The sequence below is a fragment of the Pseudomonas sp. ICMP22404 genome (genome assembly GCF_006227205.1).
Taxonomy (GTDB): domain Bacteria; phylum Pseudomonadota; class Gammaproteobacteria; order Pseudomonadales; family Pseudomonadaceae; genus Aquipseudomonas.
Genome location: NZ_VCNG01000001.1, coordinates 1 through 57,282 on the forward strand (window position 1 = coordinate 1; position 57,282 = coordinate 57,282).

The 57,282-nt window shown below is 59.8% G+C and carries 52 protein-coding genes (1 of these 52 only partly in view); 27 read left to right on the top strand and 25 right to left on the bottom strand.

Going from position 1 to position 57,282, the window contains the following annotated elements; genetic code table 11:
- Positions 1-281: 281 nt before the first annotated feature.
- Positions 282-1,481, bottom strand: a complete 1,200-nt coding sequence (gene tyrS / locus FGE05_RS00005) for a tyrosine--tRNA ligase (RefSeq protein ID WP_139640545.1) — start codon at positions 1,479-1,481, stop codon at positions 282-284.
- Positions 1,482-1,691: 210 nt separating this feature from the next.
- Between tyrS and FGE05_RS00015 the strand changes: the two genes are divergently transcribed.
- Complete coding sequence (locus FGE05_RS00015) at positions 1,692-3,107, top strand: peptidoglycan DD-metalloendopeptidase family protein (protein ID WP_139640547.1); 1,416 nt, start codon at positions 1,692-1,694, stop codon at positions 3,105-3,107.
- 3 nt (positions 3,108-3,110) lie between these two features.
- Complete coding sequence (locus FGE05_RS00020) at positions 3,111-4,202, top strand: anhydro-N-acetylmuramic acid kinase (protein WP_139640549.1); 1,092 nt, start codon at positions 3,111-3,113, stop codon at positions 4,200-4,202.
- Positions 4,203-4,285: 83 nt separating this feature from the next.
- Here the strand turns inward: FGE05_RS00020 and erpA are convergent, their stop codons facing one another.
- Positions 4,286-4,636: an iron-sulfur cluster insertion protein ErpA gene (gene erpA / locus FGE05_RS00025; RefSeq protein WP_003177727.1), complete on the bottom strand. Its 351-nt coding sequence runs from the start codon at positions 4,634-4,636 to the stop codon at positions 4,286-4,288.
- Between the two features lie 127 nt (positions 4,637-4,763).
- A complete protein-coding gene (argC, locus tag FGE05_RS00030; RefSeq protein WP_139641633.1) occupies positions 4,764-5,798 on the bottom strand; it encodes an N-acetyl-gamma-glutamyl-phosphate reductase in 1,035 nt (344 codons plus the stop codon).
- Positions 5,799-5,932: 134 nt separating this feature from the next.
- Between argC and hemJ the strand changes: the two genes are divergently transcribed.
- From hemJ to coq7, 6 genes are all read left to right on the top strand, one after another.
- On the top strand, positions 5,933-6,364 hold the full coding sequence (hemJ, locus tag FGE05_RS00035; RefSeq protein ID WP_139640552.1) for a protoporphyrinogen oxidase HemJ: 432 nt from the start codon (positions 5,933-5,935) through the stop codon (positions 6,362-6,364).
- Between the two features lie 35 nt (positions 6,365-6,399).
- A complete protein-coding gene (locus tag FGE05_RS00040) occupies positions 6,400-7,368 on the top strand; it encodes a nitronate monooxygenase family protein (protein WP_139640553.1) in 969 nt (322 codons plus the stop codon).
- Between the two features lie 51 nt (positions 7,369-7,419).
- The gene (locus tag FGE05_RS00045; RefSeq protein WP_139640555.1) at positions 7,420-8,376 is read left to right on the top strand and encodes a DUF805 domain-containing protein; all 957 of its coding nucleotides are present in this window, start codon (positions 7,420-7,422) and stop codon (positions 8,374-8,376) included.
- A gap of 62 nt (positions 8,377-8,438) precedes the next feature.
- A complete protein-coding gene (locus FGE05_RS00050; protein ID WP_139640557.1) occupies positions 8,439-9,227 on the top strand; it encodes an SDR family oxidoreductase in 789 nt (262 codons plus the stop codon).
- 79 nt (positions 9,228-9,306) lie between these two features.
- Positions 9,307-9,645 carry a histidine triad nucleotide-binding protein gene (locus FGE05_RS00055; RefSeq protein WP_139640559.1) on the top strand — a complete coding sequence of 113 codons (339 nt, stop codon included), beginning with the start codon at positions 9,307-9,309 and terminating at the stop codon, positions 9,643-9,645.
- A 74-nt stretch (positions 9,646-9,719) separates the two neighbouring features.
- Positions 9,720-10,367, top strand: coding sequence for a 2-polyprenyl-3-methyl-6-methoxy-1,4-benzoquinone monooxygenase (coq7, locus tag FGE05_RS00060; RefSeq protein ID WP_139640561.1), 648 nt, complete (start codon positions 9,720-9,722; stop codon positions 10,365-10,367).
- Between the two features lie 68 nt (positions 10,368-10,435).
- On the opposite strand, the gene speD is transcribed toward coq7, so the two are convergent.
- Both speD and FGE05_RS00070 read right to left on the bottom strand, forming a co-directional pair.
- Positions 10,436-11,230, bottom strand: coding sequence for an adenosylmethionine decarboxylase (gene speD / locus FGE05_RS00065; RefSeq protein ID WP_024777437.1), 795 nt, complete (start codon positions 11,228-11,230; stop codon positions 10,436-10,438).
- A 239-nt stretch (positions 11,231-11,469) separates the two neighbouring features.
- Positions 11,470-11,892 carry an OsmC family protein gene (locus FGE05_RS00070; protein ID WP_003206127.1) on the bottom strand — a complete coding sequence of 141 codons (423 nt, stop codon included), beginning with the start codon at positions 11,890-11,892 and terminating at the stop codon, positions 11,470-11,472.
- Between the two features lie 238 nt (positions 11,893-12,130).
- On the opposite strand from FGE05_RS00070, the gene crp reads away from it, so the two are divergent.
- Positions 12,131-12,775, top strand: a complete 645-nt coding sequence (gene crp / locus FGE05_RS00075) for a cAMP-activated global transcriptional regulator CRP (protein WP_041023614.1) — start codon at positions 12,131-12,133, stop codon at positions 12,773-12,775.
- On the opposite strand, the gene FGE05_RS00080 is transcribed toward crp, so the two are convergent.
- From FGE05_RS00080 to FGE05_RS00095, 4 genes are read right to left on the bottom strand one after another with little or no spacing between them, the layout of a single operon-like run.
- Positions 12,772-13,467 carry a lipoate--protein ligase family protein gene (locus tag FGE05_RS00080; RefSeq protein ID WP_139640563.1) on the bottom strand — a complete coding sequence of 232 codons (696 nt, stop codon included), beginning with the start codon at positions 13,465-13,467 and terminating at the stop codon, positions 12,772-12,774. The genes crp and FGE05_RS00080 overlap by 4 nt on opposite strands.
- 4 nt (positions 13,468-13,471) lie before the next feature.
- Positions 13,472-14,308 carry an indole-3-glycerol phosphate synthase TrpC gene (gene trpC, locus FGE05_RS00085; RefSeq protein ID WP_139640565.1) on the bottom strand — a complete coding sequence of 279 codons (837 nt, stop codon included), beginning with the start codon at positions 14,306-14,308 and terminating at the stop codon, positions 13,472-13,474.
- The gene (trpD, locus tag FGE05_RS00090) at positions 14,305-15,354 is read right to left on the bottom strand and encodes an anthranilate phosphoribosyltransferase (RefSeq protein WP_047702270.1); all 1,050 of its coding nucleotides are present in this window, start codon (positions 15,352-15,354) and stop codon (positions 14,305-14,307) included. The genes trpC and trpD overlap by 4 nt, the downstream gene beginning before the upstream one ends.
- Positions 15,355-15,363: 9 nt before the next feature.
- The gene (locus tag FGE05_RS00095) at positions 15,364-15,957 is read right to left on the bottom strand and encodes an aminodeoxychorismate/anthranilate synthase component II (protein WP_019693903.1); all 594 of its coding nucleotides are present in this window, start codon (positions 15,955-15,957) and stop codon (positions 15,364-15,366) included.
- 402 nt (positions 15,958-16,359) lie between these two features.
- Here FGE05_RS00095 and estP point away from each other — a divergent pair, with 402 nt between their 5' ends.
- Positions 16,360-18,258: an esterase EstP gene (gene estP / locus FGE05_RS00100; protein ID WP_139640567.1), complete on the top strand. Its 1,899-nt coding sequence runs from the start codon at positions 16,360-16,362 to the stop codon at positions 18,256-18,258.
- Positions 18,259-18,387: 129 nt separating this feature from the next.
- Here estP and trpE read toward each other — a convergent pair whose 3' ends face one another.
- The 10 genes from trpE to FGE05_RS00155 all read right to left on the bottom strand — a co-directional run bounded on the left by trpE (position 18,388) and on the right by FGE05_RS00155 (position 30,816).
- Positions 18,388-19,869: an anthranilate synthase component I gene (gene trpE / locus FGE05_RS00105; protein WP_139640568.1), complete on the bottom strand. Its 1,482-nt coding sequence runs from the start codon at positions 19,867-19,869 to the stop codon at positions 18,388-18,390.
- 71 nt (positions 19,870-19,940) lie between these two features.
- Positions 19,941-20,759, bottom strand: coding sequence for a phosphoglycolate phosphatase (locus FGE05_RS00110; RefSeq protein WP_139640570.1), 819 nt, complete (start codon positions 20,757-20,759; stop codon positions 19,941-19,943).
- Positions 20,756-21,430, bottom strand: coding sequence for a ribulose-phosphate 3-epimerase (gene rpe, locus FGE05_RS00115; protein ID WP_047702273.1), 675 nt, complete (start codon positions 21,428-21,430; stop codon positions 20,756-20,758). Before rpe ends, FGE05_RS00110 begins: the two co-directional genes overlap by 4 nt.
- A 78-nt stretch (positions 21,431-21,508) precedes the next feature.
- Positions 21,509-22,657 carry an iron-containing alcohol dehydrogenase gene (locus FGE05_RS00120; RefSeq protein WP_139640572.1) on the bottom strand — a complete coding sequence of 383 codons (1,149 nt, stop codon included), beginning with the start codon at positions 22,655-22,657 and terminating at the stop codon, positions 21,509-21,511.
- Between the two features lie 174 nt (positions 22,658-22,831).
- On the bottom strand, positions 22,832-23,656 hold the full coding sequence (locus tag FGE05_RS00125; protein WP_041023958.1) for an ABC transporter permease: 825 nt from the start codon (positions 23,654-23,656) through the stop codon (positions 22,832-22,834).
- 12 nt (positions 23,657-23,668) lie between these two features.
- Positions 23,669-24,916 (bottom strand): ABC transporter permease, encoded by a 1,248-nt coding sequence (locus FGE05_RS00130; protein WP_139640575.1) that lies wholly within the window; start codon positions 24,914-24,916, stop codon positions 23,669-23,671.
- 201 nt (positions 24,917-25,117) lie between these two features.
- A complete protein-coding gene (locus FGE05_RS00135; protein WP_047702277.1) occupies positions 25,118-26,161 on the bottom strand; it encodes an ABC transporter substrate-binding protein in 1,044 nt (347 codons plus the stop codon).
- Between the two features lie 53 nt (positions 26,162-26,214).
- The gene (locus tag FGE05_RS00140; RefSeq protein WP_139640577.1) at positions 26,215-27,339 is read right to left on the bottom strand and encodes an ABC transporter ATP-binding protein; all 1,125 of its coding nucleotides are present in this window, start codon (positions 27,337-27,339) and stop codon (positions 26,215-26,217) included.
- Positions 27,340-27,675: 336 nt separating this feature from the next.
- Positions 27,676-28,305, bottom strand: a complete 630-nt coding sequence (locus FGE05_RS00150; protein WP_041023954.1) for a response regulator transcription factor — start codon at positions 28,303-28,305, stop codon at positions 27,676-27,678.
- A 114-nt stretch (positions 28,306-28,419) separates the two neighbouring features.
- Positions 28,420-30,816, bottom strand: a complete 2,397-nt coding sequence (locus FGE05_RS00155) for a PAS domain S-box protein (protein ID WP_139640581.1) — start codon at positions 30,814-30,816, stop codon at positions 28,420-28,422.
- A gap of 74 nt (positions 30,817-30,890) precedes the next feature.
- Here FGE05_RS00155 and FGE05_RS00160 point away from each other — a divergent pair, with 74 nt between their 5' ends.
- Positions 30,891-31,886: an alpha/beta hydrolase family protein gene (locus tag FGE05_RS00160; protein ID WP_139640583.1), complete on the top strand. Its 996-nt coding sequence runs from the start codon at positions 30,891-30,893 to the stop codon at positions 31,884-31,886.
- Between the two features lie 103 nt (positions 31,887-31,989).
- On the opposite strand, the gene FGE05_RS00165 is transcribed toward FGE05_RS00160, so the two are convergent.
- Genes FGE05_RS00165 through FGE05_RS00175 form a run of 3 tightly spaced genes read right to left on the bottom strand, consistent with a single transcriptional unit; the run spans position 31,990 to position 34,452 of the window.
- Entirely contained in the window at positions 31,990-32,757 is a 768-nt protein-coding gene (locus FGE05_RS00165; protein ID WP_139640585.1) for a TerB family tellurite resistance protein, read from the bottom strand.
- 1 nt (position 32,758) lies between these two features.
- On the bottom strand, positions 32,759-33,430 hold the full coding sequence (gene murU, locus FGE05_RS00170) for an N-acetylmuramate alpha-1-phosphate uridylyltransferase MurU (protein WP_139640587.1): 672 nt from the start codon (positions 33,428-33,430) through the stop codon (positions 32,759-32,761).
- Entirely contained in the window at positions 33,427-34,452 is a 1,026-nt protein-coding gene (locus FGE05_RS00175; RefSeq protein WP_139640589.1) for an aminoglycoside phosphotransferase family protein, read from the bottom strand. Before FGE05_RS00175 ends, murU begins: the two co-directional genes overlap by 4 nt.
- Before the next feature lie 130 nt (positions 34,453-34,582).
- Between FGE05_RS00175 and FGE05_RS00180 the strand changes: the two genes are divergently transcribed.
- The 11 genes from FGE05_RS00180 (at position 34,583) to FGE05_RS00230 (ending at position 48,692) form a co-directional block, all read left to right on the top strand.
- Entirely contained in the window at positions 34,583-37,408 is a 2,826-nt protein-coding gene (locus FGE05_RS00180) for an LPS-assembly protein LptD (protein WP_139640591.1), read from the top strand.
- A complete protein-coding gene (gene surA / locus FGE05_RS00185; protein WP_139640593.1) occupies positions 37,389-38,705 on the top strand; it encodes a peptidylprolyl isomerase SurA in 1,317 nt (438 codons plus the stop codon). The genes FGE05_RS00180 and surA overlap by 20 nt, the downstream gene beginning before the upstream one ends.
- On the top strand, positions 38,702-39,691 hold the full coding sequence (gene pdxA, locus FGE05_RS00190) for a 4-hydroxythreonine-4-phosphate dehydrogenase PdxA (protein WP_139640595.1): 990 nt from the start codon (positions 38,702-38,704) through the stop codon (positions 39,689-39,691). The genes surA and pdxA overlap by 4 nt, the downstream gene beginning before the upstream one ends.
- Positions 39,688-40,506, top strand: coding sequence for a 16S rRNA (adenine(1518)-N(6)/adenine(1519)-N(6))-dimethyltransferase RsmA (rsmA, locus tag FGE05_RS00195; protein ID WP_139640597.1), 819 nt, complete (start codon positions 39,688-39,690; stop codon positions 40,504-40,506). The genes pdxA and rsmA overlap by 4 nt, the downstream gene beginning before the upstream one ends.
- A 108-nt stretch (positions 40,507-40,614) precedes the next feature.
- Positions 40,615-40,995 carry a Co2+/Mg2+ efflux protein ApaG gene (gene apaG / locus FGE05_RS00200; RefSeq protein WP_041023945.1) on the top strand — a complete coding sequence of 127 codons (381 nt, stop codon included), beginning with the start codon at positions 40,615-40,617 and terminating at the stop codon, positions 40,993-40,995.
- Positions 40,995-41,873, top strand: coding sequence for a symmetrical bis(5'-nucleosyl)-tetraphosphatase (locus tag FGE05_RS00205; RefSeq protein WP_139640599.1), 879 nt, complete (start codon positions 40,995-40,997; stop codon positions 41,871-41,873). The genes apaG and FGE05_RS00205 overlap by 1 nt, the downstream gene beginning before the upstream one ends.
- Before the next feature lie 31 nt (positions 41,874-41,904).
- Positions 41,905-42,234, top strand: coding sequence for a thiosulfate sulfurtransferase GlpE (gene glpE / locus FGE05_RS00210; protein ID WP_139640601.1), 330 nt, complete (start codon positions 41,905-41,907; stop codon positions 42,232-42,234).
- A gap of 300 nt (positions 42,235-42,534) precedes the next feature.
- Positions 42,535-44,457: a PrkA family serine protein kinase gene (locus FGE05_RS00215; protein ID WP_041023943.1), complete on the top strand. Its 1,923-nt coding sequence runs from the start codon at positions 42,535-42,537 to the stop codon at positions 44,455-44,457.
- Positions 44,458-44,568: 111 nt separating this feature from the next.
- A complete protein-coding gene (locus FGE05_RS00220) occupies positions 44,569-45,840 on the top strand; it encodes a YeaH/YhbH family protein (RefSeq protein WP_139640604.1) in 1,272 nt (423 codons plus the stop codon).
- Complete coding sequence (locus FGE05_RS00225; RefSeq protein WP_041023941.1) at positions 45,837-47,402, top strand: SpoVR family protein; 1,566 nt, start codon at positions 45,837-45,839, stop codon at positions 47,400-47,402. The genes FGE05_RS00220 and FGE05_RS00225 overlap by 4 nt, the downstream gene beginning before the upstream one ends.
- A gap of 63 nt (positions 47,403-47,465) precedes the next feature.
- Positions 47,466-48,692, top strand: coding sequence for a multifunctional CCA addition/repair protein (locus FGE05_RS00230; RefSeq protein WP_139640606.1), 1,227 nt, complete (start codon positions 47,466-47,468; stop codon positions 48,690-48,692).
- Between the two features lie 117 nt (positions 48,693-48,809).
- Here the strand turns inward: FGE05_RS00230 and folK are convergent, their stop codons facing one another.
- Together folK and folB are read right to left on the bottom strand one after the other, a co-directional pair.
- Positions 48,810-49,337, bottom strand: a complete 528-nt coding sequence (gene folK / locus FGE05_RS00235; protein WP_139640608.1) for a 2-amino-4-hydroxy-6-hydroxymethyldihydropteridine diphosphokinase — start codon at positions 49,335-49,337, stop codon at positions 48,810-48,812.
- A complete protein-coding gene (folB, locus tag FGE05_RS00240) occupies positions 49,328-49,681 on the bottom strand; it encodes a dihydroneopterin aldolase (protein ID WP_139640610.1) in 354 nt (117 codons plus the stop codon). The genes folK and folB overlap by 10 nt, the downstream gene beginning before the upstream one ends.
- A 74-nt stretch (positions 49,682-49,755) precedes the next feature.
- Between folB and plsY the strand changes: the two genes are divergently transcribed.
- A complete protein-coding gene (plsY, locus tag FGE05_RS00245; protein ID WP_024777402.1) occupies positions 49,756-50,325 on the top strand; it encodes a glycerol-3-phosphate 1-O-acyltransferase PlsY in 570 nt (189 codons plus the stop codon).
- A gap of 5 nt (positions 50,326-50,330) precedes the next feature.
- Here plsY and tsaD read toward each other — a convergent pair whose 3' ends face one another.
- Complete coding sequence (gene tsaD / locus FGE05_RS00250) at positions 50,331-51,356, bottom strand: tRNA (adenosine(37)-N6)-threonylcarbamoyltransferase complex transferase subunit TsaD (protein WP_139640612.1); 1,026 nt, start codon at positions 51,354-51,356, stop codon at positions 50,331-50,333.
- Positions 51,357-51,555: 199 nt separating this feature from the next.
- Between tsaD and rpsU the strand changes: the two genes are divergently transcribed.
- From rpsU to FGE05_RS00270, 4 genes are all read left to right on the top strand, one after another.
- Positions 51,556-51,771, top strand: a complete 216-nt coding sequence (gene rpsU / locus FGE05_RS00255; RefSeq protein ID WP_002551877.1) for a 30S ribosomal protein S21 — start codon at positions 51,556-51,558, stop codon at positions 51,769-51,771.
- 478 nt (positions 51,772-52,249) lie between these two features.
- A complete protein-coding gene (dnaG, locus tag FGE05_RS00260) occupies positions 52,250-54,220 on the top strand; it encodes a DNA primase (protein ID WP_139640614.1) in 1,971 nt (656 codons plus the stop codon).
- 67 nt (positions 54,221-54,287) lie between these two features.
- Positions 54,288-56,135 (top strand): RNA polymerase sigma factor RpoD, encoded by a 1,848-nt coding sequence (gene rpoD / locus FGE05_RS00265; RefSeq protein ID WP_139640616.1) that lies wholly within the window; start codon positions 54,288-54,290, stop codon positions 56,133-56,135.
- 126 nt (positions 56,136-56,261) lie between these two features.
- Positions 56,262-57,282: the 5' portion of a bifunctional diguanylate cyclase/phosphodiesterase gene (locus FGE05_RS00270; protein WP_139640619.1), read on the top strand. The gene runs 2,723 nt beyond the window's last position; the window shows 1,021 of its 3,744 coding nt (coding positions 1-1,021); it begins with the start codon at positions 56,262-56,264; its stop codon lies off the right edge, out of view.

Sequence of the window (57,282 nt, forward strand, 5' to 3'; positions counted from 1 at the left end):
ACTTGCGCTTTCGATCTCTCGTTAGCGGGAGGCGAATTCTACAGCGTTAGTCGCTGCTGTCAACACCTCTTTTTCACCGCTTTCGACCGAGAAGATCGAACCGTCAACGGGACCAAACAACACGCCCTGCCAACTCCTTCCGGACTTCGATGAACTGAAGCCCTGCGCCACCTTAAATCGTCTAACTCATTGAAACACAAGGAGTTTTCCGTTTCGACTGCGCCGGAAGTGGGGCGAATTATAGAGACTCAGAATCTGCCGTCAACACCTATTTCGCAATCTTATTCAGATTTCAGCGTGATACGTGCAAAAGCCTTCTTACCCGCCTGACATACATGGGTAGAGCCCAACTCATATATATAGGTGCGATCCACAACCTCACCATCTATACGCACCCCGCCCGAACCCAGGAGGTCTCGCGCCACCGCAGCGTTCTTGACCAACCCCGCCTTATTAAGGACGGCAGCGATCGGCATAGCCTCGGTAGCAGACAGCTCGATCTCTGGCAGATCATCTGGAAGCTCGCCATCCTTCATGCGGTTACCCGCCGCACGATGAGCATTGGCCGCAGCTTCTTCACCATGGAAGCGAGCAACGATCTCTTCAGCCAACTTGATCTTGATGTCCCGCGGGTTAGCCCCTGCCTCGACATCTGCGCGGAACGCATTGATCTCATCCATGGAGCGGAAACTCAACAGCTCGAAATAACGCCACATCAACGCGTCAGGAATGGAAACCAGCTTGCCGTACATAACGCCCGGCGCTTCCTGAATGCCAACGTAGTTGCCCAGCGATTTGGACATCTTCTTCACACCATCCAGACCTTCCAGCAACGGCATGGTCAGGATGCACTGAGCTTCCTGCCCATAGCCACGCTGCAGTTCGCGCCCCATCAACAGGTTGAACTTCTGATCCGTACCGCCGAGCTCGACGTCCGCGCGCAACGCGACCGAGTCATAGCCCTGCACAAGCGGGTAGAGAAATTCATGGATAGCGATCGGCTGATTGGTTGTATAGCGCTTATCGAAGTCATCGCGCTCGAGCATGCGAGCCACGGTGTACTGGGAGGTCAGGCGAATGAAATCCGCCGGCCCCATCTGATCCATCCAGGTGGAGTTGAAAGCCACTTCGGTCTTGGCCGGATCAAGAATCTTGAACACCTGCGTCTTGTAGGTCTCGGCATTATCGAGAACCTGTTCGCGGGTCAGCGGTGGACGCGTTGCGCTCTTCCCGCTTGGATCACCGATCATCCCGGTGAAGTCACCGATGAGAAAGATGACCTGATGCCCCAGATCCTGGAACTGGCGCAGCTTGTTAATAAGCACGGTATGACCCAAGTGCAGATCGGGCGCCGTCGGATCGAAACCAGCCTTGATACGCAGCGGCTGCCCGCGCTTGAGCTTCTCGACCAGCTCGGACTCGACCAACAGTTCTTCCGCACCACGTTTGATCAGCGCTAGCTGCTCTTCAACCGACTTCATAACAGACCCGCAAGGCTCAGATTCAAAGGGCCCCAACCATACAAGATCGCGCACCAAATACAAGGTTTGCCCGGCGCGCGGACACCAATCCGCAAGCAGAGCGCGTGCGGGCTTGCTTCGCAGGGGATTTGGTTATATTTTATACAGTTATTTCATCTTCATCATGTCATTCATCTTTTCCAATTCATATTTTCAAAAGTCAAATTACTTATGACCACAGAACCGTCTAAAGCGCCGCCGCTTTACCCAAAGACCCACCTGCTCGCCGCAAGCGGCATCGCAGCCCTCCTTAGCCTGGCGCTCCTGGTGTTCCCTTCCAGCGATGTTGAAGCCAAAAAGACGACTCTGAGTCTTGAACTGGAAAGTCCCGCTGAACAACTGACACAAGAACAAGACGCTGCCGAAGCCGTTCAAGCCACAAACGAACCGGCTGCCTCCCCTTTCGCGCAGATAGACGATAGCGCCGATGACACGACCGAGGCCGCCCAGGCACAACCTCCAGCCGTGGAAGAAAAGAAGGAGCCGGGGCACCGTGAGGTGATCGTAGCCAAAGGCGACACGCTGTCCACCCTCTTCGAAAAGGTTGGCCTGCCCGCCGCATCAGTCCATGAAGTTCTGGCCAGCGACAAACAAGCCAAGCAATTCACTCAGTTGAAACACGGCCAGAAGCTCGAGTTCGAGCTCAACCCCGAGGGACAACTGACCAACCTGCACACCAAGCTGAGCGATCTGGAAAGCATTACCCTGACCAAGAATGACAAGGGTTATGTATTCAACCGCGTGACCGCCAAGCCAACCGTACGTTCGGCATACGTTCATGGCGTGATCAACAGCTCGCTATCGCAATCGGCCGCACGCGCCGGTCTTTCCCACAGCCTGACGATGGACATGGCCAGTGTCTTTGGCTACGACATCGACTTCGCCCAGGATATTCGCCAGGGTGACGAGTTCGATGTCATCTACGAGCAGAAAGTGGTCAATGGAAAGAGCGTCGGCAACGGTCCGATCCTTTCCGCGCGCTTCACCAACCGTGGCAAGACCTACACGGCAGTGCGCTACACCAACAAACAAGGCAACAGCAGCTACTACACCGCCGACGGCAACAGCATGCGCAAGGCCTTCATCCGGACACCGGTTGACTTCGCCCGCATCAGTTCGAAGTTCTCCGCAGGCCGCAAACACCCGATCCTGAACAAGATCCGCGCCCACAAGGGCGTCGACTATGCCGCCCCCCGCGGCACGCCCATCAAGGCCGCCGGTGACGGCAAGGTACTGCTGGCCGGACGTCGTGGCGGTTATGGCAACACGGTGATCATCCAGCACGGCAACACCTATCGCACCTTGTACGGCCACATGCAGGGCTTCGCCAAAGGCGTGACGACTGGCAGCACCGTAAAGCAAGGCCAGGTAATCGGATACATCGGTACCACTGGTCTGTCCACCGGTCCGCACCTGCACTATGAATTCCAGGTCAACGGCGTTCACGTCGACCCACTCGGCCAGAAACTGCCAATGGCCGACCCGATCGCCAAATCCGAACGCGCGCGCTTCCTGGCTCAAAGCCAACCTTTGATGGCTCGTATGGATCAAGAAAAGGCTACGCTGCTGGCCTCGAGCAAACGCTAGGCCATGGCGCTTTATATTGGTGTGATGTCCGGAACCAGCCTGGATGGCCTGGACATCGCACTGGTTGAACTGACCCCGGCGATCAGATTGGTTGCCACGCACTACATTCCCATGCCCGACGCGCTGCGCACCGAGCTGTTTGGCTTGTGCAGCAGCGGGCCCGACGAAATCGCCCGCTCCGCCATTGCCCAGCAGAACTGGGTACGCCTGGCGGCACAAGGCATTCATGTCCTGCTCGACAGTCAGAAGCTCAAGCCGGAGGATGTGAGGGCAATTGGCAGCCATGGTCAGACCATCCGTCACGAGCCAGCACGCGGGTTTACCGTGCAGATTGGCAACCCCGCACTATTGAGCGAGCTGACCGGGATTACCGTCGTCAGCGACTTCCGCAGCCGCGATGTCGCCGCCGGTGGACAAGGCGCGCCGCTGGTTCCCGCATTTCATGAAGCGCTGTTTGAAGGGCAGCTCGGCCACCGTGCCGTGCTGAACGTCGGCGGCTTCAGCAACCTCAGTCTGATAGAACCTGAAAAGTCCGTGGCCGGTTTCGATTGCGGCCCCGGCAACGTATTGCTGGATGCCTGGATTCATCAACAGCGCAATGAGCATTTCGATCGTGACGGCCAGTGGGCAGCGAGCGGCAAGGTAGAGCCGACATTACTCAAGGCCCTGCTCAGCGACCCTTTCTTCCTGACCAAGGGTCCAAAAAGCACCGGGCGGGAAGTATTCAACCTGCCCTGGCTGACCCGGCATCTGTCGCATTTACCCACTTTCGCTGCCGAAGACGTGCAGGCCACGTTGCTCGAACTGACGGCGCTGACCATCGTTGAATCACTGCAAAGTGCCCAACCGCATACTGATGAACTGCTGATCTGCGGCGGCGGTGTGCACAACCACACGCTGATGAAGCGCCTGGCCGATCTCCTGCCGAGCACCAAGGTCAGCAGCACGGCTGTTTACGGCGTAGACCCGGATTGGGTCGAAGCCATGGCCTTCGCGTGGCTCGCGCATTGCTGCCTGGAAAACATTCCTGCAAATCGCCCAAGCGTTACAGGCGCATGCGGCTTGCGTGTACTCGGTGCTATCTACCCCGCTTGATCTCGCCTGCTTGAACGCTGGACAGCAAAACGCCGCAGGGCCCACTAGGCACTGCGGCGTTTTGCTGAAGCGGTCCGCGGCGATCAGATCGAGAACGAAGAACCGCAGCCACAAGTGGTGGTAGCGTTAGGGTTCTTGATCACGAAACGTGAACCTTCCAGACCTTCCTGGTAGTCCACCTCGGCACCGGCCAGGTACTGGAAACTCATGGGATCGACCACCAGACTGACGCCTTCGCGCTCGACAATGGTGTCATCTTCGGCCACTTCTTCATCGAACGTGAAGCCGTACTGAAAACCCGAACAACCGCCGCCCGTCACGAAGACGCGCAGCTTCAAACGATCATTTCCCTCTTCATCGACGAGGCTCTTCACCTTGTGCGCGGCACCGTGGGTGAATTGCAAAGCCGTGGGAGTGAAGGTTTCGACGCTCATGCTGAATATCTCCCGGCGCTGACGCCGCCATAATGCCTAATGGCAGGCATTATCCGCTTCTCCTAGAAAATCGGTCAACTATTAGAAGAGCAGCGGCAAGCCTGAAGCTTGCCGCCCAAGACCGCTGTTAAGGCAACATCCCCGCATGGGACAAGCCCAGCCGCTCATCCAGGCCGAACAGAATGTTCAGGTTCTGCACCGCCTGACCGGACGCGCCCTTGACCAGGTTATCAATGACCGACAACACCACGACCAGATCGCCATCCTGTGGACGATGCACCGCAATCCGGCAGACATTCGCGCCCCGCACACTGCGCGTTTCCGGGTGGCTACCTGCAGGCATCACGTCGACGAACGGTTCGTCGGCATAACGCTTCTCGAACAGCGCTTGCAGGTCCACAGAGCGGTCTACAACAGTTGCATACAGTGTGGAGTGGATGCCGCGGATCATTGGCGTCAGGTGCGGCACGAACGTCAGGCCGACATCCTTGCCCGCCGCCCGGCGCAGGCCCTGGCGAATTTCAGGCAGATGACGGTGACCTTTGACGGCGTACGCTTTCAGGCTCTCCGAAGTCTCGGAATACAACGAACCGACGCTGGCACCACGACCGGCGCCACTGACACCGGACTTGCAGTCGGCGATCAGACGCGAGGTATCGGCAAGGCCCGCCTCGAGCAGCGGCAGAAAGCCCAACTGCGTGGCAGTCGGATAGCAACCCGGTACCGCGATCAGCCGTGCCTGCCGGATTTTTTCGCGATTGACTTCCGGCAACCCATAGACCGCTTCGTCCAACAGATCCGGGGCGCCATGGGGCTGTCCGTACCACTTGGCCCACTCATCCGCGTCCTGCAGGCGGAAGTCCGCCGAGAGATCGATGACCTTGGTCCCGGCGGCCAGCAGCTCACCCGCCAGGGCGTGGGCGACACCATGCGGCGTAGCGAAGAACACCACATCGCAGGCGCCCAGGGTCTTGATGTCCGGAACGCTGAACGCCAGGCCATCGTAATGGCCTCGCAGGTTCGGATACATGTCGGCAACAGCCAGACCGGCCTCGGATCGGGAGGTAATGACCACCACCTCAACTTGCGGATGCTGCGCCAACAGACGCAGCAGTTCGACACCGGTGTAACCCGTGCCGCCGACGATACCGACCTTGACCATAAACCTGCCCTCAACGAACCCACTGGAAAGCCGTCGATAATAGGGGCCGCGCAGCCTGCCGACAACCGCCAAGGTGACGTGTGGGCGCATGAATGACTACTATCGAACGACCGTAAAATTGGGAATCGCCAAAAATGCTCTATCTGTGGCTCAAAGCACTTCACATTGTCAGTATGGTCTGCTGGTTCGCCGGCCTGTTCTATCTGCCTCGCCTGTTCGTCTATCACGCTCAAAGCGAGGACAGTGTCAGCAAGGAACGTTTCAGCGTCATGGAGCGCAAGTTGTATCGCGGCATCATGGGGCCGGCGATGATTGCCACCCTGGTGTTTGGCATCTGGCTGCTCAGTCTCAACGCCGGCGCCTACTTCAGCCAAGGTGGCTGGATGCACGCAAAGCTGACCCTCGTGGTGTTGCTGATCGGTTATCACCACATGTGCGGAGCCCAGGTAAAACGCTTCGCTCGTGGTGAAAATACCCGCAGTCATGTCTTTTATCGCTGGTTCAATGAGGTGCCGGTACTGATATTGCTGGCTATCGTCATCCTGGTCGTCGTCCGACCGTTCTGACTTCCTATCGGCACTCTTCATCCGGGGTACTTCCCATGTCGCTACCCGCTCTGCTTGAACAACGTTTGCGCCTGCCCGTCGTGGCGGCACCGATGTTCCTGATCTCCAATCCACAGCTGGTGCTGGCTTGCTGTCGTAATGGCATCGTCGGCAGTTTCCCCGCACTGAACCAGCGCGAAAGCAGCGGTTTCAAGACTTGGCTGGAAGAAATCGAAGCGGGCCTGGCAAGCATGGAGGACCCTGCGCCCTATGCCGTCAACCTGATCGTCCACCAAAGCAATCCAAGGCTTCAGGCCGACCTGGCCATCTGCATCGAGCACAAGGTGCCGATCGTCATCACCAGCCTTGGCGCAGTCAAGGAACTGGTCGACGCCGTCCATAGCTATGGAGGCCTGGTCTTTCACGACGTGACCACACGTCGTCATGCCGAGAAAGCCGCCGAAGCCGGTGTCGACGGCCTGATCGCCGTTGCCGCCGGTGCGGGTGGACATGCGGGGACCTGGAGCCCTTTTTCGCTGATCGCCGAAATCCGGCAATTCTTCGACAAGACCGTGCTGCTTGCGGGGTGTCTGAATCACGGCCATCAGATCCTCGCGGCACAAATACTCGGCGCGGATCTGGCCTACCTGGGAACACGCTTTATCGGCACGACTGAAAGTCACGCGCCTGACGCTTATAAAGAGATGTTGCTCACATCCCGAGCCGCAGACATCGTGCATACTCCTGCCGTGTCCGGTGTACCGGCCAGCTTCATGCGCCAAAGCCTGGAAAACGCAGGCTTTGACCTGGCCGCCCTGCAAGGCAAAAGTGACGCGGCTTCCGGTTCGAAGCTCAAACCATTGAGCGATGAAGCCAAAGCCTGGAAAACCGTCTGGTCCGCAGGTCAGGGCGTTGGGGAAATCAGTGATTTGCCCAGCGTCGACCAGCTGGTTGCGCGCCTGGATGAAGAATACCGTGAGGCCCAGGCCCGAGCGGTACAGCTTGGCGGCCGATGGCCCCGCTGAAACCTGCCTGATCTAACAAATATCAAACTTTCAATGACAAGGATGCCCGTCATGAGCGAAACCCGTTTCAACATCGTATTCGACGGAACCCTACTGCCGGGCGTCGATGCGGCCACCGCCAAACTCAACCTCGCCAACCTGTTCAAGAGCGACATCAGCGCCATCGAGCGTCTGTTCGGCGGACACAAGGTGGCCCTGAAAAGCAACCTGTCCCAAAACGAGGCGCAGAAGTATCTGGAGGCCCTCAACCAGAGCGGGATTGATGCGCGCATCGAAGCCGAGCCTGCCCTCCAGCTGAATCTCGACGAAGTGCAGCACTCGTCACCGGCCACGAGCGGGCGTCACCCCGAATCGCTCATCGAACCGGCCTCCCCGTACGCACCACCCCGGGCCCATGTCGGTGACGCCGTTGCCGAATACGCCACGCTCAAGCCGTTCAGCTTCGATGGGCGCATCGGACGCCTGCGATACCTGGCCTGGACCATGGCCCTGACCCTGGTCATGATGCTAGTGGTTGGCGTGGCCTTCGCACTCGGGGCGGCATGGATTTTCACCTCGGGCTCGATAGCAGCAATGATCGTCGGCGGTTTGCTGGCAGCGGTCGTTTTTCTCGGCTTTGCCTACGTCAGCATCCAGTTCAACGTCCAGCGCCTGCATGACCTTGGCTGGTCCGGCTGGCTGTGGCTGTTGAACCTCATCCCATTCGTGGGCAGCGTCTTTCCGTTTGTGCTCATTTTCGCCCCCGGCAATGAGGGCGCCAATCGCTATGGCCCTCCTCCGCCGCGTAACAACACCGGGGTCAAGGTACTTGCGTCGCTCTGGCTCGTCATGATCGTACTGATCATCTTCGCGACCGTGGCTGGCGTCTTCAGTGCCATCGAAGAGGATTACGGCACCAGCTCGCTGAGCAGCTACGAAAGCAGTGAATCCACAGATGAAGATGCTGCGGAACCTGCCGAAGAACCTGCCGAGGCAGAGGCACCTTCTGTAGACTCCGAGGAACAGTAAGCGCCCCTCGTTCCTATGACAGTCAAGTCCACTGGCGACGGGCCATTGCGATGGAGAACTGCATGACCCGTTACGCCCTGATCACTGGCGCCTCCAGTGGCATTGGCCTGGCCATGGCCGAAGCTTTGGCCCGGCGCGGCCGCAATCTGCTGCTGGTGGCCCGACAACGTGATCGGTTGGAAAGCATTGCGATAGAACTGACCCAGCGGTTTGGCGTGGAGGTACTTTTCCGGGCATGCGACCTGGGGGAGCCGCTACGGCTTTCAGGTTTCCTGCTGGAGCTGGAGGAAAGCGAGCGCCAGATCGATCTGCTGGTCAATTGCGCGGGTATCGGTACCTGTGGCCCGTTCCTGGGCCAGGACTGGATGACCGAGCAGGACCTGATCGAAGTCAACATTCTCGCCCTGACACGCCTCTGTCACGCCGTTGGCAATAGCATGGCACTGCATGGCGGCGGGCAGATCCTGAACGTGGCCTCGATTGCAGCTTTCCAGCCGGGCCCCTGGATGAGCACCTATTACGCCAGCAAGGCCTATGTGCTGCACTTCTCCGAAGCCCTGCGAGTCGAGCTGAAGAAATGCGCGATCAAGGTGTCAGTCCTTTGCCCAGGTCCGACTCAGACCGGCTTCTTCGCCAAGGCACATCTCGACGAACAGAAACTAAAGCACGGTAACCTGCTGATGAGCCCGGAAGAAGTAGCGTTGTATGCCGTGCGCGCGCTCGACAGAAACCGAGCGATCATCATTCCCGGACGCCGCAATCGCTGGCTCGCCATGCTCCCGCGGCTAGGCTCGCGATGGATGGTGCGAAGCATCGCCGGCTTGATCAACAAGGCGTACTGCCCACGCTGAATGAAATTTGAATGGAAACCCGGGCTCAGCCACCGAACCTTCAGTACACTCGACTTCCACAACCAAAGGGAGAACAGCTGTGGATACTTTGTTTACCAAGATCATCAACCGGGAAATCCCGGCGAAGATCATCTACGAGGATGACCAGGTCCTGGCATTCCACGACATCGCCCCACAGGCGCCAGTGCATTTCCTGGTCATTCCGAAAAAGCCGATTCGCACCCTCAATGACCTGACCGAGGAAGACAAGGCGCTGGCCGGACATATCCTGTTCACAGCCCAGCGCCTCGCCAAGGAACAGGGCTGCGAGGACGGTTTCCGTGTGGTGATGAACTGCAATGAACTTGGCGGACAGACCGTCTATCACATTCATATGCACGTACTCGGGCAGCGCCAGATGAACTGGCCGCCGGGTTGAGACTCTGACCCAACGCAAATCCTGAGCGGCCAATTGGGTTAAACTGGCCGCCGTGATTTCTTCCGGAGGTAAGCATGACTACCCAACGTCACTACTCGCCGATTGACCGCCTGCTGTTGCAGGCCGATACCGCGATGCGCACGCTGTTGCCCTTCAGTGGTCAACCGTACCGCCCATCCCCGGCCATCGTGCAGCCGGACGCGCAACTGAGTGACGAGCAGACCCGCCATGTTGCCGGACTGATGCGTATCAACCACACCGGCGAGGTCTGTGCCCAGGCGTTGTACCAGGGCCAGGCGCTGACAGCGAAGCTGCCTAAGGTGCGCGAGGCAATGGAGCATGCCGCCGAGGAAGAAGTCGACCACCTGGTCTGGTGCGAACAACGCATTCGCCAACTGGGCAGCCATACCAGCGTGCTGAATCCGCTGTTCTACGGGATGTCATTCGGAATAGGCGCCGTCGCCGGGCTGATCAGCGATAAGGTCAGCCTCGGTTTCGTTGCCGCCACCGAACATCAGGTGTGTAAGCACCTGAATGAACACCTGGAGCAATTGCCGGCGGAGGATGAAAAGTCGCGGGCGATCCTGGAGCAGATGCGCGAAGATGAAGAACACCATGCAGAAAGCGCATTGGAGGCCGGTGGTTTCCGCTTTCCGGCACCGGTGAAATTCGGCATGAGTCTGCTGGCGAAGGTCATGACCAAGAGCACTTATCGGATCTGACAGAAGCATCCCCGTGCTTTCAGAAAACAAAAAAGGCGACTTCCGTCGCCTTTTTTGCATCTGAAATTTCAGCGCGGCATGTTGCGTGCGTAGAAAATTTCCAGCATCTCATGCTTCACACGCTCTTCCACCTGGTCACGCTGTTCAGCAGACAGGTTGCTGGTGGCATCGCCGAACAGGTAGTTGTCCAGTTCAAAGTCCTTGAGCAGCATCTTGGTGTGGAACAGGTTTTCCTGATACACGTTCACGTCGGTCATCTGATACGCGTCACGGGTATCTTCGGACAGGTAGTTCTGAATCGAATTGATCTCGTGATCGATAAAGTGCTTGTGACCTTCCACATCGCGGGTAAAACCACGCACGCGGTAATCCACGGTCACGATATCCGAGTCGAACTGGTGGATCAGGAAATTGAGTGCCTTGAGCGGTGAAATGACGCCACAGGTCGAAACATCAATGTCCACACGGAACGTTGCAATACCGTCTACCGGATGTATTTCCGGGTAGGTGTGCACCGTGATGTGGCTCTTGTCGAGGTGGGCCAGGATAATTTCGGGCAATGGGCCCGGGGACTCTTCGATCTGGCTGTCGGTCGGTGTCACCGGCTCTTCCGAGATCAGAATGGTCACGCTGGCGCCTTGGGGTTCATAGTCCTGACTGGCGATGTTCAGGATGTTGGCACCAATGATATCGACAACTTCCGTGAGGATCTGCGTGAGGCGCTTGGCGTTGTACTCTTTATTGATGTACTCGACGTAGGCCTGCTGGTCTTGCGGGGTTTCCGCATAGCAGATGTCATAGATGTTGAAGCTCAAGGTCTTTGTCAGGTTGTTGAAACCATGGAGCTTGAGTTTGCTTTTCACCGTTTGAAAACTCTCTGTGTATTGCGGCCCGGCCGCGTGATCAAGCATGCCCGTCAGATGCGAACAACGCATCTGCGTAGGACGGTTAACACCTCTTCGCGATGGCGATTTTGGTTGTCTGTCCAGACAAGCGACCGGTCAGAAGACCGGCCACTGCCCTGAAAAAAGTGGCGCATTATGCAGACGTCGGCTTCCGATCGCCAGAGCTTGCACCGCTTTTATGATAGTTGGATGTCGATTCAACCCAATTCGATGATTTCATAATCGTGGGTGATTTCAACACCGGCTGCGCCGAGCATGATCGAAGCCGAGCAATATTTCTCGGCGGACAGCTCGATGGCACGCTTGACCTGGGCTTCCTTCAGGGCCCGGCCCTTTACCACGAAATGCATGTGGATCTTGGTGAACACTTTCGGGTCTTCGGTGGCGCGCTCCGCTTCCAGGAAAGCCTCACAACTTTCGACCGCCTGGCGCGACTTCTTGAGAATGCTGACAACGTCGAAGTTACTGCAACCTCCTACACCCAGCAGAAGCATTTCCATTGGCCGGACACCCAGGTTCCGACCACCGGCTTCCGGCGGGCCGTCCATGACGACCACATGACCGCTGCCCGACTCACCGAGGAACATGGCTTCGCCAGCCCATTGGATGCGTGCCTTCATCGCCAAGACTCCACTGTCTAAAAAAAGGGTCGCCAGCTTAGCACAGCCCCCCGGCATGGCAGCCCTTGCCGTAAGTCGCCTGGACCATCTCCATCCAGGTAAATTCTCGAATCAATTGAGAGTGCCTCTGTTAAGCTGGCGCCCCACCACTGGCTTATCGCCAGCTCATAGCGATTTGCCATTCACGCCCATAAGAAAAACCAGACCAACACATCGCGCAGTATTTCGGGACACAACCATGGTTGCCATTACTCCCACATTCAAGATCAAGAATCTCGACAAGCTCTTGATGCATTGCCAGCGTCGCCGCTATCCAGCCAAACACAACATCATTTGTGCAGGCGACCGTTCAGACACCCTGTTTTTCATCATCAAGGGATCGGTCACGATCCTGATCGAGGATGACGACGGCCGGGAAATGATCATCGCTTATCTCAACTCCGGAGACTTCTTCGGAGAGTTGGGGTTGTTCGAACAGGCGGGCAAGGAACAGGAACGCAGCGCTTGGGTACGGAGCAAGATCGAATGTGAGGTCGCGGAAATCAGCTATGGAAAATTCAGGGAGTTATCCCTGCAAGACCCCGACATTCTTTACGTACTTAGCGGACAAATCGCACAGCGTCTGCGTAATACCACCCGCAAGGTAGGCGACCTCGCCTTCTTCGACGTGACCGGTCGCGTCGCCCGCTGCCTGCTGGAACTGTGCAAGCAGCCCGACGCAATGACGCACCCCGATGGCATGCAGATCAAGGTCACCCGGCAGGAGATCGGTCGGATTGTCGGTTGCTCGCGGGAGATGGTGGGTCGTGTGCTCAAGGACCTGGAGGAACGCAACCTGGTCAACGTCAAGGGCAAGACCATGGTGGTGTTCGGAACGCGCTAGACCAGTGCGCGGAATAGATCCCGATAAAGCCCCTCAAGTCGCTCCAGCGCATGGGGGGCCGGGAATTTCTCGTGCAGGGCGATGTGGCTCCCGGCACGCACGCGTTGCTCCAAACCGCAGGCTTCATTGAAGCGGTTGACTGCGGCAACCATCGACTCGCGTTCGTTTTCCAGCAACAGCGCCCCATGCACCAGACCTACCGGGCGTTGCCCCCCCTTGCTCTGACGCCAGCGCTGAGCGGTGCCGACCATTTTCCGACCGTCGAGATTGACGTTGAATCGCCCGTCGCAAAACGCTCCGTCCACCTCGCCCAGCGAAGCCACACCGCCCAGTTCGTCCAGCAACTGGCAGATGGGATCGCACAATCGGCGATACGCGGTTTCGATCCGACCGTGGTCGCCTTCGCTACGGGGTGGAGCATAGACCAGCGCAATATTGACCGTCGCGGCCGATTGCGGCACCGGCTCGCCACCGGTTTCGCGCAGCAGAACAGGCCAGCCGTTGGCAGCCGAAACTTCGCAAGCGAGGTCGAACCCCGGCAGGCGACTCAAACGGCGCGGCATCACCAATGCACGGTCATTGGGTCGCCAGAACAGCAGGCCAAATTCGGCATCGCCCGCGCAGATACTGGCCAACAGTTCCTGTTCGGCTTGCAGGCCAGCTTCGACGCAAAGAGAGATCACCGACGGCATCGGATCAATCCAGCGCCGAACCCGTCACCGGAGTGCCACGCTCGGGGAAGAACAAGCGTTGCAACTCAGTCCCCGGACTTTCAGCCCGCATGAACGCTTCGCCCACCAGGAACGAGTACACGTCGCTGACTTCCATCAGTTCGACATCGGCCCGATTGAGGATGCCACTTTCGGTGATGACCAGGCGATCACGGGGGATACGCGGCAACAGGTCCAAGGTGGTTTCCAGGCTGACTTCAAAGGTGTGCAGGTTGCGGTTGTTCACACCGACCAGCTTGGTATCGAGGGTTTTCAGGGCCCGTTCCAGCTCGTCGCCATCATGCACTTCGACCAGCACATCCAGCCCTACATCCTTGGCGACGGAGGCCAGTTCGGCCATTTTCACGTCGTCCAGCGCGGAGACGATCAACAGCACGCAGTCGGCCCCCAATGCTCGGGCTTCCACGATCTGATAGGGATCGACCATGAAATCCTTGCGGATCACCGGCAGCTTGCACGCCGCACGCGCCTGCTTCAGGTAGTCGTCGTGCCCTTGGAAAAAATCGATATCGGTGAGCACCGAGAGGCAAGTCGCACCGCCCTTCTCGTAGCTCCGGGCAATATCAGCCGGCACGAAGTGCTCACGGATCACACCCTTGCTGGGAGAAGCCTTCTTGATTTCGGCAATCACGGCTGGATGTTTTTTCTTCGCCTGATTGATCAGTGCGTTGGCAAAGCCACGGGGAGCATCCGCTGCACGCGCCAGGCTTTCCAACTCGGCCAGACTGACCCGAGCCCTGCGCTCGGCTACTTCCTCAGCCTTGCGGGCCAGAATTTTTTCCAGAACCGTTGGCACGCTCATCCTTCGTTCTCCACTTTGAATACGGCTGTAAAGGCACCCAGTTCTTCCAGCTTTTCCCGAGCCAGGCCGGTATGCAATGCATCATGGGCCAGTTCCACGCCTTGTTTGAGGCTGCTGGCGTGGTCGGCGGCGTACAACGCAGCGCCGGCGTTGAGCACGATCATTTCTGCGGCCTTCTGGCCATTCTCGGTCTTGCGACGCCCCAGGGCATCACGGATCAGCTCCAGCGACTGGGCCGGTCCATCCACCGCCAGGCCGTGCAGACTCTGGCTCTTCATACCCAGGTCTTCAGGTTCGACCCAGTATTCGCTGATCTGGTCATTTTTTAGTTCAGCCACGAACGTCGGTGCCGCCAGGCTGAACTCGTCCAGTCCGTCTTTCGAATGAACCACCAAAACGTGCTTGCTACCCAGGCGCTGCAGGACTTCCGCCAACGGCCGGCACAACGCCTGGCTGAACACGCCCACCACCTGATGTTTCACGCCGGCCGGATTCGTAAGCGGGCCAAGCATGTTGAACAAGGTACGCAGGCCCAGGTCACGACGCGGGGCCGCGGCATGTTTCATGGCACTGTGATGGGTCTGGGCAAACATGAAGCCGATGCCCACGTTATCGATGCAGCGCGCCACCTGGACCGGCGTCAGGTTCAGGTAGATGCCGGCCGCTTCCAGCAAGTCGGCACTGCCGCTCTTGCCTGAAACCGCCCGATTGCCATGCTTGGCGACGGTGCAACCGGCGGCCGCGACGACGAAGGCCGAGGCAGTGGACACGTTGAAGATATTGGCACCATCACCGCCAGTGCCCACCACATCCACCACGCCGTCCAGGGTCTTGAGTTCGACCTTGTCCGCCAGCTCGCGCATCACCGAGACTGCGCCGACGATTTCGTCGATGCTTTCACTCTTCATGCGCATGGCCATCATGAATGCGCCAATCTGCGCATCCGTGCACTGTCCGGTCATGATCTCGCGCATCACATCGCGCATCTCGTCGGTGCTCAGGTCGAGATGACCAACGATACGACCCAGGGCTGTCTTGATATCCATGGAAAGTCCTTAGCGCGTGCCGCCGGTTTGTTTGAGGAAATTGGCGAACAGCTCGTGGCCCTGTTCGGTAAGGATGGACTCGGGGTGGAACTGCACACCCTCGATGTTCAACGTCTTGTGGCGCAATCCCATGATTTCATCCACCGATCCGTCTTCCAACTGGGTCCATGCGGTCAGCTCCAGGCAGTCGGGCAGGGTTTCGCGCTTGACGATCAGGGAGTGATAGCGGGTGACGGTGAGCGGACGGTTCAGGCCTTCGAACACGCCCTTGTCTTCATGAAATACCGGACTGGTCTTGCCGTGCATGACCTGCCGGGCCCGCACCACATCGCCGCCAAAGGCCTGTCCGATCGATTGATGGCCCAGGCAGACCCCCAGGATGGGCAGTTTGCCGGCGAAATACTTGATGGCTTCGATGGAGACGCCCGCTTCGGTCGGCGTGCACGGGCCTGGTGAAACCACAATGCGCTCAGGCTTGAGGGCTTCGATCTCGGCAATGGTCAATTCGTCGTTGCGCACCACCTTCACTTCGGAGCCCAGCTCGCCGAGGTACTGCACAACGTTGTAGGTAAAGGAGTCGTAATTATCGATCATCAGCAACATGGCGTAAGCAACCTATTGAATTCACTGACTTTAAATACAGCCTTCGAAGAGAACCCGCACGGTACTGCGCCTGGCCGGGCATATCGTGCACCAGCGAAACGGCTTTCAAGCGGGTAAAAAAGGCAAATCGGTACAGGTCCGGCAAGGCCGGCAGAGAACGGTCAGGCGCGCCAACGCCAACGGGCGTGAGCCTTGATCATTTGATCCAGAAGTTTGCTGACAATCGACACGGGGGAAGTCTCGTTCATACGTCCCGGCACAGTAGCTTAGCTAGGCGGAGCGCGCAATATGAGCGACCCGACGGGCTTGCAAACAATCGCAACGTTCCGGATGGATGGCCGAACGCAAACAGTCTGGCGCTGTCGTTATTCCAACAACGACAAGACAAAACGGACTTTGCCCATGATCAGACAAACGTTGTTCATTCCCGTCACCGCTTGCCTGCTGGTGATGGCCGGTACCCACGCAAGCGCAGCCCCCTACTCCAGCTTCATCGTCTTCGGCGACAGCCTCAACGACGCCGGCCAGCTCACCGACCCCGACGGACCGGCCGGGGCAACCCGACGCTTTACCAACCGTACCGGCCCGGTCTACCTGGATGGCAGCGGCGAGGTCTATTCCGCCAACGCCACCCAACTGCTCGGTGGACGGTTGGGCTACTCCGCCGATGAAACCGCCGCCTCGACCTCGGCGGCCCGTGCCAGCGCGGGCTTGGCGGATGGCAACAACTGGGCCGTGGGTGGCTATCGTACCGACCAGATTCTCGACTCGATCACCACCGTTTCCGATACCGGCGAACGTAGTCGTGCCGGCTACCTGGCCAACGGACGGCGCGCCGACCCGAACGCCCTGTATTACATTTCCGGAGGCGGTAACGATTTTCTCCAAGGCCTGGTGTTAAGCCCTGTGCAGGCGCGCGCCGCCGCGAACCGCCTGGCCGACAGTGTCCAGACCCTGCAAACGGCGGGCGCCCGATACGTAATGGTCTGGCTGCTGCCCGACCTCGGCCTGACACCAGCCTTGAATGGCACCCCTTTGCAGAGTGCTGTCTCGCAACTCAGCAACCAGTTCAACCAGCAGTTGATCACCCGACTGCAAGGTATCGACGCCGAAGTCATTCCACTGAATGTTCCACTGTTGCTGCAGGAAAGCTTCGCCGCCCCCGCACGATTCGGCTTTGCCAGTGGTACGAACCTCGTCGCTACTTGTTTCAGCGGTAATGGCTGCACGGAAAACCCGACTTATGGCATCCACAGCGCCACACCTGATCCGAGCAAACTGGTCTACAACGATTCGGTCCACCCCACCGAAGCCGGACAGAAGCTGATCGCCGACTATGCCTACTCCCTGCTCTCGGCACCCTGGGAGCTGACATTGCTGCCTGAAATGGCCCATTCGACGCTGCGTGCCCACCAGGACGAGCTACGCAACCAATGGCAATCGGACTGGGACAGCTGGCAAGCGGTTGGTCAGTGGCGAGCGATCGTCGCGGGCGGCGGCCAGCATCTGGACCTGGACAGCCAGAGCAACAGCGCCAGCGCCGATGGCAGTGGCCAGAGCCTGAATATCGGAGGCAGTTACCGCCTCAGCGAAGCCTGGCGCGTCGGGGTGGCCGCCGGTTTCTATCGCCAGGACATGGAAGCAGGTCATAACGACTCGGACTACACGCTCAACAGCTACCTGGCCACCGCCTTTGCCCAGTTCCAGCAGAATCGCTGGTGGGCCGATGCTGCGCTGACCGGCGGCAAGCTCGACTACGACAACCTGGAACGCAAGTTCGACCTGGGCGCCAGCCAGGCACAGGAAAAAGGCGATACCGACGGTCGTCTCTGGGCGTTCAGCAGTCGCGTGGGCTACGACATTGCCCGGCCCGGCAGTGAATGGCACCTGTCACCGTTCATCAGTGCCGATTATGCGAAGGTAGAAGTCGACGGTTATTCCGAGAAGAGCAACCGTTCCACGGCCCTGACATTCGATGATCAGACCCGTGACTCGAAACGCCTGGGCATTGGCTTACAGGGCAAATACAACTTCACCCGCCAGACCCAGGTGTTTGGCGAATACGCCCACGAACGTGAGTATGAAGATGATACGCAGAAGGTGAACATTGCCCTCAACAGCCTGCCGGCCAACGACTTCACGCTTGAAGGCTATACGCCACAGAGCCACCTGAGTCGCCTGAGTCTGGGGATCAGCCATAAGCTGACCAACGATCTGGCACTGCGGGGCGGTTATACATTGCGCAAGGATGATGATTTCACCCAGCAAGGGGTGAATGTCGGGGTCAGTCTGGACTTTTGATCGAGGCCCCCTGTGGGAGCGAGCCTGCTCGCGATGGCGACACATCAGACACATTGCTCTTGAAGTGCCGCCGTCAATCGCGAGCAGGCTCGCTCCCACAGTGATTGTGGCTCACAGATGCAGGTGAACTCAGTCGCTCGGAGTCTGCTCGGCCAGCGCCACGGCACGGAACATTGCCCGGCGCTTGTTCAGGGTTTCTTCCCATTCCAGCACTGGTACCGAATCGGCAACGATGCCGCCACCGGCCTGCACATGGAGTTCGCCGTTCTTGATCACGGCCGTCCGGATGGCAATGGCGGTGTCCATGTTGCCGTTCCAGGCGAAATAACCCACGGCACCACCGTATACACCACGCTTGACCGGTTCCAGTTCATCGATGATTTCCATCGCGCGGATTTTTGGCGCACCGGACAAGGTCCCCGCCGGCAGGATCGCCCGCAAGGCGTCCATGGCCGTCAACCCGGCCTTCAACTGGCCGGTGACGTTCGACACGATGTGCATCACGTTGGAATAACGTTCGATGACCATCTTCTCGGTGAGCTTCACCGAGCCGACCTCCGAAACCCGCCCGGTATCGTTGCGGCCCAGGTCGATCAGCATCAGGTGCTCGGCGATTTCCTTGGCATCCGACAACAGGTCCTCTTCCAGCGCCCGATCCGCCTCCTCCGTCGCGCCACGAGGGCGGGTGCCGGCAATCGGTCGCACGGTGATCAGGTTGTCCTCGACTCGCACCAGCACTTCCGGCGAACTGCCCACGACGTGGAAATCACCGAAATTGAAGAAGTACATGTAAGGCGTCGGGTTGAAGCAGCGCAATGCCCGGTACAGATCGATGGGCGCGGCCTTGAAGTCGATGGACATCCGTTGCGACGGCACCACCTGCATGCAGTCGCCCGCCAGGATGTATTCCTTGATGGTATCGACGGCCCTTTCGTAATCGGCCTGGGTAAAGCTGGAACGGAACACTGGATCGGCCGCCGCCTGCTTGCTGAAATCCAGCCCCGGACGCGGGGTGATCGGCTGACGAAGCTTTTCCAACAGGTCCTGCAGGCTTTTCTGACCTTGCTCGTAAGCATCGTCCTGGGAAGGATCCGCCAGGACAATCGCGTGCATCTTGCCAGCGAGGTTGTCGAAGACCACCACCGCATCGGAAACCATCAGCAGGATGTCCGGCACGCCCAGGGGGTCCGGGTTCGGGCAAGTGCCCAGGCGTTTTTCCACATAGCGCACGCAGTCGTAGCCGAAATACCCCACCAGGCCACCGTTGAACCGTGGCAGACCGGGGATGGTCGGCACGTTGTAGCGGGCCTTGAAGGTTTCGACGAAGGCCAGCGGGTCTTCGACCTCGTGGCTTTCGATCTCGACGCCGTCATGGGTCACGCTGATGCGATGGTCATGGACCCGCAGCACCGTACGGCACGGCAGGCCGATGATGGAGTAACGGCCCCATTTTTCGCCGCCCTGCACCGATTCGAGCAGGTAGGAATTGGGCTGGTCGGCCAGCTTGAGGTAGATCGACAGCGGTGTGTCGAAGTCGGCCAGGGTTTCGCAGGCGAGCGGGATACGGTTGTAGCCGGCAGCGGCCAGGCGCAGGAATTCTTCGCGGATCATGAGGGTGCCTCGTGGCAAGAGGAGCTGACAGTCAGGTATGCAAACGCGCCGGATAACCGGCCAGGATCAAGTCAGGCGCGCCAACGCCAGCGGGCCAGGGCCTTCATGACTTTCATCCAGAGTTTGCGAGTGACCACCACGATGGCGTTTCCAGAAGAGGATTGAACAGCATCGGGCAACGTTATCTCAGCGGCCGGGTCCAGGCAACCGGGAATTAACAGGCGCAGGTCGTCGATCACCAGCGAGGGAAACTCTTCAGCGATCGGCCGGCCGTGGTTGTAGCCATAACTCAGCGCCACGCACTTGACCCCCGCCGCTTTCGCCGCCAGCACATCGCTGCGCGAGTCGCCGACAAATAACGATTGGGAGGCCGGGATGTTGGCCATTTTCATGACGAAGAACAGCGCCGCCGGGTCGGGCTTCTTCTGCGGCAAGGTGTCGCCGCCGATGATCCAGCGGAAGTAGCGGCCGATTTTCATCTGGTCCAGCAACGGCGCGACAAAGCGTTCCGGCTTGTTGGTGATCAACGCCATTTCCACGCCTTGCTTGTGCAGCCACTTGAGGGTCGAGCGCACACCGGGGTAGACCACCGTCAGCGGGTGATTGCCTTCATAGGCTTCGTTGAACAACTCCAACGCTCGCTCGGCCTCGGCGTCATCGACTCCCTGGGCGTCGATGTGATTGGCCAGGGCCCGGCGCACCAGCATGGGCGCACCGTTGCCAACCCAATGGCGCACCGCCTCGAGGCCGGCAGGCGGGCGTCCGAGCTTGAGCAGCATGTCGTCCACCGCTGCCGCGAGGTCCGGGACCGAATCGACCAGTGTGCCATCGAGGTCGAACATCACCAGACGCGGCAGGCTGCCGGGGAACAGCTGCTCGAAACCGCTCATGGACGGGCCAGAGCCAGTTCGGCGCGCATTTTTTCGATGACTTCCTTGTAGTCCGGCGCGTTGAAGATCGCCGAACCTGCAACGAAGGTGTCGGCGCCGGCCGCGGCGATCTCGCGGATATTGCCCACGTTCACGCCGCCGTCGATTTCCAGGCGAATGTCACGTCCCGAGGCATCGATCAGCGCACGGGCCTCGCGCAGCTTGTCGAGGGTCGCCGGGATGAACTTCTGACCGCCGAAACCAGGGTTGACGCTCATCAACAGGATCATATCGACCTTGTCCATCACGTACTTGAGTACGTCCAGCGGTGTCGCGGGGTTGAACACCAGGCCAGCCTTGCAGCCGCCCTCACGGATCAACTGCAAGGAGCGATCGACGTGCAGCGTGGCTTCGGGGTGGAACGTGATGTAGGTGGCACCGGCTTCGATGAAGTCGCCGACGATACGGTCCACCGGGCTGACCATCAGGTGCGCGTCGATCGGCGCGGTGATGCCGTACTTGCGCAGTGCCGCGCAGACCATCGGGCCGATGGTCAGGTTGGGTACGTAGTGGTTGTCCATGACATCGAAGTGCACGATGTCGGCCCCGGCGGCCAGGACGTTGTCCACTTCTTCGCCCAGGCGGGCGAAGTCGGCGGAGAGAATCGACGGAGCAATGGCGAAGGGCTGCATGACGCACCTGTTTTGAGCGAAATCGCGATGGCGCGCATTGTATACCTCAAGGTTTGGCGCGCCCACCGTGGCCGACGATCAATACGCTGCGCGGTAGATCTTCTCGATATCAGCGACGCTCAGCTTGCGTGGATTGTTACGCATCAACCGCTCGATCCCCGCAGCCTCCACGGCCATGGACGGAATCACGTCCTCGGTGACACCCAGGCCGCTCAAGCCCTTGGGGATCTCTACGGCGCTACACAACGCGGCCATGGCCTTCACCGCTTCGTCGGCGGCTTCAAGATCACTCAAGTGGCCGGTCTTTATGCCCATCGCTTCGGCAATATCCCGCATGCGCTCCACGCAGGCCATTTTGTTCCACTGCATGACATAGGGCAGCAGCAAGGCGTTGGCGACGCCATGGGACACGTGAAAGCGCCCGCCCAATGGATAAGCCAGCGCATGCACCGCGCCGACCCCGGCATTGCCGAACGCCATGCCGGCCATCAGGCTGGCGGTTGCCATATCCTCGCGGGCCTGCAGGTGAGCCGGGTTGGCAAAGGCCTTGGGCAACGCGCGGCTGATCAGTTTGATCGCACCGATGGCCAGGGCATCGGTGATCGGCGAGGCATTGAGCGAAAGGTAGGACTCGACAGCATGAGCCAGCGCATCGACACCACTGGCCGCGGTCACGCCGGGAGGACAGGTCAGGGTCATCTGCGGGCTGACCAGCGCCACGTCCGGCAACAGATAATCGCTGACAATGCCCTTCTTCAATTGTGCAGCCTTGTCGGAAAGGATCGCCACGTTGGTGACCTCCGAGCCGGTCCCCGCCGTGGTGGGAATGGCAATCATCGGCGGGCCCTTGCGGGGGACCTGGTCGACACCGAACATGTCCTGCAGCTCGCCGTGATAACCGGCGTAGACGCCCACGCACTTGGCAATGTCGATGGCACTGCCACCGCCGAGGCCGATCAGGCCATCATGGCCGCCGTCGCGGTAGGCCTGCATGCAATCTTCGACGATGGCGATCTCCGGGTCCGGCATGACCCGGTCGAAAATCTCGTAGTCGCGCCCGCCCAAGTGCTGCAGGGCCAGGTTCACGGTGCCGGACCGGACCAGCGCGGCGTCGGTGACGATCAGCGGGTTATCCACATCCAGCCGTGTCAGCTCGGCCGCCAGTTGCTCAATGGCAGCAGCACCGGTGATCAGTTTGTGGGCGATCTTGAATGAGGAAAGACTCATGTGCACGGCCTCTTGTTCGAATATGGGCTGGCACAAGGATAGCTCGGTATTGCGGATCGTGAATACGCCGCAAGTCCTTGTGGGAGCGAGCCTGCTCGCGATAGCGGTGGGACATTCAACATAGAGGCTGAATGTCAGTCCGCTATCGCGAGCAGGCTCGCTCCCACAGAGTACTCAGGCTTGGGTGGTACGCAGTTTCTCGCTACGCCCACGCAACCACTCCAGGGTCAGCAGCAGGATCACCGAGAAGGCGATCAACAGCGTCGCCGCCGCCGCGATGGTAGGACTGAGGTTTTCGCGAATGCCGCTGAACATCTGCCGTGGCAGGGTGGCCTGCTCGGGGCCGGCGAGGAACAGGGTCACCACAACTTCATCGAATGAAGTCGCGAAGGCGAACAACGCCCCGGAGATCACACCCGGAGCGATCAACGGCAAGGTCACCCGACGAAACGCCGTCAATGGCGAAGCGCCCAGGCTGGCGGCGGCTCGCACCAGGTTATGGTTGAAGCCCTGCAAGGTCGCCGAGACGGTGATGATGACGAACGGTACGCCAAGCACCGCGTGGACCACGATCAACGAGATAAAACTGTTGCCCATTCCCAGCGGCGCGAAGAACAGGTAGCTGGCCACGCCGATGATCACCACCGGGACCACCATAGGTGAAATCACCAGCGCCATGACCAGCGCCTTGCCCGGGAAATCGCCACGGGTCAGGCCAATGGCCGCCAGCGTACCGAAGACCATCGCCAGCAACGTGGCAGCCGGGGCCACGATGATGCTGTTCTTCAACGCCCGCATCCACTCGGCCGAGGCGAAGAAGTCCTGATACCAGTGCAGCGAAAAGCCCTGCAGCGGATACACCAGGAAACTGCCGGAGTTGAACGACAGTGGCACGATCACCAGCACCGGCAGGATCAGGAACAACAGAATCAGTCCGCAGAGCGTACGCAAGCAGTAGAACCACACCCGTTCGACGGGAGACATGTAAGGACTCAGCATTTCGATCTCCCCTTAGCTCAGGCGCAGGCGACTGGCGCCCACCAGCCAGCTGTAAATCAGATAAAGCACGATGGTCGCCAGCAACAGCAGCCCGCCGAGCGCCGTGGCCATGCCCCAGTTGATGCTGGTGTTGGTGTAGAACGCGACGAAGTAGCTGACCATCTGGTCGTTCGGGCTGCCCAGCAACGCCGGGGTGATGTAGTAGCCGATAGCGAGGATGAACACCAACAGGCAACCGGCGCCGATACCGGCATAGGTCTGCGGGAAGTACACCCGCCAGAAACTGGCAAATGGATGACAGCCCAGGGAAATCGCCGCCCGCATGTAGGTGGGCGAGATGCCCTTCATCACGCTGTAGATCGGCAGGATCATGAACGGCAGCAGGATGTGGACCATCGAAATGTAGACACCGGTACGGTTGAAGACCAACTCCAGAGGCTTGTCGATGACGCCCATGGCCAGCAGGGCACTGTTGATCAGGCCTCCGGATTGCAACAGTACGATCCACGCCGCCACCCGTACCAGGATCGAAGTCCAGAACGGCAGCAGCACCAGGATCATCAGCAGGTTGCTCTGGCGCGACGGCAGGTTCGCCAACAGGTAGGCCAGTGGATAAGCCAGTACCAGGCAGATCGCGGTGATGACCAGGCCCATCCAGAATGTACGGGCAAAAATGTCGAGGTAGATCGCCTGGTCAGGCGTGGCCGGGGCCAGTTCGCCGAGGTCGTCGATGCGATGATCGACGGACGCCAGCAGGTAATAGGGGGTAACGTTGCTGGTATTGCGGCGGATCACCTGCCAATACGCGGGATCGCCCCAACGCTCATCGAGGTTTTCCAGTGCTTCTTTATAAGAAGGCGGTTCGCTGGCAAATGGCAACGCACGAGCGGTCTTGGTCAGCAGGCTGCGATAGCCGGCCGATTCCATGTTCAGGCGCTTGGACAAGTCGCCCAGAGTCTGATTCTTGCGCGCTTCGGCCAGGTCTTCACTGGCGGCCTTGTACACCGGTTCCCCAGGTAAACCGCGCCCATCCCACGCTGCAATCGCAGCCACGGTACGCGGCATGGTGCCGACCACTTCCGGGTTGCTGACGCTTTTGAACAACAGCGCCACGATTGGCACCAGGAACACCAGCAACAGAAACAGCACCAGCGGCGCGATCAAGGCCTGGGCCTTCCAGCGGTTGACCCGCTCGGCGCGCTTGAGCCGCTGCTTCAAGGTGGGGCTGGTGCCCGCGTTCAGTGGAACGGCGATGGCCATGGCGAACTCCGCAAATCTTTTTTTATCGTTACAGGGACGGTGTGCCGCCCCTGTTCTTTTGAAACACCCGAGACTGACGTCCTGTGGGAGCGAGCCTGCTCGCGATGGCTGCGACGCATTCATTATCGATGTGTCTGACAGACAGCTATCGCGAGCAGGCTCGCTCCCACATGGACCCTATCCAGCCTTCAGCGGGTTGGGTTACTTCGCAGCCCAGGAGTTGAAGCGCTGTTCCAGTTGCTCACCGTTGTCAGCCCAGAAGCTGACATCGATCTGTACCTGGTTGGCGATGTTTTCCGGGGTGGTCGGCATGTCTTTCAAGACATCCTTGGACAGCAACGGTACTGCCTGGGTGTTGGCCGGGCCGTAGGCGATGTTTTCCGAGTAGGTCTTCTGCTGCTGTGGCGCCACCGAGTAGGCGATGAATTTCTTCGCCGCTTCGGCGCGGGTCTTGTCCAGGCCGCGCGGGATGGCCCAGGCGTCGAAGTCGTAGATACCGCCGTTCCACACCACTTTCAGGTTGCTTTCTTTCTGTACCGCGGCGATCCGGCCGTTGTAGGCCGAGCTCATGACCACGTCACCGGAGGCCAGGTACTGCGGCGGCTGTGCGCCGGCCTCCCACCACTGGATGTTCGGCTTGAGTTCGTCGAGCTTCTTGAACGCGCGATCCTGACCATCCTTGCCAGCCAACACCTTGTAGACGTCTTTTGGCGCGACACCGTCGGCCATCAAGGCGAATTCCAGGGTGTACTTGGCGCCCTTGCGCAGGCCACGCTTACCCGGGAATTGCTTGGTGTCCCAGAAATCCGCCCAACTGGTGGGCGCGGTTTTCAGTTTGTCGGCGTTGTAGGCCAGGACGGTCGACCATACGAAGAAGCCTACGCCGCAAGGCTGGATGGCGCCCTTGACGTAGTCTTCGGTCTTGCCGAACAGCGCCGGGTCGAGTTGCTCGAACATGTCTTCGTCGCAACCACGGGACAATTCAGGGGACTCGACTTCAACCAGGTCCCACGAGACGCTCTTGGTGTCGACCATGGCCTTGACCTTGGCCATTTCGCCGTTGTACTCGCCAGCCACGATCTTGCCGTTGCCGGCCGCTTCCCACGGTGCGTAAAAGGCTTTGACCTGAGCCGCCTTGTTCGCCCCGCCAAAAGACACCACGGTCAGGTCCGGGCCCGCCGCCATCGCGCTTGCCGCACCCATCATGCCCAGGGTCAGGGCGGTGAACTTCAGGGATCTCAACATTTATTGTTCTCTCCACATGCAGGGTTGGTGTGTTGATTACAGCAGGGGGGCGATCAATTCGCCTCTAGAAGTGGGTCGAGCGCACGCACGTGCTCAACCTGCCAGCCAAGCGGAACCACGTCGCCGACGGCCAGCTCGGGATCGAGCTCGGCAATCGGCTGTTTCACGAAGAAGTCGTTCTTGCCGCAGACTTCCAGGCGAACCCGGACGTGGTCGCCCAGATAGATGAATTCCGCCACCCTCCCTGAGAAGCGGTTGACACATTGTTCGCTTGCGCCGTTGAGGCTCACCCGCTCCGGACGGATCGACAGGGTCACCGGCTCGCCAGGCTTGCCGACATTGACCGCCAGTGCCTCGACCTTTTCGCCACGGCCCAACTCCACCAGGCAGCGATCGCCGGTTTGGCTGTGCAGGCGACCGCTGAGACGGTTGTTTTCGCCAATGAAGTTGGCGACGAACGTATTTTTGGGTTCTTCGTAGAGCGTGCGCGGCGGGGCGATCTGCTGGATTTCGCCCTGATGGAACACCGCCACGCGGTCGGACATGGTCAAGGCTTCGCCCTGGTCGTGGGTCACATAGACCACGGTCACGCCGAGACGCTGGTGCAGGTGTTTGATTTCCATCTGCATGTGTTCACGCAGTTGCTTGTCCAGTGCGCCGAGGGGTTCGTCCATCAGCACCAGTTGTGGCTCGAACACCAGCGCCCGGGCCAGGGCGACACGCTGCTGCTGGCCGCCGGACAATTGCGCCGGGTAACGCTGGGCGAAGGTGTCCAGCTGGACCATGCTCAGTACCCGTTTCACGCGGTCGCTGACATCGCTCTTGTTCAGGCCACGCACGGTCAATGGGAACGCCAGGTTCTCGGCGACGGTCATGTGGGGGAACAGGGCATAGTTCTGGAACACCATGCCGATGTCGCGCTTGTGGGGCGGCACATGGTTGATGGCACGGCCGGCCAACTGGATTTCACCGGCGGTTGGGGTTTCAAAACCCGCGAGCATCATCAGGCTGGTGGTCTTGCCGGAGCCGGACGGCCCGAGCAAGGTCAGGAATTCGCCTTTGCGAATGTCCAGGTTGAGGTCCTTGACGATCAGGTTCTCGCCATCGTAGCTCTTTTGCACACCACGAAAGCTGACCAGCACATCACTGGTCCCCGCGCTTGAATCGACCTGGCTCATACCCGCACCTTTTGTATTGATGACTGCTTGTGAATCAAGCCTAGTGGAGCCTCGTGCCCACGCAAATCGGGGCGCAGGAGAGAATCGCCTCAGGCGGATGGAAGAGTCGGGGTAGGGATCGCCCTACAAGGACGGCGGGATTGGATAAAAGCGTCGGGGCTTTTGTGATAAACGCTGAAATTGCGTGCTCTGAGGCATGTCGCAAATGGACATGCCAACTCGAGCGCCCTGTGGGAGCGAGCCTGCTCGCGATGACGGCGGCACATTCAGCATTGATGCAAGCTGACCCACCGCTATCGCGAGCAGGCTCGCTCCCACAAAGGATCTGTGGCGGGCCTAGAGCAACTTATGCTCCATCGCATACTTCACCAGTTCCGCCAGCGAAGTAATGTTGAGCTTCTGCATCAAGCGCGCCTTGTGGGTGCTGATGGTTTTACTGCTCAGGGCCAACTGCTGGGCGATGTCGTTGACGTTGGCACCTTGGGCAAGACGTTCGAAGACCGAGAACTCGCGCTCGGACAGCAGCGAATGCAACGGGCGCGCGTCGGTCAGGCCGACTTCGAACACCATGCGGTCGGCCAGGTCCGGGTCGATGTAACGACCGCCTGCCGCGACTTTACGAATCGCCATGAGCAGCAATGCCGGGTCGCTGTCCTTGGTCGCGTAGCCAGCCGCACCGACCTTCAGCGCCCGGGCCGCCATCTGCGCCTCGTCATGCATCGACAACACCAGGATCGCCGGTGGATTGTTCAGCGCACGGATTCGCGGGATCGCCTCCAGGCCATTGACCCCCGGCATGGAAATATCCAGCAGCACCACTTCGCAGGGCACGTGCCGCAGGGTTTCGAGCAACTGCTCGCCGTTGCTCGCCTCTCCCGCCACCACCAGATCCTTTGCCAGGCCGATCAATTGTTTGATGCCTTCACGGACGATGGTGTGGTCTTCGGCTACCAGTACACGGATCACGTTCTTCTCCAGATTCAGAATCCAATCGCGAGCAGGCTCGCTCCCACATTAATGTCCACATAGCCCTGTGGGAGCGAGCCTGCTCGCGATTGGCCCGCCCAGGCAACCCACCCATCAGCCATCATGCAACGGCACCCATACCGCCAAGGTAGTCCCCTCCCCCGGTTCACTTTCCAGGGACAATCGCCCGCCCATGATCAGTACCCGTTCGCGCATCCCTACCAACCCAAAAGATGTCGGCCGACCTGTATCGGCAATAAATCCTACACCGTCATCACTCACGATCAGACACAATTCATCGCCTTCGCAAACCAGCGTCAACTCCACGGTGTGCGCTTGGGCATGACGCATCACGTTGGTCAGCGCTTCCTGGAGAATACGGAACAGGCCGATCGCCTTGGCATCGCTTAAGGGCGGCAGATTGTCGGGCACCTGCACCAGACACGGGATCTGCGTACGCGCCTCGAAGCGTCGGGCCTGCCATTCGATGGCCGAGGCGATACCGGCATCGAGAATAGGCGGTCGCAACGCCGTCGCCACATCTCGCACCAACTGGAACAGCTGAGCGATCAGACGCTTCATGCTGTTGAGTCGCTCCTGCAGGCCGGGGTCCAGTTGCGCATAGGCCAATTCGCACATGGAAGTCTCCAGCTTCAACACCGTCAACATCTGCCCCAACTCGTCGTGGACTTCCCGGGCGATACGGGCTTTTTCCTCTTCCCGCACACTTTCCAGGTGCGCCGACAATTCGCGCAGTTGCTCCCGGGAGCTGGCCAGCTCCAGCTCGATACGCTTGCTTTCGGTGATGTCCCAGACAATGCCGTCCCAGACGTAGGCGCCATCCTCGAGACGCCGGGTGATTGCCTTGATCTCGGCCCAGCGCTCCCGGCCTTCACGGGTCAGGATGCGCCCCTGCCACGACCAGTCACTGTCGCTGTCCAACGCCTGGTCCTGGGTACGGTGATAATCGGCCTTGTCCTCCGGATGCACCAGGCTGCGCAGACCGGTGTCGCTGCGAGCCAGGGTCGCGGGGGAGTAACCCACCAGGCTTTCGCTGCCTTCGCTGATGTAGGCAAAATCGATCTGCCCGGTCACCGGTGCCCGTTCCAGGCGAAAGACCAGGCCCGGCACGTTGGCCGCGATGCCTTGCAGACGCGCTTCGCTTTCGCGCAACGCCGCCAGCGCGCGGCGGCGCTCAGTCACGTCGTTGAGGTAGACCACCAGGTATTCCGCATCACGGAAACGCAGGAAGCTCAGGGAAACATCGGCCGGCAGGATACTGCCATCGGCCCGCACGCACTCGGTCTCGAAGCTCTGCGGTCCGTCCTCGCTGGCCCGGGCGCGCTTCCACAGGCTCAACCAGCGATCCATGTGCAGGCCCGGCTCGAAATCGATCAAAGGGCGCTCGATGATCGCACCGGGTCCATAGCCAAGCATGGTTTCAGCGGCGCGGTTGGCATAACGCACATGGCTGTCCCAGTTGACCCAGAGAATGCCGACCGTACTTTGATCGATGGAAAACTGGGTGAGCCGCAGCGCTTCTTCGCTGGCGGCACGCTGGGCGATGTCTTCACGCGCAGAGCGCAGACGACGCTCCAGCCCACGTTGCTGGCGACGCTGCCAGAATACGATGGCGATGGCGCTCAATAGCAAGGCCAGCATCAACAACGTCAGGTTCTGCCAGAACCCCGGGGTTTCGGTCAGGCGCGGATACTTGGGCTTGAGCCAGCGGCTGTGCAGTTGCTCCAGTTCCCTGGCGGGAATCGCCTGCAGCCCCTTGTCGACGATCTCAGCCAGTTCCGGCCAGTCCCGACGCGTAGCGACCCGCAGCAGTTGCGGCAGCCCGATGTCACCGACCACCGCCAACTCGGCGAACTCCGGCTCGACCATGAGCCTGCCCAACTGCGCCTCGTCGACCACCGCGTATCGGGCCTGCTGAGTGAGCAGCAGTTGCAGGGCCTCACGTTCCATCGGTACGCCTTGCAGATTCAGCATCGGATAGGTGCCATGCAGGTAATCCGCCGTGGCGCTGGGCATGCGTACCGCGACCCGGACCTGGGCGCCGAGCTTTTCCAGCTCCACGCCCTCGGCGCTTTTCTGCTCACCGACAATCAACTGCGGCACGCGCATGTACGGATCGGAAAACAGCCAGAGCCTGAGTCCACCCGGGGTCTGGGTCAGGCCCGGGGCGATATCCACCTCACCGTCGCGCAGCGCGGCCTCCAGTTGCGCCACGTCCTGGAAATTGCGCCAGGTCAGCTCGACATTCAACATCTTGCCCAGCCACTGCATCAACTCGACGTTGGTGCCGGACAGGCGTTGCAGACGCCGATCGTACTGCGCATACGGCGCCTGCAGGACCAGGCCAACCCGCAGTTGGGGATGTTGTGTCAACCATTGGTGTTGTTCGGCACTCCATTGCACGCCATGGGCTGAAGGCGCGGGCGCCGCCCACGTCATCAAGGGAAGCCATAAACAGCCGATAACCCACAGACAGCAAAAACGCATCATTGAACTCTCATGCACTGACAAATACTGACCAACCCATTAGGCTGCCGGAAATACTTCTGGCCCTGGAATATCCGATGCCCTTTGTCCACCGCCTGGCATTGCCAGCATTGTGCCTGTCGCTGATCCTGCCGAGTGCGTTTTCTGTACAGGCTGCCGAACCGGCGCCTGCCGTGACGGATCAACCCACCGAGACAAAACCGCTCGAGCGCCAACCCCTGCTCGAGCGTAGCCAGGAAGAAGCGGCCGCGCTGGAACGAAAAATCCCGCCACAGGAACAACAACAGCTGCAGACCGGTAGCGATACCTTCCTGGCTCTCTGGAAACCGGCCAACACCAGTGACCCCAAAGGCGCAGTCATCATAATCCCTGGGGCCGGTGAAACCGCTGACTGGCCTCAAGTCATCGGGCCGTTGCGTAAAAAACTGCCCGATGTCGAATGGAACACCCTGAGTATCACGCTGCCAGACCCACAAGGCGATGTCATCGCACCGCGCGCAGTGGAAACCCCGCCGCAAACCAAACCAGCCGACATGGCTGCCGCTGCCCCGGACGCCACGACTGCGGCGCCGATCGAGCAGGTGGCCGGTGGCGAGGCAGACGCTGTCGACCCGGTCGTCGCCGAAGCCGACGAAGAACATGTCAAGGCCGACGCCGAACGCATTTTCGCCCGCATCGATGCGGCACTGGCCTACGCCGAGCAACAGAGCTCGCGCCGCATCGTGCTGTTGGGCCACGGCACCGGCGCCTACTGGGCGGCGCGCTACCTCAGTGAAAAACAGCCTGCGCAAATAGAACGTTTCGTGATGGTCGCCGCGCAGTCCCCGGTCACCGCCAAACCTGGCCTGGCCGAACTCACGCCGACCTTGAAACTGGCAACCGCAGATGTCTTCTACGTGGACAAACCGCTGGATCGCAACGCAGCACTGGAACGTCTTCAGGCGAGCAAACGCCTGAAGGGGTCGAGTTTCAGCCAGGTTTCTCTCAAGGCCTTGCCCAATGCGGCGGCGCAGCAGGAGCAGTTGTTTCGACGGGTTCGAGGGTGGTTGAACCCGCAGACTCCCGGTGAATGAGGCTTACCCGGTGCTTTCGCCAGGCACCGGCTCGTGGCGAGGGGATTTATCCCCACGGGCGGCGAAGCCGCCCCAGGGCCTCGCCACTATTTATTCAACGACACTAGCGAAAATCCCGCCGTTCCCGAATCAACCGATAAGCGTTATGCAGCTCCCGAGTCTTGTCCGTGGCCTCGCGCACCTGCAAGGGCGTCGCGCCGCTACCGGCAATTTTGTCCGGATGGTGACGGCTGAGCAGCCGGCGATAGGCCCGCTTGATCTGCGAGGGTTCGGTGGTGGCTGACACCCCCAGCAAACGCAACGCTTCCTGATAGGTCACGCCGCTGTTGGGCAGCGACGGCTTCTGTGGTTCGTAATCAATCGCCAGCGCCTGGACCTGCTGGGGCGTCCAGCCCAACCACTTGCCCCACTGGATGAGCAACTCGCGCTCACTGGCGCCAGCCCGACCATCAGCCCAGACCATCCGCCAACAGGCCCGCAATACACCTTCAGCTGCATGAGGCTGGGTGGCGAGACGGCGTAGATAACCGCGCAAGCGGTCGTTTCCGGACTTACCTCGGTTGAATGCCGCAATGGCCCGGCGTTGTGCCGGCTCGCTCAGGTCCAGCGCACGCATTTCCTGGCGAGCCTGCTGGATGTGACCGTCGACCACCCGACCATCGATTTTCGCCAGTCGCCCCAACAAGACAAACAACAGCTCGTCGTTGCGCAACGCCGGACGACCGCCCAGACGCTCACGTACCTGTGCCCAGCCGTGCAGGTTCAGGCGCCGGTCCAGCGCCTGTCCCAACAACGCACCGAGCATGGCCCCCGGAATGCTGGCTATGGCAAAGCCCGCTCCGGCTCCTATCAGAGTCCCTGGCCACCACATATCAACGGCTCGCTTCTATCAAGGTTTCGACTTGCATCAAACGTTCGTGGGTTCCCACATCGACCCAGTGCCCTTCCAGGCGCTCGCCACTGACTTGCCCCTCTGCCATGGCTCGGCGCAGCAGCGGTGCGAGCTTGAACGCGCCATCCGTGCAGCCCTCGAACAACCTTGGGTGCAGGACGGCAATGCCGCTATAGGTCAGTTTGTCGGCAGCCGGCTCCCCTTCGTGAACCTTTCCGTCGGCCAGGATGAAATCACCGCCTGGGTGATGTTCAGGATTATCCACCAGCACCAGGTGCGCCAGCCCTTCAAGCGGCCCACGCAAGGCACTGAAATCGTAATCGGTCCAGATATCGCCATTGACCACCACGAACGCCTCATCGCCCAACAGCGGCAAGGCCCGGAAAATTCCACCGCCGGTCTCCAGCGGCTCCCCTTCTGGCGAATAACGAATCCGCACGCCAAATCGCGAACCGTCCCCCAGATGATCCTCGATCTGCTGACCGAGCCAGGCATGGTTGATCACGATATCGCTGAAGCCGGCCGCGACCAGCGCCTGCAGGTGATATTCGATCAATGGAATGCCGCCGACGCGAATCAGCGGCTTGGGGGTCGTCAGGGTCAAGGGGCGCATGCGCTCGCCCTTGCCCGCCGCCAGGATCATCGCCTTCATACCGTCGCTCCGGCCGGACGAGGCAGGCTGGACAACAAGGCGTGCAACTGCGCCAGTTCAGGACGACGAGCAATGACGGCTTCTATATAAGCGAAGAAGCGCGGTACGTCGCCCAGATAACGCGGCTTGCCATCACGATGGCAGATGCGCGCGAAGATTCCGATGACCTTGAGGTGGCGCTGTACCCCCATCAGATCGCTGGCCCGCAGGAAGTCTTCGATGTCCGGCTGGACGGGGATGCCGAGCGCACTGGCCTGCCGCCAGTAATCCTCCAGCCAGCCACGCACGCGCGCCTCGGGCCAACTGAGGAAGGCGTCCTTGAACAGGCAGGTCACGTCGTAGGTCACAGGACCGTAGACCGCATCCTGAAAATCCAGCACGCCGGGGTTCGGTTCGCTGAGCATCAGGTTGCGCGGCATGTAGTCGCGATGCACCAGCACTTTGGGCTGGGCCAGGGCGCTGTCGATCAGCAGGTCGCTGGCCTCCTGCCAGAGCCGTTGCTGTGTCGAATCGAACTCGATGCCCAGCTCGCGCTTGACGTACCACTCGGGGAACAGTTCCAGCTCCCGACGCAGCAATGCAACGTCATAGCTGGGCAACGGCGCTACCATCGGCAATTGCTGGAAAGCCAGCAGCGCCTGCAGGGCATCACGGAACAAATCGTCGGCATTTTCCCCATCGATCACGTCCAGATAGGTCTGGTTGCCCAAGTCATTGAGCAAAAGAAAGCCGCTTTCGAGATCTTCTGCATAAATTTTCGGCACGTTTATTCCGGATTTCGCCAGCAAAAACGCAATATCCACGAAGGGTTTGCAGTTTTCCTGGGGTGGCGGCGCATCCATCACGATCAGGCTGCGGCCCTCGCCTTCCCAGCGGAAATAACGCCGGAAACTCGCGTCGCTGCTGGCCGCGGTCAATGTGGCCTGGGGGACGGGGCCCCAGCCTTGTGCAGTAAAAAGGATCGGAAGTTGCTCATCGAGCCAAACTTTCAGGTGTTGCAAGCGTACATCTTGGTCGGGCATTGCAAGGGTCTCCGACGGCCCTAGCCGTCAAGCGGGTCATGCTTTATTATCCAGCATCTTTTTCAGACCATCGAGAGGCGTGCGGCCCACACCGCGGGCAGATGGCACGCAGGAAGCCCGGACTAATAAGATGGCATTGAAATCCCCCGCGTTTCGTAAAAAATTTCCGTTGCTGGTCACCGGCAGTCTGCTGGCCCTGCAACCCCTGGCCTCTTCATTCGTCGTCGCGGCGCAGCAGTATGACTGCTCCGTCTCCGCTTCGGGTGCCTGGGACTGTTCCCCCAAGACCCCGGCCGCCGCATTGCCGCCACGTCCGGTGCATGAAGGCAGTGCCGTTGCCGACAGCGGCGACGCTGCAGCCGGCAGCAGTTCGGTTGAAGCAGCCGGCGACAAGCCGGTGCTGGTCACCGAAGCCAAGGGCCGCGGCCTGAAGTCGCGCAGTGCAGACTACAGCCACCTGGACTGGGTTCCACGGGAGAACCTCACCCCTGCGCAATTGGCCGAAACCGGACCTTATTGCTCCGGTGCCTATATCGAGCCGACCCGTCCTGGCATGAATGACAAGACGGCCAAGAGCGACGCGCCGACCTTCCTCGGCGCCAAGGCTTCACGCTACGAGCAGGAACAGCAGGTGGCGACCCTGGCCGGTGACGTGGTCATGCGTCAGGGCAGCATGCAGGTCGAGGCGGACGAAGCCAGCCTGTACCAGGCCGAGAACCGTGGCGAGCTGAGCGGTAACGTACGGGTTCGCGACAATGGTGCGCTGATTGTCGGCGACCACGCCGATGTCCAGCTGGACACCGGCGAAGCCAAGGTCGACAACGCCGAATACGTGATGCACAAGTCGCGCATCCGCGGTAACGCCCTGTACGCCAAGCGTGCCGAGAACGCGATCATCCGCCTCAAGGACGGCACGTACACCACGTGCGAACCGAACAGCAACGCCTGGACGCTCAAGGGCAACAACATCACCCTGAACCCGGCCACCGGCTTCGGTACCGCGACCAACGTGACGCTGCGGGTCAAGGACATCCCGGTCCTCTACACGCCTTATATCTATTTCCCGATCGACGACCGTCGCCAGTCCGGCTTCCTGCCGCCCACCATCGGCAGTGGCAGCGACACCGGTTTCATGTTGGTCACCCCGTACTACTTCAACCTGGCGCCGAACTACGACGCCACGTTGTATCCCCGCTACATGGCCAAGCGTGGCCTGTTGATGGAAGGCGAATTCCGCTACCTGACCAAGTCCAGCGAAGGTCAGTTCGGCGCCGCGTACCTCAACGACGAGGACGACGACCGCAGCAAGCAGACCGACTACAGCAAGACCCGCTACATGTACAACTGGCAGCACAAGGGCGGCCTCGATTCGCGAGTGCTGACGGAAGTTGACTACACCAAGATCAGCGACCCGTATTACTTCCAGGATCTGCAGACCGATCAGATCGGTGTCGAGTCCAGGGATTACGTGAACCAGCAGGGCGCGGTCAGCTATCGTGGTGACTCGTATGTGGCACGCCTGAACGTCCAGGCCTATCAGATGGCGACGATTTCGAACATCACGCCGTATGACCGCTTGCCGCAAATTACCTTCAACGGTTTCCTACCACAACATCCGGGCGGCTTGGACTTTGCGTACAACACGGAATTCGTGCGCTTTGATCGGGATCTGAGGTCTGGCATGTATAAGGACAAGGACGGTGGTCCGATTAATCTCGTCACTGGCGTGGCAGGGACCCCATTCCTGGACGAGAACGTTTGGGGCTTGGCTCGCGCTACCGGTGATCGGATGAATCTGGCACCCGTAGTCAGTTTGCCAATGAACGCGAGCTATGGCTTTATCAAGCCGTCGCTCAAGTATCAATACACCCAATATGACCTCGACCTGGACAACAGGGGCAAAGCCAACGTCGCTGGGCAGACTGCCGAGCAAGATCGCCTGCTGGGTACCTATAGCAGCAGCCAGAGCCGTGGCGTTCCGATCGTCAGCGTCGACAGTGGCCTGTATTTCGATCGCGACACCCAGTGGTTCGGCAAAAACTATCGCCAGACCCTGGAGCCGCGCCTGTACTACCTCTATGTACCGGAGAAAGACCAGAGCGACATACCGGTCTTCGATACCAGCGAAAGCACCTTCAGCTATTCGTCGCTGTTCCGGGATAACCGCTTCACCGGCTCCGACCGTGTCGGCGATGAGAACAAGTTGTCCCTGGGTGTCACCAACCGCTGGATCGAAGAAAATGGTTTCGAACGCCAGCGCATCAGCGTTGGCCAGGCCTTCTACTTCAAGGACCGCGAGGTTCAACTGCCAGGTATCGATTTCAAGACTCGCGAAGATGCGCACTCCAGCGTTTCCCCTTACGCCCTGGAATACGAATACCGCTGGAACCGCGACTGGCGCACCACCGCCGACTACAACTGGGACCCGGACACCCATAGCCCTCGCTCGGGTAGCGCGATGTTCCACTACCAGCCTGAAGACAACCCGAACAAGGTCATCAACGCCGGTTATCGCTATCGCAATGACCTGGTCCGCTATGACCAGACCACCGGCCGCTGGCAAGTGGGTGGTGGCGACTACGGCACCCCGGGTACACCTGGTTACGTGAAGGACTATTACAAGATCAAGCAGCACGATTTCTCGGTCATCTGGCCGATCGTTCCACAGTGGAACGCGATCAGCCGCTGGCAGTATGACTACAACCGCAATCGTACCCTGGAAGCCTTCGGTGGTTTCGAATACGACAACTGCTGCTGGAAACTGCGCCTGATCAATCGTTACTGGGTTTCCTATGACGAATTCAGTCAGGAAGCTCCGCAAAACGAAAAAGGCGACCACGGCGTCTTCCTCCAAATTGTCCTGAAGGGACTCGGCGGCCTCACCGGCGCCAAGGTAGAGAGCTTCCTCGACAAAGGCATCCAAGGTTATCGTGAACGTGAAGACCAAGCTTTCTGATTGTCTGCGCCCGCTGATGCTGGGCGCGCTGTTCCTGGGTACCGCGGCCAACGCCGCGGTACAGTCCATCGATAAAGTGGTGGCCATTGTCGATAACGACGTGGTCATGCAGAGCCAGTTGGACCAGCGCGTCCATGAAGTGCAGCAAACCATCGCCAAGCGCGGCGGCGGCCTGCCACCGCCGGGCGTGCTGGATCAGCAAGTGCTTGAGCGCCTGATCGTCGAAAACCTGCAATTGCAGATCGGCGAACGCTCCGGTATTCGCATCACTGACGAAGAGCTGAACCAGGCCGTCGGTACCATTGCCCAGCGCAACAACATGACCATCGAGCAGTTCCGCGCCGCGTTGGCGCATGATGGCCTGTCCTACGACGACGCCCGCGACCAGATCCGCCGCGAGATGATCATCAGCCGCGTGCGCCAGCGTCGAGTGGCTGAACGCATCCAGGTTTCCGAGCAGGAAGTGAAGAACTTCCTCGCTTCCGACCTGGGCAAGATGCAGCTTTCCGAAGAGCTGCACCTGGCGAACATCCTGATTCCTACCCCGGAAAGCGCCAACTCCGAAGCGATTCAGAGCGCTTATCGCCAGGCAATGGATGTCTACCAGCAGCTCAAGCAAGGTGCCGACTTCGGTCAAATGGCCGTCGCCCGCTCGGGCAGCGAAAACGCTCTGGAAGGCGGCGACATGGGCTGGCGCAAACCCGCTCAGCTGCCGCCTCCGTTTGACCGCGAACTGAGTGCCATGGCGGTGGGTGACATTACCCAGCCTGCCCGTACTCCCGGCGGCTTCATTATCCTGAAGGTGCTGGAGAAACGTGGTGGCGGCGCGCAGGTGCGTGACGAAGTACATGTTCGCCACATCCTGATCAAACCCAGCGAAATTCGCAGCGAAGCCGAAACCAAGCGTCTGGCGGAGAAGCTCTACGACCGCATCGAAGCAGGCGAGGACTTCGGCGAACTGGCGAAGAGTTTCTCGGAAGACCCGGGATCGGCCCTCAACGGTGGCGATCTGAACTGGGTTGATCCAAACGCGCTGGTCCCCGAGTTCCGCAAGGTCATGGCCGAAACACCACAAGGCCAACTGTCCAAGCCGTTCAAGAGTCCTTATGGCTGGCATGTCCTGGAAGTCCTTGGCCGTCGCGCCACCGACAGCACCACCCAGGCCCGCGAACAGCAGGCAATGACGGTCCTGCGCAATCGCAAGTACGACGAAGAGCTGCAAACCTGGCTGCGCCAGATCCGCGACGAAGCCTACGTAGAAATCAAACTCCCTGGTGCAGACCAGGCAGCGCAGTGAAACCCAAGCGTTTCGCGCTGACGCCCGGCGAGCCTGCCGGCATAGGTCCCGACCTGTGCCTGTTGCTCGCCGCGCAGCCCCAGCCATATCCCCTGATTGCCATCACCAGCCGCAACCTGCTCCTTGAGCGGGCTGCGCAGTTGGGCGTGGCCGTCGACCTGCTTCCAGTGACACCGGATGCCTGGCCGGACACCCCAGCGCCGGCCAACAGCCTGTATGTCTGGGATACGCCCCTGGGCGCCCCGGTCGTCACCGGACAACTGGATAAGGCCAACGCCAGCTTCGTTCTGGAAACCCTGACCCGGGCCGGCCAGGGCTGCCTGGATGGCGCTTTTGCCGGCATGATCACCGCGCCGGTACACAAGAGCGTGATCAACGAATCCGGTATCGCCTTTTCCGGGCACACCGAATTCCTCGCTGACCTGACCCACACCGCACAGGTCGTGATGATGCTCGCTACCCGTGGTCTGCGGGTGGCCCTGGTGACCACCCACTTGCCCTTGCGGGACATTGCCGACGCCATCACCCCGGAGCGCCTGGAGCGTGTCACGCGGATACTGCACGCCGACCTGCAGGAAAAGTTCGGCATCGCCCACCCACGCATCCTGGTCTGCGGGCTCAACCCCCATGCCGGTGAGGGCGGACACCTGGGCCGCGAAGAAATCGACATCATTGAACCTACATTGGAGCGCTTGCGCAGCGAAGGCATGAACCTGCATGGCCCGCTGCCTGCCGACACTCTGTTTACCCCCAAATATCTGGAGCACTGCGACGCGGTGCTGGCGATGTACCATGACCAGGGCCTGCCCGTGCTGAAGTACAAAGGCTTCGGCGCGGCAGTCAACGTGACCCTGGGCCTGCCGATCATCCGCACTTCGGTGGACCACGGCACCGCCCTTGACCTGGCCGGCAGCGGAAAAATCGATACCGGCAGCCTGCAGGTCGCCCTGGAAACCGCCTACCAGATGGCCGAGACCCATTTATGACCGAGCAATACCAACACCGTGCGCGCAAGCGTTTCGGCCAGAACTTCCTGCATGATGCCGGTGTGATCGATCGCATCCTGCGCTCCATCAATGCCAAGCCCGACGACCGCATGCTGGAAATCGGGCCGGGCCAGGGCGCCCTGACCGAGGGTCTGCTCGGTAGCGGCGCGCAACTGGACGTGGTGGAGCTGGACAAGGACCTGGTTCCGATCCTCAATCAGCAATTTGCCGGCAAGAGCAACTTCAACCTGCATCAGGGCGACGCGCTGAAGTTCGACTTCAACAGTCTGAATGCCGCGCCGAACAGCCTGCGGGTCGTGGGTAACCTGCCATACAACATCTCCACGCCATTGATCTTCCACCTGCTGAGCAACGCTGGCCTGATTCGCGACATGCACTTCATGCTGCAAAAGGAAGTGGTCGAACGTCTCGCCGCCGGTCCTGGCGGTGGTGACTGGGGACGCCTCTCGATCATGGTCCAGTACCATTGCCGTGTCGAACACCTGTTCAATGTCGGCCCTGGGGCCTTCAACCCGCCCCCCAAAGTCGACTCGGCCATTGTCCGCCTCGTCCCCCATGCGGTGCTGCCGCACCCGGCCAAGGACCATCGTCTGCTGGAACGCGTCGTACGCGAAGCCTTCAACCAGCGTCGAAAAACCCTGCGCAATACGCTGAAGTTGCTGCTCAGCAGCGCCGAAATCGAGGCCGCGGGCGTCGATGGCAGCCTGCGCCCCGAGCAACTGGATCTGGCGGCCTTCGTGCGCCTGGCCGACAAGCTTAGCGAACAGGCTGCACCAAAAGCCGAAGCCATCTGACGGACAATCGCCGTCTCGGGTAGGACGCCCCTCTGGTTTACTACCCGATACTTGGCCTAGACTGATCCCTTCAGCCACGCCCGCGTCCCGTTTCTAAGGCCCTTTTGCATGTCCGATCCTCGCTATCAGGTCGACGTCAGCGTCACCACCCGCTTCCTGGCAGAACAGTCACAACCCGAACATAACCGTTTCGCCTTCGCCTACACGATCACCGTGCGCAACAACGGCTCGCTGCCGGCCAGGCTGCTGTCGCGGCACTGGGTCATCACCGATGGCGACGGTCATGTCGAAGAGGTGCGTGGCGAGGGTGTGGTCGGCCAGCAACCGCTGATCGACGCCGGCAACAGCCACAGCTACAGCAGCGGCACCGTGATGACGACCCGAGTTGGCACCATGCAGGGTACCTACCAGATGCTGGCCGAAGACGGCAAACGCTTCGATGCCGTCATCAAGCCCTTTCGCCTGGCGGTGCCCGGAGCCTTGCACTGATGGCCACCTATGCGGTCGGCGACCTGCAAGGTTGCCTCAGCCCACTCAAGTGTTTGCTGGAGCGGGTCGCCTTCGACCCGCAGAAAGACACGTTGTGGCTGGTGGGCGATCTGGTCAACCGCGGTCCGCAATCGCTTGAGACGTTGCGCTTCCTCTTCAGCATCCGCCATTCCCTGGTGTGCGTGCTCGGCAATCACGACCTGCACCTGTTGGCCGTCTGGCAAAACATAGAGCGTTTGAAGAAATCCGATACCTTGAAGGAAATCCTCGACGCCCCCGATTGCATCGAATTGTTGGAATGGCTGCGCCAGCAAAAGCTCATGCACTACGACGAACAGCGCAACCTGGCGCTGGTCCACGCCGGCATTCCGCCCCAGTGGTCCCTGCGCAGGGCGCTCAAGTGCGCCGGAGAAGTCGAACAGGCGCTACGCGACGACAACCTGTTCAGTCCCTACCTGGACGGCATGTATGGCAACGATCCAGTCAAATGGGACAACGACCTCACCGGCGTGACCCGCCTTCGGGTCATCACCAATTACTTCACCCGCATGCGCTTCTGCACCCGCGACGGCAAGCTCGACCTCAAGGGCAAGGAAGGCATCGAGACCGCACCACCCGGCTATGCACCCTGGTTCAAGCACAAGGAACGCAAGACCCGTAACCTGAAGATCATTTTCGGTCACTGGGCAGCCCTGCTGGGCCAATGCGACGAGCCAGGACTCTTTGCTCTCGATACCGGCTGCGTGTGGGGCGAAGCGCTGACACTGATGAACATTGATACCGGCGAACGACTGCGTTGCGACTGCGACGAACAAGGTCACGCCAATCCCCATCAACACCCGACCATTGCGTCATCGCCGACCGGCACCGCCGTCTGATCGGCGCCTGGCCTGCTACAGGAGCCCTCCCATGACTGAATTCAAACGTATTCCCCCGGCCCAAGCCCAGGCCCTGCGAGAGCAAGGCGCGGTCGTCGTCGACATCCGCGACCCTGCCACTTTTTCCGCCCTTCATATCAGCGGGTCCAAGCACCTGGATAACCATTCCCTGCATGACTTCATTACCAAGGCCGATCTTGACGCTCCGGTCGTGGTTGTTTGTTATCACGGCAATTCCAGCCAGAGCGCAGCCGCCTATCTGGTCGGCCAGGGCTTCACCGATGTCTATAGCCTGGATGGCGGCTTTGAACTCTGGCGCACGACTTATCCGTCAGAAACGGCGCAAGGCCCTCACGAATAATTTTTTATCCCGCCCCAAACCCGCGTGGACCGCGGGCTTGAGCGATAGCAGACGAACGGTCTGCCATAACTTATTACGCATTCCACCTGTGCCTCTCCGATTCCGAACTATTCTTAGCCTCAGGCCATCCAAAACAGGGGAGAGCCGGTACACCGGCGCGCGGATCATCGGGAGTCAGCTTTCAGGGACCTTCATCCTGGAAGCATTCTGGGGGGATAAACGGCAGCTGGATTCCCAGCGGCTGACCAGCAACGACTGATTGATCCGACACCGGCTCCACGTATCGAGCGAGGTGACGTCATGAGTATTTTTAGCCACTTCCAGCAACGTTTCGAGTCCACGCGGCAGGAGGAATACTCGCTGCAGGAATACCTCGAACTCTGCAAGCAGGACCGCAGTGCCTATGCATCGGCGGCAGAGCGTCTGTTGCTGGCAATCGGAGAACCCGAACTGCTGGATACCTCGACCAACTCGAGGCTCTCGCGGATTTTTTCCAACAAGGTGATCCGCCGCTATCCGGCCTTTGAAGACTTCCACGGGATGGAAGAATGCATCGACCAGATCGTGTCCTATTTCCGCCACGCAGCCCAAGGCCTGGAGGAGAAGAAGCAAATCCTCTATCTGCTTGGCCCGGTGGGTGGCGGTAAATCGTCCCTGGCCGAAAAACTCAAGCAACTGATCGAGAAGGTGCCCTTCTACGCGATCAAGGGCTCACCGGTCTTCGAATCGCCCCTGGGGCTGTTCAACGCCACCGAAGACGGCGCGATCCTCGAAGAAGACTTTGGCATTCCACGCCGCTACCTCAACACCATCATGTCGCCATGGGCCACCAAGCGCCTGGCCGAGTTCGGCGGTGACATCAGCCAGTTCAAGGTGGTCAAACTCTACCCATCGATCCTCAACCAGATCGGGGTGGCCAAGACGGAACCGGGCGATGAGAACAACCAGGACATTTCGGCCCTGGTGGGCAAGGTCGATATCCGCAAGCTGGAAGAATTCCCGCAGAACGATGCCGATGCCTACAGCTACTCGGGCGCGCTGTGCAGGGCCAACCAGGGCCTGATGGAATTCGTCGAGATGTTCAAGGCGCCCATCAAAGTGCTGCACCCTTTGCTGACCGCAACCCAGGAAGGCAACTACAACAGTACCGAGGGCCTGGGGGCGATTCCATTCAGTGGCATCCTGCTGGCTCACTCGAACGAGTCGGAATGGCACACCTTCCGTAACAACAAGAACAACGAAGCGTTCATCGACCGGATCTACATCGTCAAGGTGCCGTACTGCCTGCGGGTCACCGATGAGGTGAAGATCTACGACAAGCTGCTGTTCAACAGCTCACTGGCCAAGGCCCATTGCGCCCCCGACACCTTGAAGATGCTGGCCCAGTTCACCGTGCTGTCGCGCCTCAAGGAGCCGGAGAACTCCAACATCTATTCGAAGATGCGGGTGTATGACGGTGAAAACCTCAAGGACACCGATCCGAAGGCCAAATCGATCCAGGAATACCGCGACAACGCGGGAGTCGATGAGGGCATGAACGGCCTGTCCACACGGTTCGCGTTCAAGATCCTGTCCAAGGTCTTCAACTTCGACCCCCACGAAATCGCCGCCAACCCGGTTCACCTGTTGTACGTGCTGGAACAGCAGATCGAGCAGGAACAGTTCCAGGCGGAAACCCGTGAGCGGTACCTGCGCTTCCTCAAGGAATACCTGGCCCCGCGTTATATCGAGTTCATTGGCAAGGAGATCCAGACCGCGTACCTGGAGTCCTACAGCGAATATGGCCAGAACATCTTCGACCGCTACGTGCTGTACGCAGACTTCTGGATTCAGGATCAGGAATACCGCGATCCGGAAACCGGGGAAATTCTCAACCGCGTAGCGCTCAACGAGGAGCTGGAAAAAATCGAGAAGCCGGCAGGCATCAGCAATCCGAAGGATTTCCGCAACGAAATCGTCAACTTCGTATTGCGGGCGCGAGCCAACAACAACGGCAAGAACCCCACCTGGCTCAGCTACGAAAAGCTGCGGGTGGTTATCGAGAAGAAAATGTTCTCCAACACCGAGGACCTGTTGCCGGTCATCAGCTTCAACGCCAAGGCCAGCAAGGAGGACCAGCAAAAACACAACGACTTCGTCACACGCATGGTCGAACGTGGCTACACCGACAAACAGGTACGGCTGCTTTCCGAGTGGTATCTGCGGGTCCGGAAATCGCAGTGAGGCAGTGAAGCGACAAGCAGCAAGCCATGGGCTACAAGGGCGCTCACCGTCCTTGTGCTCACGGCTTGCAGCTTGAAGCTGGGAACTTGAAGCTGCCCCGGAGGGCTCCCCATGAGCTATGTGATCGACCGACGCCTCAATGGCAAGAACAAGAGCACGGTGAACCGCCAGCGATTCCTGCGGCGATACCGTGACCACATCAAGAAGGCCGTGGAAGAAGCGGTCAGCCGCCGTTCCATTACCGACATGGAACATGGCGAACAGATCAGCATTCCCGGCCGCGACATCGACGAGCCGGTGCTGCACCATGGCCGCGGCGGCAAACAGACCGTCGTGCACCCCGGCAACAAGGAATTCACCAGCGGCGAGCACATCCCTCGCCCGCCGGGTGGAGGCGGTGGCAAGGGGCCCGGCAAGGCCGGTAACTCCGGCGAGGGCATGGACGAGTTCGTGTTCCAGATTACCCAGGAAGAATTCCTGGAGTTCATGTTCGAAGACCTGGAGCTGCCAAACCTGGTCAAACGCAACCTGACCGGCACCGATACCTTCAAGACCGTGCGCGCCGGCATCAGCAATGAAGGCAATCCATCTCGGATCAATATCATCCGCACGCTCCGGTCAGCCCACGCCCGGCGCATCGCCCTGTCGGGCAGCAGCCGGGCGAAACTGCGCGAGGTCAAGGAAGAGCTGGCTCGACTGAAGCGCGAGGAACCTGACAATTTCGGCGACATTCAGGACCTGGAAGCGGAAATAGAGAAACTCAGCGCCCGTATCCACCGGGTTCCGTTCCTCGACACCTTCGACCTCAAGTACAACTTGTTGGTCAAACAGCCAAACCCCAGCTCCAAGGCCGTGATGTTCTGCCTGATGGACGTTTCAGGCTCCATGACCCAAGCCACCAAAGATATCGCCAAGCGATTCTTCATCCTGCTGTATCTGTTTCTCAAGCGGAACTACGACAAGATCGATGTGGTGTTCATCCGCCATCACACCAGCGCCAGGGAAGTGGATGAAGAAGAGTTCTTCTACTCCAGGGAAACCGGCGGCACCATCGTCTCCAGCGCCTTGAAACTGATGCAGGAAATCATGGCCGAGCGTTATCCGGCCAATGAATGGAACATCTATGCAGCCCAGGCGTCCGACGGGGACAACTGGAACGACGACTCACCGATCTGCCGTGACATCCTGATCAACCAGATCATGCCGTTCGTCCAGTACTACACTTATGTGGAGATTACGCCACGGGAACATCAGGCCCTGTGGTATGAATACGAACGCATCGCCGAAGCCTTTTCCGACACTTTTGCGCAACAGCAACTGGTCTCGGCCGGGGATATCTACCCGGTCTTCCGTGAACTCTTCCAGCGCAGGTTAGTGACATGACCGCCAAAAAAGAGCAGAAGCGCCAACCCATCTCCACCGGCTCCGAATGGACGTTCGAGCTTATCCAGGCCTACGACCGCGAAATCAGCCGTATTGCGGACCGTTATGCCCTCGACACCTACCCCAACCAGATCGAGGTGATCACCGCCGAGCAAATGATGGACGCCTACGCGTCGGTCGGCATGCCGCTGGGTTATCACCACTGGTCCTATGGCAAGCACTTCCTCAGCACTGAAAAATCCTACAGTCGCGGTCAGATGGGGCTGGCTTATGAGATCGTGATCAATTCCGACCCCTGCATCGCCTATCTGATGGAAGAAAACACCATTTGCATGCAGGCACTGGTGGTGGCGCACGCGTGCTATGGCCATAACAGTTTCTTCAAGGGCAACTACCTGTTCCGAACCTGGACCGACGCCAGTTCGATCATCGATTACCTGGTATTCGCCAAGCAGTACATCATGCAATGCGAGGAGCGCCACGGCATCGATGCCGTGGAAGACCTCCTGGACTCCTGCCATGCCCTGATGAACTATGGGGTGGACCGCTACAAAAGGCCGTATCCGATTTCCGCCGAAGAAGAACGCCGGCGCCAGAAGGACCGTGAAGAACACCTGCAAAAGCAGATCAACGACCTGTGGCGCACCATTCCCAAGGGCGCCGACAAGTACAGCGAGAAGGACAACGCGCGATTCCCCGCCGAACCCCAGGAAAACATTCTCTATTTCATCGAAAAACACGCACCGTTGCTGGAGCCGTGGCAGCGGGAGATTGTGCGCATCGTGCGCAAGATTGCCCAGTACTTCTACCCGCAACGCCAGACCCAGGTCATGAACGAGGGGTGGGCCACGTTCTGGCACTACACCTTGATGAACGACCTGTATGACGAAGGCCTGGTCACCGACGGCTTCATGATGGAGTTCCTGACATCCCACACCAGCGTGGTGTTCCAACCCGGATTCGACAGCCCTTATTACAGCGGTATCAACCCTTACGCATTGGGTTTTGCCATGTACCGCGACATACGACGCATGTGCGAGGCCCCCACCGAAGAGGACCGTCGCTGGTTTCCGGAAATTGCCGGCTCGGACTGGTTATCCACGATCAAATTCGCCATGAGCAGCTTCAAGGACGAGAGTTTTATCCTGCAGTACCTCTCGCCCAAGGTGATCCGCGACCTGAAACTGTTCAGCATTCTCGATGACGACCAGAAGGACGACCTGCTGGTGCCCGCCATCCACGACGAAAGCGGCTACCGCATCATCCGCGAAACCCTGGCCGCTCAGTACAACCTGGGCAATCGCGAGCCTAACGTACAGATCTACAGCATCGACCGGCGAGGAGATCGTTCGCTGACCTTGCGTCACCAGGCGCACAACCGCAAACCGCTGGGTGACTCTACCGATGAGGTGCTCAAGCATTTGCATCGCCTGTGGGGCTTCGACATACACCTGGAAACCCTGCAGGGCGACCAGGTCATGAAAACCCACCATGTCCCCCCCAGAAACGAACAGACTGAAGGCGATTACGGCCGCCTGGACCTGGCCGTCATCCATCTTTGATCCCGTTTTCGCCTCCGTTGGCCCGACGCAAAGGTTATCCTGTCGGATCAACGGAGGTTTTTTATGCAGATCTATAAAGTCGGCGGCGCCGTTCGCGATCGCTTGCTGGGCATCCCCGTCGCCGACATCGACCGGGTCGTGGTGGGCGCCACCGCCGAGGAAATGCTCGCCAAAGGGTTTCGCCCCGTGGGTGCTGACTTTCCCGTGTTTCTCGACCCGCGCACGGGCGAGGAATACGCCCTCGCCCGCACGGAACGCAAAAGCGGCCGGGGTTACGGCGGCTTCGTGTTTCATGCCAGCCCTGAAGTCACCCTTGAGGAAGACCTGGTTCGCAGGGACCTGACGATCAATGCCATGGCGGAAGATGATCATGGCAACCTCACCGACCCCTACCACGGCCAGCGCGACCTCGAAGCCCGCCTGCTGCGCCACGTTTCTCCGGCGTTTGCCGAAGATCCGCTCCGAGTCCTGCGGGTTGCCCGCTTTGCCGCCCGTTATGCTCCGCTGGGTTTCAAGGTTGCGGACGAGACTCTGGAGCTGATGCGCCAGCTCAGCGATTCTGGCGAACTGGAAGCCTTGACCGCCGAGCGCAGCTGGAAGGAAATTTCCCGCGCCCTCATGGAAAACCAGCCACAGGTGTTCATCCAGGTCCTGCGCGACTGCGATGCCCTGAAGGTCCTGATGCCTGAGGTCGATGCGCTATTCGGCGTGCCGCAACCCGAAGCCCATCACCCGGAAATCGATACCGGCGTACACACCCTGAGCGTGCTGGAACAGGCCGCCCTGCATCAACAACCGCTGACAGTCCGCTGGGCCTGCCTGTTGCATGATCTCGGCAAAGCCCTGACACCCGAGCAGGATTGGCCGCGACACATCGCCCATGAGCACAAGGGATTGAAACCGATCAAGGCGGTTAACGAACGCTTCAAAGTGCCACGGGACTGCCAGGAATTGGCGCTATTGGTTGGGCAATATCACACCCATGGCCATCGTGCGCTCGAATTGAAAGCGTCCACCTTGCTCGAATTGCTACAAAGCTTTGATGTGTACCGCCGCCCCCAGCGCTTCGAAGAGTTTATCGCAGCCTGCGAAATGGATGCCCGAGGCCGCAAAGGCCTGGAAAATCGAAGTTATCCACAAGCGGATTATCTGCGCGGCGCGGCAGCGGTGGCGCGCGGGGTGGCGGTGCAGCCATTGCTGGAGAAAGGCTTCAAAGGGCCTGAACTGGGGGAGGCGATCAAGCGCGAGCGGCTCAGGGCTTTGAAAGCGTACAAGGAGGGAGCGAACTGACAGGGCTTCATGCCCGCTTGCACATTCAACGGACGAGTGACCGCCATCGCGAGCAGGCTCGCCCCCACAGTGTCGGTATCGGATACCTCTGTGGGAGCGAGCCTGCTCGCGATGGCGTCAGGAAATTCGCAACAGGTCCGAAGACGTCAGCTGCTCGCCCCGCCATTCAAAAGCCACCGGCGCCAGGACCTGATCAATCTGCGATTCGTCCCACAACGTGGCAAAACTTTTACCTACGCTTGGGTGAACGCGATCCGGCGCAATCAACGACAATGGCCACAAGACAAAGGCATTTTTCAGAATTTCCGCTCGCGGCAGAATCAGACCATCGAAATTGCCGACCTGCTCGCCATACAACAACACGTCGATGTCCAGCGGCAGCCCCTTGCGGTCCGGTGCATAACGACCATTATCCGCCTCGATGCACTTGAGACGACGATCCAGTTCCATCAACGGCAGGTCCGTGAAGGCCGACACGACGAAATTGAAGAAAGGCCCACTCTTGATGCCCACCGGCTGGCTCTCGAACACCGCCGAACAGCGCATGTCCACCAGAAACGCCGCAAGGGCTTCAAGCCCCGCGCACAAATGGGTTTCGCGCTCGATATTGCTGCCGAGCCCGAGAAAAACCTGTGTCAGCGACATCCGCGCTCGATCTCCACACCCACTCCGCTGGCCGCCGGAACCGCGCCAGGCTTGGTTACTTTCAGACGCAACCAGGTAATCTTGAACTCATCCATCAGTTCCTGGGCCAGCCGCTCGGCGAAAGTCTCGACCAACTCGAACCGGGCCTGCTCGGCAAATGCCTGGATGCGCGATGTGACACTGGCGTAGTCGAGCGCCAGACTCAGGTCATCGCCTGCGGCGGCCGGGCGATTATCCCAAGCGAAACGCAGATCCAGCCGCAGGCACTGTCGGATGTCTCGCTCCCAGTCGTAGGCACCGATTACCGTGTCGACTTCCAGGCCCTCGATAAACACTCTGTCCAAGCACTCTTCTCCGCAGCACGACAAGGGCGCAATGCGCCGTTAGAATCAGGGCATCCTCGCCCGGAATAGTTAGCATGTTTTGGTTACTGGCGATCCTCGCCTACCTGCTCGGCTCGCTGTCCTTCGCCATTGTGCTCAGCCGCCTGACGGGTCACCCCGACCCGCGAATGAGTGGTTCAGGCAATGCCGGCGCCACCAACATGCTGCGCCTGGCCGGACGCAAACTCGCCGTCCTGACCTTGCTTGGCGACCTCTGCAAAGGCCTTGTGCCAGTCCTGATCGCCAGCCTTGCAGGGCTTTCCTTGCAGCAACAGGCCTGGATCGGTGTCTGCGCGGTCATCGGTCATCTGTTCCCGCTGTACTTCCGCTTTCGGGGCGGCAAGGGTGTCGCCACCGCCGCCGGCATGCTGCTGGGCCTGTATCCGCCCGCCGCACTGCTGGCCGTCTCGGCCTGGCTGCTGATGTTCTACCTGACCCGCACCAGCTCATTGGCTGCACTGATCGCCACTCCGCTGACCCTGCCGTTGCTAGCCTGGCAGGAACCCGAGGCCTTGCTGCCAATGACCGCACTGGTGGCGCTGATCGTCTGGCGTCACCGGGGCAATCTACGCGACCTGTTCGCCGGGCGCGAACGGCATTTTTAAATACTTCACAACGGCGACAGCTGCTCCATGGGCCAGCGCGCCTGCACACTGATCGCCAGGCTTTCCTGTTGGCCAGCCTGCAGGCGCTGACAGCCGGCAAAGGCGATCATCGCGCCGTTATCGGTGCAGAATTGCGGCCGGGCGTAATAAACATCGCCTTTCATGTCGCCAAGCATTTTTTCCAGCGACACCCGCAGGGCCTTGTTCGCGCTCACGCCGCCGGCGATGACCAGGCGCTTGAGCCCGGCCTGTTTCAGGGCGCGCTTGCATTTGATGGTCAAAGTCTCCACCACGGCCTGCTGGAACGCCAGCGAGATGTCGCAACGGGCTTGCTCATGGTCGCCCCCGGCGCTGACGCACTGTTGCCAGGTGTTCAGGGCGAAGGTCTTCAAGCCACTGAAACTGAAATCCAGCCCCGGGCGGTCGCACATCGGCCGGGGAAACAGGAAGCGTCCTTCAACCCCTTGAGTCGCTAGCCGTGCGATTTCCGGTCCACCCGGATAATTGAGGCCCATCATCTTTGCGGTTTTGTCAAAAGCTTCGCCAGCCGCGTCGTCCAGGCTTTCCCCCATCAGCGCGTATTGACCGATACCGTCGACGCGGACCAGTTGCGTATGGCCGCCGGAAACCAACAAAGCGACGAACGGAAACTCTGGCGGCTGCGGCTCCAGCATGGGTGCCAGCAGATGGCCTTCCATGTGATGCACGCCCAAGGCGGGTATGCCCCAGGCAAAAGCCAGCGCCTGGGCACAGGAAGCCCCGACCAACAACGCCCCCACCAGGCCCGGCCCGGCGGTGTAGGCAACGGCATCGATCTCGGTCGGCACACAGTCGGCTTCGGCCAGGACCTGACGTATCAGGGGCAGCATGCGCTTGACGTGATCGCGGGACGCAAGCTCGGGCACCACGCCGCCGTAGGCGCGGTGCAGGTCGATCTGACTGAACAGCGCATCGGCCAGCAGGCCGCGTTCACTGTCGTAAAGCGCGACGCCGGTTTCGTCGCAGGAAGTTTCTAATCCCAGTACTAGCATGGGTTTGCGCCTTGTGGAGGCTGAATTCGAAGGCGCGCATAATAGTCGCCACGTTGTGCCCCGACCAGCGGTTTTCGATCAGAGGCTTTGCATTCCTGGCGTTGAGGGGTTAACATCCGCAACCCTTAAAAACCGACGTCTTCAAGTGCTCTTTTGCCGCGAGGATGTTGACCCCGGTAATGAATGAAGGTAGCTCTGGATGCCAGCCGTCAAAGTAAAAGAGAACGAACCCTTCGACGTAGCTCTGCGTCGTTTCAAGCGCTCCTGCGAAAAAGCCGGTGTTCTGGCTGAAGTTCGTAGCCGCGAATTCTACGAGAAGCCGACTTCCGAGCGTAAGCGCAAAGCAGCAGCCGCTGTTAAGCGTCACGCCAAGAAAGTTCAGCGCGAACAGCGCCGCGCCGTACGTCTGTACTAATACACAGACGTTCGTAGCAAGCTTCTGCCAAGCCCGGCCTTCAAGCCGGGCTTATGGCATTTGCGGAATAACGCTTGATGCTTCACTGTCAAAGCCGCAGACGCGACCGAGACAACTGCTTCATCACGTCAGACCTGGCTCTTTTGCCAGCGGTGCACGTCTCTTCTGACGAGCCTTCCAAGGCTACTGACGAGCACACCCTGATTCCTCTAACGACGATCAGCCCATGGCACCTGCTTGCGTGCCCGCTCGATGAGCTATCCGAGGCCTGACCGGCCGTTACCGGATTCAGCGCAACATATTCAAACAGTCGAATACTGATGGTAATTAACGTCAGTGGATTATCGGCAGATACACTTCCCGACAGCAATGATGCAGACAACCCGGTCGAGCCACCGTTTACAGTGTCTCAAAACCAGGACCCGGTTACGCCTGCTGATTCCGGGCCCCTATTTCGCGCAGTGATGATGAGAACGCCATGGCCGGGCTGATTCCCCAGAGCTTTATTGACGACCTCCTGAACCGCACCGACATCGTCGATGTGGTCAGCTCTCGCCTGCAAATGAAAAAGGCCGGCAAGAACTACACCGCCTGCTGTCCGTTCCACAAGGAAAAAACCCCCTCCTTCAGCGTCAGCCCCGACAAGCAGTTCTATTACTGCTTTGGCTGTGGTGCTGGCGGCAATGCCCTCGGCTTCATCATGGACCACGACAACCTGGATTTCCCCCAGGCCGTCGAAGAACTGGCCAAAGCCGCCGGCATGGAAATTCCTCGCGAGGAAAGCGGTCGGGCGCACAAGCCGCGCCAACCCACCGACTCGCCGCTCTATCCGCTGCTGACCGCGGCGGCTGATTTTTATCGCCAGGCCCTGAAAAGCCATCCGGCCCGCAAGGCCGCGGTGGATTACCTCAAGGGCCGCGGCCTGACCGGCGAAATCGCCCGGGACTTCGGCCTCGGCTTCGCCCCGCCGGGCTGGGACAATCTGTACAAGCACTTGAGCAGCGACACACTGCAGCAGCGCGCCATGATCGACGCCGGCCTACTGATCGAGAACGCCGAAACCGGCAAGCGCTATGACCGCTTCCGCGACCGGGTAATGTTCCCGATACGTGATACGCGCGGGCGAATCATTGCCTTCGGCGGCCGGGTATTGGGCGACGACAAGCCCAAGTATTTGAATTCACCGGAAACACCGGTGTTCCATAAGGGCCAAGAGCTGTACGGCTTGTACGAAGCCCGCAAGAACAACCGCAACCTCGACGAGATCATCGTCGTCGAAGGTTACATGGACGTCATTGCTCTCGCCCAACAAGGCCTGCGCAACGCCGTTGCGACGCTGGGCACGGCCACCAGCGAAGAGCACATGAAGCGGCTTTTCCGTGTCGTGCCCAGTGTGCTGTTCTGTTTCGACGGCGACCAGGCCGGCCGCAATGCCGCCTGGCGCGCACTGGAAGCCACGCTGCCATGCCTGCAGGATGGCCGACGGGCACGCTTTCTGTTCCTGCCGGAAGGCGAGGACCCGGATACCCTGGTGCGCTCAGAAGGCACCGATGCGTTCCGCGCGCGGATCAATCAACATGCGCAGCCATTGGCCGATTATTTTTTCCAGCAGTTGACCGAAGAGGCCGACCCGCGCTCCCTCGAAGGCAAGGCCCACATGGTCACCCTCGCGGCACCGCTGATCGACAAGGTACCCGGCGCCAACCTGCGCACACTGATGCGCCAGCGCCTGACCGAAATCACCGGGCTCAACAGCGAAGCGGTCAGCCAACTGGCCCATAGCCCCCCTGCGGAGGCACCACCGGCGTACGACCCGGGCATCGACTACGACGCGATGCCGGATTTCGCCGACTACCATCATCCGCAGCAGGACTATGGGCCGCAGCAGGAATGGACACCGAAAAAAGCCGGTAGCGGCGGCAAGAAATGGGACAAGAAACCCTGGGACAAGAACGGCAAGCGCGGCGATCGCGACCAACCACGTGCCCCACGCGTGCCGGTAGGCGTCGAAGCACCAACTCTGATTGCTCTTCGCACGCTCATTCATCACCCGCAGATGGCTAGCAAGGTCGAAACTGCTGATCATTTCGCAAATGAGAGCAATACCTATGCCCAGCTACTGGTGGCACTGGTCGAGGCCGTGCAGAAAAATCCTAAGCTAAGCTCCATTCAGCTCATGGCTCGCTGGCACGGAACCGATCAGGGGCGCCTGCTTAAGGCGTTAGCAGAAAAAGAGTGGTTGATTGCAAATGACAATCTTGAACAACAGTTTTTAGACACCATTACTAGGTTATCCGCGGGTCAACACGCACAGAACCTGGAAGACCTCATCAGGAAAGCAAGACAGCCGGGGCTGACCGCGGAGGACGCCAGCCAGATAGCAAATGAGATGCGTGAACTATTAAAACGCAATGTCTCCACATCAAACCCGACCTCAACTGGCGCGTGAGGTCACAGCTCAGGTATAATCCTCGGCTTGTTTTTTGCCCGCCAAGACCTTCAGTGGATAGGGTGTTATGTCCGGAAAAGCGCAACAGCAGTCTCGTATCAAAGAGTTGATCCTATTGGGTCGTGAGCAGGGCTACCTGACTTACGCGGAGGTCAACGACCACCTGCCGGAGGATATTTCAGATCCGGAACAGGTGGAAGACATCATCCGCATGATCAACGACATGGGGATCAACGTATTCGAGGTTGCGCCAGATAAGGATGCCCTTATGCTGGCCGACGCCGATACCGACGAGGCGGCCGCTGAAGAAGCGGCCGCAGCGCTGGCGGCTGTCGAGACCGACATTGGTCGCACCACCGACCCTGTGCGCATGTACATGCGTGAAATGGGTACGGTAGAGCTTCTCACGCGTGAAGGCGAAATCGAAATCGCCAAGCGTATTGAAGAAGGCATCCGTGAAGTGATGGGCGCAATCGCGCACTTCCCTGGCACGGTCGACCATATTCTCTCCGAGTACACTCGCGTCACCACCGAGGGTGGCCGCCTGTCCGACGTCCTGAGTGGCTACATCGACCCGGACGACGGCACCACGCCGCCTGCCGCCGAAGTGCCGCCGCCAATCGACGCCAAAGCCGAGAAGGCCGACGACGACAGCGATGACGACGACGCAGAAGCCAGCGATGACGAAGAAGAAGCCGAAAGCGGCCCTGATCCGATCGTCGCCGCACAGCGCTTCGGCGCTGTGGCCGAGCAGATGGAAATCACCCGCAAGGCGCTGAAAAAGCACGGTCGCGACAACAAGCAGGCGATTGCCGAGCTGTTGGCCCTGGCCGAGTTGTTCATGCCGATCAAGCTGGTGCCCAAGCAATTCGAAGGCCTGGTCGAGCGCGTTCGCAGCGCCCTGGATCGTCTGCGTCAGCAAGAGCGCGCGATCATGCAACTGTGCGTGCGTGATGCCCGCATGCCACGTGCCGACTTCCTGCGTCAGTTCCCCGGTAACGAAGTCGACGAAAGCTGGACCGATGCATTGGCCAAAGGCAAGACCAAATACGCCGAAGCCATTGCCCGCCTGCAACCGGACATCGTTCGTTGCCAGCAGAAGCTGAGCGCGCTGGAGACCGAAACCGGCCTGAGCATCGCCGAGATCAAGGACATCAACCGTCGCATGTCGATCGGTGAGGCCAAGGCCCGCCGCGCGAAGAAAGAGATGGTCGAAGCGAACTTGCGTCTGGTGATCTCGATTGCCAAGAAGTACACCAACCGCGGCCTGCAATTCCTCGACCTGATCCAGGAAGGCAACATCGGCCTGATGAAAGCGGTGGACAAGTTCGAATACCGTCGCGGCTATAAGTTCTCGACCTATGCCACCTGGTGGATCCGCCAGGCGATCACCCGTTCGATCGCCGACCAGGCCCGCACCATCCGTATCCCGGTGCACATGATCGAGACCATCAACAAGCTCAACCGTATTTCCCGGCAGATGTTGCAGGAAATGGGTCGCGAACCGACTCCGGAAGAGCTGGGCGAACGCATGGAAATGCCTGAGGACAAGATCCGCAAGGTATTGAAGATCGCCAAAGAGCCGATCTCCATGGAAACGCCGATCGGTGATGATGAAGACTCCCATCTGGGTGACTTCATCGAAGACTCCACGATGCAGTCGCCGATCGATGTCGCCACCGTCGAGAGCCTCAAGGAAGCGACCCGTGAAGTACTCTCCGGCCTCACAGCCCGTGAAGCCAAGGTACTGCGCATGCGTTTCGGCATCGATATGAATACCGACCACACCCTCGAGGAAGTCGGTAAGCAGTTTGACGTGACGCGCGAGCGGATTCGTCAGATCGAAGCCAAGGCGTTGCGCAAACTGCGCCACCCGACACGAAGCGAGCATCTGCGCTCCTTCCTCGACGAGTGACCTTCAAAACCCCCGGTCCTGCCGGGGGTTTTGTCATATGCAGATAAAATCCCCTTCGCTACATCCCCCCCGCCCCATTGCCCGTCTACACTCGAAACATCCTCCCTATGCCATAACGAGACCGTGATGCCCAGACTGACGGCCCTGCTCCTGCTGTCACTGATGACCTGGACCGCAACGGCTGGCGCATTGATGCTCACTGACGAAGAGCGCCGCTGGCTCAAGGACCACCCCGACCTGCGTCTGGGCGTCGATGCCTCATGGCCTCCGTTTGAATTTCGTGACGACCAAGGCCGCTATCAAGGCCTGGCCGCCGATTACGTCGAGGTCATCCGTGAGCGACTGGCTGTCACGCTCACGCCCGTCGAACCTGCCAGTTGGACTGCCCTGCTGGAACAGGTCGCACAAGGCAAGATCGATCTGCTGCCGGGCATCATGTCCACTCCCGAGCGCCAGAACTTCCTGGCATTTACGCGCCCTTACCTGGACTTTCCGATTGTCATCCTGGCCCATCGAGGCGGAGCCCAGCCTCACAATCTCAAGGACCTGTACGGGTTGAAAATTGCTGTGGTGGAGAACTATGCGCCCCATGAACTGCTGCGCAATCATCACCCCGACCTGAATCTGGTGGCGCTGCCCAACGTCAGTTCAGCCCTGCAAGCCCTGGCGACCGATGAAGTGGATGCCGTGGTAGGCGACCTTGCCTCCAGTGTCTGGAGTCTGCGCCAGCTCAAACTCGAAGGCCTGTACGTCAGCGGGGAAACGCCGTATCGCTACCAGTTGGCAATGGCCGTCCCTCGCGAGAACAAAATACTGGTGGGCATCCTGGACAAGGTCATCGCCGACATGAGCCCGGCCGAGGTCACTGAAATCCAGGAGAAGTGGGTCGGCAATGTCCGCGACCACCGACAGCTCTGGTCCGACCTGCTGCTTTATGGCCTACCCGGGATGCTGCTCTTGATGGCTATCCTGGTGGCAGTGATTCGTGTCAACCGCCGCCTCAGTTCGGAGATCACCCGTCGAGTCGACCTGGAGCAGGAACTGCGCAGCAGCGAATACCACTATCGCGGACTGGTGGAAAGCCTCTCGGCGATCGCCTGGGAAGCCAAGGTCAGCGACTTCACCTATACCTATGTGTCGCCCCACG

What these genes read in the sequence shown, in the direction of transcription:
- tyrS (WP_139640545.1), bottom strand. Translation starts at nt 1,481, where the DNA reads ATGAAGTCGGTTGAAGAGCAGCTAGCGCTGATCAAACGTGGTGCGGAA.
- FGE05_RS00015 (WP_139640547.1), top strand. Translation starts at nt 1,692, where the DNA reads ATGACCACAGAACCGTCTAAAGCGCCGCCGCTTTACCCAAAGACCCAC.
- FGE05_RS00020 (WP_139640549.1), top strand. Translation starts at nt 3,111, where the DNA reads ATGGCGCTTTATATTGGTGTGATGTCCGGAACCAGCCTGGATGGCCTG.
- erpA (WP_003177727.1), bottom strand. Translation starts at nt 4,636, where the DNA reads ATGAGCGTCGAAACCTTCACTCCCACGGCTTTGCAATTCACCCACGGT.
- argC (WP_139641633.1), bottom strand. Translation starts at nt 5,798, where the DNA reads ATGGTCAAGGTCGGTATCGTCGGCGGCACGGGTTACACCGGTGTCGAA.
- hemJ (WP_139640552.1), top strand. Translation starts at nt 5,933, where the DNA reads ATGCTCTATCTGTGGCTCAAAGCACTTCACATTGTCAGTATGGTCTGC.
- FGE05_RS00040 (WP_139640553.1), top strand. Translation starts at nt 6,400, where the DNA reads ATGTCGCTACCCGCTCTGCTTGAACAACGTTTGCGCCTGCCCGTCGTG.
- FGE05_RS00045 (WP_139640555.1), top strand. Translation starts at nt 7,420, where the DNA reads ATGAGCGAAACCCGTTTCAACATCGTATTCGACGGAACCCTACTGCCG.
- FGE05_RS00050 (WP_139640557.1), top strand. Translation starts at nt 8,439, where the DNA reads ATGACCCGTTACGCCCTGATCACTGGCGCCTCCAGTGGCATTGGCCTG.
- coq7 (WP_139640561.1), top strand. Translation starts at nt 9,720, where the DNA reads ATGACTACCCAACGTCACTACTCGCCGATTGACCGCCTGCTGTTGCAG.
- FGE05_RS00070 (WP_003206127.1), bottom strand. Translation starts at nt 11,892, where the DNA reads ATGAAGGCACGCATCCAATGGGCTGGCGAAGCCATGTTCCTCGGTGAG.
- crp (WP_041023614.1), top strand. Translation starts at nt 12,131, where the DNA reads ATGGTTGCCATTACTCCCACATTCAAGATCAAGAATCTCGACAAGCTC.
- FGE05_RS00080 (WP_139640563.1), bottom strand. Translation starts at nt 13,467, where the DNA reads ATGCCGTCGGTGATCTCTCTTTGCGTCGAAGCTGGCCTGCAAGCCGAA.
- trpC (WP_139640565.1), bottom strand. Translation starts at nt 14,308, where the DNA reads ATGAGCGTGCCAACGGTTCTGGAAAAAATTCTGGCCCGCAAGGCTGAG.
- trpD (WP_047702270.1), bottom strand. Translation starts at nt 15,354, where the DNA reads ATGGATATCAAGACAGCCCTGGGTCGTATCGTTGGTCATCTCGACCTG.
- FGE05_RS00095 (WP_019693903.1), bottom strand. Translation starts at nt 15,957, where the DNA reads ATGTTGCTGATGATCGATAATTACGACTCCTTTACCTACAACGTTGTG.
- estP (WP_139640567.1), top strand. Translation starts at nt 16,360, where the DNA reads ATGATCAGACAAACGTTGTTCATTCCCGTCACCGCTTGCCTGCTGGTG.
- trpE (WP_139640568.1), bottom strand. Translation starts at nt 19,869, where the DNA reads ATGATCCGCGAAGAATTCCTGCGCCTGGCCGCTGCCGGCTACAACCGT.
- FGE05_RS00110 (WP_139640570.1), bottom strand. Translation starts at nt 20,759, where the DNA reads ATGAGCGGTTTCGAGCAGCTGTTCCCCGGCAGCCTGCCGCGTCTGGTG.
- rpe (WP_047702273.1), bottom strand. Translation starts at nt 21,430, where the DNA reads ATGCAGCCCTTCGCCATTGCTCCGTCGATTCTCTCCGCCGACTTCGCC.
- FGE05_RS00120 (WP_139640572.1), bottom strand. Translation starts at nt 22,657, where the DNA reads ATGAGTCTTTCCTCATTCAAGATCGCCCACAAACTGATCACCGGTGCT.
- FGE05_RS00125 (WP_041023958.1), bottom strand. Translation starts at nt 23,656, where the DNA reads ATGCTGAGTCCTTACATGTCTCCCGTCGAACGGGTGTGGTTCTACTGC.
- FGE05_RS00130 (WP_139640575.1), bottom strand. Translation starts at nt 24,916, where the DNA reads ATGGCCATCGCCGTTCCACTGAACGCGGGCACCAGCCCCACCTTGAAG.
- FGE05_RS00135 (WP_047702277.1), bottom strand. Translation starts at nt 26,161, where the DNA reads ATGTTGAGATCCCTGAAGTTCACCGCCCTGACCCTGGGCATGATGGGT.
- FGE05_RS00140 (WP_139640577.1), bottom strand. Translation starts at nt 27,339, where the DNA reads ATGAGCCAGGTCGATTCAAGCGCGGGGACCAGTGATGTGCTGGTCAGC.
- FGE05_RS00155 (WP_139640581.1), bottom strand. Translation starts at nt 30,816, where the DNA reads ATGATGCGTTTTTGCTGTCTGTGGGTTATCGGCTGTTTATGGCTTCCC.
- FGE05_RS00160 (WP_139640583.1), top strand. Translation starts at nt 30,891, where the DNA reads ATGCCCTTTGTCCACCGCCTGGCATTGCCAGCATTGTGCCTGTCGCTG.
- FGE05_RS00165 (WP_139640585.1), bottom strand. Translation starts at nt 32,757, where the DNA reads ATGTGGTGGCCAGGGACTCTGATAGGAGCCGGAGCGGGCTTTGCCATA.
- murU (WP_139640587.1), bottom strand. Translation starts at nt 33,430, where the DNA reads ATGAAGGCGATGATCCTGGCGGCGGGCAAGGGCGAGCGCATGCGCCCC.
- FGE05_RS00175 (WP_139640589.1), bottom strand. Translation starts at nt 34,452, where the DNA reads ATGCCCGACCAAGATGTACGCTTGCAACACCTGAAAGTTTGGCTCGAT.
- FGE05_RS00180 (WP_139640591.1), top strand. Translation starts at nt 34,583, where the DNA reads ATGGCATTGAAATCCCCCGCGTTTCGTAAAAAATTTCCGTTGCTGGTC.
- rsmA (WP_139640597.1), top strand. Translation starts at nt 39,688, where the DNA reads ATGACCGAGCAATACCAACACCGTGCGCGCAAGCGTTTCGGCCAGAAC.
- apaG (WP_041023945.1), top strand. Translation starts at nt 40,615, where the DNA reads ATGTCCGATCCTCGCTATCAGGTCGACGTCAGCGTCACCACCCGCTTC.
- FGE05_RS00205 (WP_139640599.1), top strand. Translation starts at nt 40,995, where the DNA reads ATGGCCACCTATGCGGTCGGCGACCTGCAAGGTTGCCTCAGCCCACTC.
- glpE (WP_139640601.1), top strand. Translation starts at nt 41,905, where the DNA reads ATGACTGAATTCAAACGTATTCCCCCGGCCCAAGCCCAGGCCCTGCGA.
- FGE05_RS00215 (WP_041023943.1), top strand. Translation starts at nt 42,535, where the DNA reads ATGAGTATTTTTAGCCACTTCCAGCAACGTTTCGAGTCCACGCGGCAG.
- FGE05_RS00220 (WP_139640604.1), top strand. Translation starts at nt 44,569, where the DNA reads ATGAGCTATGTGATCGACCGACGCCTCAATGGCAAGAACAAGAGCACG.
- FGE05_RS00225 (WP_041023941.1), top strand. Translation starts at nt 45,837, where the DNA reads ATGACCGCCAAAAAAGAGCAGAAGCGCCAACCCATCTCCACCGGCTCC.
- FGE05_RS00230 (WP_139640606.1), top strand. Translation starts at nt 47,466, where the DNA reads ATGCAGATCTATAAAGTCGGCGGCGCCGTTCGCGATCGCTTGCTGGGC.
- folK (WP_139640608.1), bottom strand. Translation starts at nt 49,337, where the DNA reads ATGTCGCTGACACAGGTTTTTCTCGGGCTCGGCAGCAATATCGAGCGC.
- plsY (WP_024777402.1), top strand. Translation starts at nt 49,756, where the DNA reads ATGTTTTGGTTACTGGCGATCCTCGCCTACCTGCTCGGCTCGCTGTCC.
- tsaD (WP_139640612.1), bottom strand. Translation starts at nt 51,356, where the DNA reads ATGCTAGTACTGGGATTAGAAACTTCCTGCGACGAAACCGGCGTCGCG.
- rpsU (WP_002551877.1), top strand. Translation starts at nt 51,556, where the DNA reads ATGCCAGCCGTCAAAGTAAAAGAGAACGAACCCTTCGACGTAGCTCTG.
- dnaG (WP_139640614.1), top strand. Translation starts at nt 52,250, where the DNA reads ATGGCCGGGCTGATTCCCCAGAGCTTTATTGACGACCTCCTGAACCGC.
- rpoD (WP_139640616.1), top strand. Translation starts at nt 54,288, where the DNA reads ATGTCCGGAAAAGCGCAACAGCAGTCTCGTATCAAAGAGTTGATCCTA.